The sequence below is a fragment of the Streptomyces sp. NPDC048297 genome (assembly GCF_043201585.1).
Classification (GTDB): Bacteria; Actinomycetota; Actinomycetes; order Streptomycetales; family Streptomycetaceae; genus Streptomyces.
Genome location: NZ_JBICZA010000010.1, coordinates 57,479 through 114,327, shown reverse-complemented (window position 1 = coordinate 114,327; position 56,849 = coordinate 57,479). Strand labels below are relative to the sequence as shown.

The following is a 56,849-nucleotide window of genomic DNA, read 5'->3' as shown; positions in this document are numbered from 1 at the left end:
GCCGTCCTCGTACCTCCTCCTGCCCACCCCGCGTACCTCCTCTTGCCCCCCGCGCACCCCCACCTCCACCCCGCGAGGAAGGAGCCCCCTGCCCACCCCGCCGGGTCTCCTTCCGACCCTCCGCGGAAAACTCCGGGCCCCCACAGAACACGCCGCCCCCGTGAAACGCTCCGCGTCCGTACTCCCCGGGGAGTAGCCGCGCCGTTCCGTCACCCCGGGCAGTAGCGCCGAACTCGCTCCCCGGCCCGAGGAATCCGGCAGCGCGCGGCGGGAGTCTGGAGGGCGACAGCAGACGTACGTTCCGGAGGGAGGGCCGGTTTCATGGGGGCCGCGACAATACGAGGGAGGGGCGGGCGACGAGGCCTGCCCTGGCTGGTACTGGGACTGTGGGTGGTCCTGCTCGCCGTGGCGGCGCCGTTCGCCGCCCGGCTCACCGACGTCCAGCACAACCGGGCCACCGACTACCTGCCGGCGTCCGCCGACTCCACCCAGGTGGCCCGGCTCCAGGACCGCCTGCCGGGCGGCGAGAGCACCGAACTGGTCCTCGTCTACCACCGCGCGGGCGGCCTCACCGCCGCCGACCGGGCCACGGCCCGCGCGCAGGTCGCCGCCGTCGCCGACCGGCACACCCTGACCGGCCGCCCCCCGCAGGGCGTCCCGTCCGCCGACGGCACCACCCTCATGTACCCGGTCACCAGCAACGAACCGGGCACCGACGAGAAGAAGCGCGACGCCTTCGTCGACGACGTCCGGGGCATCGCCCACGACACCGGCGGCCTCTCCGTCGACGTCGGCGGCCCGGCCCCCCTCGCCACCGACGCCGCCGGCGTCTACCAGTCCCTCGGCGGCCCCCTGCTCTACACCACCGTCGCCGTCGTCGCACTCCTGCTGATCCTCATCTACCGCAGCCCACTGCTGTGGCTCGTGCCGCTCGTCGTCGCCGGTGTCGCCGACTTCCTCGCCCAGGCCGCCGCTTACGCCCTCAACCAGGCCTTCGACACCGCCGTCACCGGCGCGAGCGTCGGCATCATGACGATCCTCGTCTTCGGCGCCGGCACCGACTACGCCCTGCTCCTCGTCTCCCGCTACCGCGAGGAACTACGACGCCACGAGCTGCCGTACGACGCCATGCGCGCCGCACTGCGCGGCTGCGGACCCGCCGTCCTCGCCTCCTCCGGCACGGTCGCCGCCGGACTGCTGTGCCTGCTCGCCGCCGACCTCAACTCCAGCCGGGGCATGGGCCCGCTCGGCACGGTCGGCGTGCTGTGCGCGCTGGCCGCGATGCTGACCCTGCTGCCCACCGTTCTCGTCCTGCTGGGCCGCCGCCTGTTCTGGCCGCTCGTCCCCGCCTACGGCTCCGAACCCAAGGCCCGCCGCTCCCTGTTCGCGGCGATGGGCTCCTCGGCCGGACGCCGCCCGCTGACCGTCCTCGCCTGCGGCGCCGCCCTGCTCGGCGCGCTGGCCCTGGGCGTCCTGAACCTGCCCGGACCGGCCAAGCAACTGGACGCCTTCGTCGACCGGCCCGAGTCCGTCACCGCCATGCAGACCCTCGCGAAGGCCTACCCGGAGCGGTCCGCGCAGCCCATCGAGGTCCTCACCCCGGCCGGCCGCGCCGACGCCACCCTGGCCACGATCCGGGGCACGCGGGGAGTGGCGGACGCGCGAGAGGGCCGTACCGGCGCAGGTTGGACCGAGATCACGGTGACCGCGTCCGCCCCGCCCCAGTCCGCCGCCGAGACCGCCACCATCAAGGCGCTCCGGAACCGGCTCGACGGCTCCCGCGTCGGCGGGGCCAGCGCCCAGCAGCTCGACCTCGTGGACACCAACGCCCGCGACCGGACGGTCGTCGTACCGATCGTCCTGCTCTCCGTGCTCCTCATCCTGATCGCCCTGCTGCGCTCCCTGGTCGCCCCGCTGCTGCTGGTGGTCGCCGTCGTCGCCGTGTGGGGAGCCGCCCTCGGCGTCGGCGGGCTGGTCTTCGGGCCGCTGTTCGGCTTCCACGGCACCGACCCCGGCCTCGGCCTGCTCTCCTTCGTGTTCCTGGTCGCCCTCGGCGTCGACTACGGCATCTTCCTGATGCACCGGATGCGGGAGGAGTCGCTGCACGGTGCCGAACCGTCGGCCGCGGCACTGACCGCGCTGCGCACCACCGGCGGGGTCATCGCCTCCGCCGGACTCGTCCTCGCCGCCACCTTCGCGGTGCTGACCAACATGGGCCTCGTGCAACTGGTCGAGCTGGGCTTCGTCATCGCGGTCGGCGTGCTCCTGGACACCTTCCTCGTCCGCACCTACCTGGTGACCAGCGCGAGCGTGGCGCTCGGCCGGAAGGTGTGGTGGCCGGGTCCGCTGTTCCGGACCCCGGACGCGGTGGACGCCGAGCGGGCACCGCAGCCCGTGGGCTGAACCACCGTGCGACAGCCTGTGGGCTGAACCACCGGGCGCCCCCACCCTGGGCGGGGGCGCCCGCCTACCGGAAGATGAACCCCGTGCAGGAAACGACGGCGCAGGAATCGACGACGCAGGGAACCACGACGCAGAAATCCACGCCGCAGGAAAAGACGCCGCAGGGAACCACGACGCAGGAAACCACGACACCGACAGGCCGCCGCCGGTCCCCGTGGGCCCTTGCGCCGGTGGGCCGCGCCCCGGCGGCGGGCCGGCCCCGCCCCTCCGAGCGGATCCTCGCGGCGATCAACCGCGACCCCCGCACCGCCCCGCACGCCACCCGCAACGACGCCCTGCTCGCCCTCGCCCTCGTCGTGCCGGCCGTGTGCCTCGCCCTGTTCACCGACCCGGGCCGCCGCCCCGACACGCTCGGCTGGACGCTGCTGCTCGCCGCGCACGTACCGCTCGTGTGGCGGCGCCGGCGCCCCCTGCTGGTGCTCGCCGCCACCGTGTCCCTCGTCGCGACGTACAACGCCCTCGACAACAACCATGCCGCGACGGTCCCGGCCGGGATGACCGCCCTCTACACGATCGCCGTCACCAGCCGCCCCCTGCGCACCGTCCTGACCGGCGTCACCGTCCTCGCCGTCATCGTGGGCGTGATGACGACGGTGAACACCCACCACGCCGCCCAGATCCTGCGCGCCTCCGGCTGGGTCGTCGCCGTGCTCCTCCTCGGCGTCGCCATCCGCTACCACCGCGGGCACGTCGCCGCGATCGTCGAACGCGCCGAACGCGCCGAACGCACCCGCGAGGAGGAGGCGCGCCGCCGGGTCGCCGAGGAGCGGCTGCGCATCGCGCGCGACCTGCACGACCTCCTCGCCCACAGCATCACCCTGATCGGCGTCCAGACCTCGGTCGCCGCCCACGTCCTGGCCGCCGCCCCCGAGCGGCTCGACCGGGAGACGGTCGCCAGGGCGCTGGACGACATCGCGGAGACCTGCCGCAGCGCGCGCGGTGAACTGCGCGCCACCCTGGAGGTGCTGCGGGAGCACGGCTCCCCGGACGCCCGTGGCCCCCTGCCCGGTCTCGACGGCCTGCCCGACCTGGTGGCCGCCGCGCGCCTCGCGGGCGCCCGCGTCGAGCAGACCGTACAGGTGCGTACGGCATCGCCCGCCGTGGGCGCCGCCGCGTACCGCATCGTGCAGGAGGCGCTGACCAACGCGGTACGGCACGCCGGCCCCGAACCGGCCGTCACCATCGGCCTGTACGAGCGGGACGGCGCCCTGCACCTGACGGTGGCCGACGACGGGACCGGCCCCACCCCCGGCGGCACGCCCGGCTTCGGACTGGTCGGCATGGGGGAGCGGGCCCGCAGCGTGGGCGGCACCCTCGACGCCGGACCGCGCACGGGCGGCGGCTTCGAGGTGAGGGCCGTACTGCCGACGAGGACCAGCGCGGAGGGGACCGGACCAGCCGAATGAGCGGGATGAACCAAGCGAGCCGGACGAGCCGGACGAGCCGGACGAGCCGGATGAGCCGGACGAGCCGGACGGGCGGGACGAGCGCCATTCGTGTCCTGCTCGCCGACGACCAGACCCTCGTCAGGGCCGCGTTCGCCATGCTGGTCGAGTCCGCGCCGGACATGGAGGTCGTCGGACAGGCCGCGACCGGCCGCGAGGCGGTCCAACTGGTCCGGGCCGGGCGGGCCGACCTGGTGCTGATGGACATCCGCATGCCCGACCTCGACGGCATCGAGGCCACCCGTCTGATCGCCGCCGACGAAGACCTGGCCGGGGTGCGGGTGCTGGTCCTCACCACCTACGACACCGACGAGAACATCGTGGACGCGCTGCGCGCCGGCGCCTCCGGGTTCCTGGTCAAGGACACCCGCCCCGCCGACCTCCTCGACGCGATCCGCACGGTCGCCGCCGGCGAGGCGCTGCTCTCCCCGGGACCGACGGCCCGCCTGATCGAACGCTTCCTGCGCAGCCCCTCCGCACCACCGCCCACCGGCGGCCCCGAGTGCCTCTCCGACCGCGAACGCGAAGTGCTCACACTGGTCGCCCGGGGCCTGAACAATACCGAGATAGCCGAGGCACTGGGACTCAGCCCCCTCACCGCGAAGACCCACGTCAGCCGCATCATGGGAAAGCTGGGAGCACGGGACCGGGCCCAACTGGTCATCGTGGGGTACGAGTCGGGGCTGGTGGTGCCGGGGGGAGCCGGACCCGACGGGTCCGGGGGTGAGCCGGGACTGATGGGTTCGGGCGGTGGGTGACCCCGGGATCGGCGGGTCCGAAGAGCCGGTGAGCCGGGACCGGCGGGTCCGGGCGGTGGGTGACCCGGGATCGGCGGGTCCGAAGAGCCGGTGAGCCGGGACCGGCGGGTCCGGGCGGTGGGTGAGCCGGGACCGACGAGTCCGACGAGTCCGACGAGTCCGACGAGTCCGGGGAGTCCGACGAGTCCGACGAGTCCGACGGGTCCGGGGAGTCCGGGGAGTCCGACGAGTCCGGGGAGTCCGACGAGTCCGACGAGTCCGACGGGTCCGGGGAGTACGAGGCGGACTGGTGTTTCCGGGGAAATGTCCGCGTCGGCTCCCGCGCATACGGGGAACATGGTGGACGTGACCTCGCTGCGCCGCGCGCTCCTCGCCGCCACCGTGCTCCTCAGCCCGCTCGCCGCCACCCACCCGGCCCACGCCACCGCTACCCCCGCTGCCGGCCCCGGCTGTGTCTCCTCCGTGCCCTACACCTCAGGACAGGGCGGCTACGACACCTACCGCATCCCCGCGACCGTCGTCACCGGACACGGCACCGTCCTCGCCTTCGCCGAGGGCCGGCACGACGGCGCGGGCGACACCGGCGACATCGACGTCGTCGTACGCCGCTCCACCGACGGCGGCTGCACCTGGGGCCCGCTCACGGTCGTGGCCGCCGGGCGGGGCGACACCCGGGGCAACCCGGCGCCGGTCGTCGACCCGCGCACCGGCACGATCGTCCTGCTCACCTGCTCCAACAGCGGGTCGGTGACGGAGGCGCAGATCATGCGCGGCGAGGTCACCCCGGAGCAGGGCCGCCGGGTGTTCGTGCAGCACAGCACGGACGACGGCCGCCACTTCTCGCCGCCGCGCGACATCACGGAGCAGGTGAAACGGCGCGGCTGGCGCTGGTACGCGACCGGCCCCGGCCACGCGGTGGCCCTCACCCGGGGCCCGCACGCGGGACGCCTCGTCGTCCCCGCGAACCACTCCGCGACCCCGCCCACGGGCTCGTCCGACACGGGCCGGGAGCCCCGCTACTACGGTGGTCACGCCCTCTACAGCGACGACGGCGGCCGCACCTGGCACCTCGGCTTCGTGGACGAGACCTACGACGGCGTGACCAACGCCAACGAATCGAGCGCCACCCAACTCCCCGACGGCCGCCTGTACTTCAGCGCCCGCGACGAGAAGGGAACGGCCCCCGGCAACCGCCTGGACGCCTACTCCCGCGACGGCGCCGCCACCCTGACCCACCCCTACACCATCCAGCCGAGCCTGAACGCCGTCCCGGTGGTCCAGGGCAGCGTCCTCCAGCTCCACGGCCCCCGGACCCCCCTCCTCTTCTCCGCCCCGTCCGTCCCCACCGCCCGCCGCTCCATGGCCCTGTGGTCCAGCACGGACGCCGGCCACACCTTCACCGAACCGCACACCCTCTCCGACCACCCGGCCGGCTACTCCGACCTGACCCAACTCGACCACGACCGGATCGGCATCCTGTACGAGACGGGCACGACGGGACCGTACGAGACCGTCGAGTTCCGGCGGGTGCGGGTGCCCTAGCCGGGCCGGGCTGCCCTTGACCGGCCTTTGTCCATTTGTTGGTCCGAGGGATGTTGTCCGTGTCGGGCCGCGGATGTGAGCATTCAAGGTCGTTCATCAAGCGAAATCAGCCGATGATGACAAGGCGCTTCCGGCGAGGGGGAAAGCGCTGTGAGCGGCGCGGAGTCGAGGGGACCGGCGGGGGCGAAGGGCGCGGGCGGGATGCATTCGCCCAGGTCAGAACTGTCGGACATTGCGGAGCAGACGGTTTTGCACGAGGTCCGCGCACCATGTTCATGTGCGACCGTTCGAGGACACTCGTAACGGCCAGATTCCCGGCTGTGAGGAACACTATTAATATGACCGTTGACGAATTTCTGCAAAACCCAGATGTGCTCGGAATGATCTACGGCCATATGCCAGAAATGGGAGATGCTCTCAGGGTTCGCTCGATCAATATCAATTGGCGTGGGCCCACGGTGATTCTTCGGTTCGACCTTTCGGGATTCCCCGAGTCTGCCCCGGAAGATTGGGAGGCGGCAAGGTTTGATACGGTTCAGTGTCATCTGCAATTCTTGGCTGTCAAAAACCTCGCAGTTGAAGATTGGAATCCTCCGAGTGTCTGCCGGATGGAAGTAGCCCCTGAAAGAGAGAGGCGTCTACATGTCCGGATCCATGGTGACGGGATGGATATTCGGTTTGAATGCAGTGACTCGGTGCTCGTGGGTCATGTAAGCGCCTACAAGCTGCACGTGGACGGGTCCGATGGAGGCCCGCGCTCCTTTGTGAGCAGGATTGATGCTCGTCGGCACGCTACTCTGCCCGAGACATGGGAGAAGGCCTACTGTGAGCGCGTCTGAACTTCTGGGCGACCTTTACGAAAGCGAGCCGCCGACCGTCAATGAATGTGAACTTTTCTACGTTCACGCCGATGAACGGGACGGATCGGTGACCCTTGGGTTCGACACCAGGGAGCTACCCTCACGCCCTCGTGCGGAATGGCGTGAAAAAACCTACAACAGGTTCGAGTTCCACCTGCTATTTTCCGACGTGACAGAGTTCCAGGTCCACGGCTGGGGTCCGCAGGAAGCTCGGGAGGTCGATATCTCGGCAGCACCTGGTAAGAAAATCAAGGTTGCCCTGGGTCGCACGGGCTCGGGAATCCATTTTCTGGCATCATCGATGCGACTCGCGAGCGCCCGCGTCTACCTGGCTTCTGATGCCCCATGAATGATCGTGCCGAAATTGAGCTGGTCCATTCAGGCAGCTCGGTTGCAGTGAAGTTCGTCGGATTCTTTCAGGAAATGGATCCGGATTATTTGGAACGCTGGGGTGGTCCGGTGCCTCCGTCTGGGTCGGGTGCAGGCGCGTACTCGGCCCGAGATGTGATCGGCTATCTGAAGTGAGGCGCTACTCAACATCTCCGTCGAAGTAAGCCGCATGCCGGGATTTCACCCCAAGCCGTGACGGCTCATGTTCAAACGCCGACTCCGTAGTCTATTCGGGGGAATTGATGTCATGTGGGCGCGGAATTTGCAGGTAATGCGCACCATCGGTCGATTCGGTGAGCTCGCCTGGTTTAAATTGCCCGTGGAATACAATCCCGTGCACGGTTATCATCAGGTGCCTTACATGGGGTGGCGCTACAATTCCCCTCGGCAGGGTGTCGCGGAACTCATTGAAAATATTGTTAGGGAACTTCCCACTCAAGTCGAATGGGTGCTCGACAGGACAAGGAGGAACTGGCTACTGCTGCCGAGTCGGATCCTGCGTGAGGCGCAAGGCCTCGAGAATCCAGCCTTCGCTGACGTGGTCCTGGTACCTCACGGGGAAAGTTCGTGTGGTGCGAGCTGCAGACGGAGTGATCATCAGGCCGGCGGTGGGCTGCTCCATTACTTCTCGGGCCGCTTCGAGAAACGCCGACCGGTTGCCCTCCAGGTAGCCCCGCACGCTCTCGCCGTGGGGCAAGCCATATCACTGCTCGGCTCGGGGCGGATTCCTCGGACTGGCAGTAGTGGACGCCGGAGGACTTTTGATGGACAGAGGTGCAGCTCTGTACACCGCCGCGCCTGCGGTTGGGGCAGGCGCGGGATGTTGCTCTGCTCACCTCTGGACGAATAGTTCCGCAGCGTCGGTCACGTGCACCGCCCGCTGCGCCCACGTCTCAAGTTGATCCAGGTCCGGGCAAGCGCTCACACGGTCGCGGACAGCGTCTGTCACGGGGACGCCGCGTGACCCGAGAATGAGGAAGACCAGTTCCCGGAGCTTCTGGCGTCCTTGCTCCAGCCCCTCCTCAAGTCCTTGCTCAAGGCCCTGCTCCAGGCCTTCCGAGCGTCCTTCTTCTCGCACCTGTTCGGCCAGCTGGTGTCGCCAGAAGTACTGGGTCGCTGTCATCAGGTCCCTCCAGATCTGCTTCGCCTGAGGGTCGGTCAGGCACGAGTCGACGAACTGCGCGAAGGCCGCGGCGCTGTCGGTGTCGATGGTCCGCAGGGCAGCCACCAGGGATTCCAGTATGGCGGCGGCCTGGGGGCCCCGTCCGTGTGTCATGGCCGAGAGCACCGCGAGGGACGGGTCCTGCACCGCCTGCCGCTCGTCGGTGATCACCGGCACGTTGTCCGGGCCCAGCACGAGCGGACGTACGGTGAGGGAGTACCAGCCGGGAAAGCCCAGCTGGATCGGACGCGACGCCCACTTCGCCGTGGACCTGCTCTGCGTGATGACGATGAGCACCGGTTCGCAGCGGTACTTCTCGTAGAGGAACGAGAGGTAGTAGGGCCAGCTGCCCCGCTTCCGCTCGTCCACCTTGCCCTGGGACTCGACCACGAGGAGATACGTCCCCTCGTCCGTCTCCGCCCGCAGCAGTGTGTCCACGCGCCGTTCGACCGGTTCGACCTCCGTGAGGTCCACGTTCAGCGCGGCGATCTCCCTGGGCCTGGGAAACGGCACGTCCAGCACGCGCTGTAACGCCTTGGTCAGCAGCTCGGGATCCTTCTGGAAGATGCGGTGCAGTGCCTCGTGCGACGAGCCGACCATCAGCTCTCCTTTCCGTACGACGTGATCAACGAGCTACGCGGCGTCAAGTTCGCACCACACGAACTTTCCCCGCTTCCCGAACCGGGCCGACGGCTGCCAGCCCCACACCTCCGCGCACGCCCGGACCAGTGCGAGGCCCCGCCCCTCCTCCTCCAGGTCACCCACCGACTCCAGCGGCCCCGGTGGAGGCGGTGGTTCGGGGTCCGTGTCCCAGGCGCCGATCCAGATCGCCCCCTCCGGGGAGCGGCGCACTCTCAGCGCGGCCGGTCCCTTGGTGTGGCGTACGGCGTTGGAGACCAGTTCTGTCGCCAGGAGTTCCGCCGTGTCGACCAGTCCGATCAGGCCGTGCAGCGTCAGGATCAGGCGCAGGGTGCGGCGGCATACCGTGACGGCTCTGAGGTCGTTGGGGATGTAGAGGGTGTAGTCCCAGGTCTCGTTCTCGGGCATGCGTCAGCAACTCCGTTGGTGTGAGGGGGGTTCGGGCACGGTGGCATCGCCGCATACGCGGTGCCTTCCGCTGCGTGTTGGTGACGTCACTGACGGTAGACCTAGATTTTTAGGTTTTGCAAGTTGGTCGCGTAATCTGGCCCCCGAACGAGTCGCCTGCGCAGGCGTGTTGGGAGGAGAAGGGCATGGCGCTGAGGGGTGAGCCGACGGCACGTCAGATGCGGTTGGCGGTCGAACTGCGCAGGCTCCGTGACGCTGCGGGTCTGCCAGCCCGTGAGGCGGCGGCCATGCTCGGAGTGGGTTCGGCGCAGATCAGTCAGATCGAGACCGGCCTCACCGGTGTGAGCGAGAAGCGGCTGCGCCTTCTCGCCGCCAACTACTCATGTTCGGACGACGAGTTGATCGATGCCCTGGTGGCCATGGCGGTCGACCGGACGCGGGGTTGGTGGGAGGAGTACCGGCAACGACTGCCCACACCGTTCCTGGACCTCGCCGAGCTGGAGCATCACGCCACGTACCGGCGCGACGTCGAGTTCCTGTTCGTTCCCGGCCTGCTTCAGACGCCTGAGTACGCCCGCGCCGCATTCTCCTCCAGGATTCCCCAGCTTCCGGAGGAAGAACTCGAACTGCGCGTCGAGCATCGCATGCGGCGCAAGGCGATCCTCGCGGGGCGCGATCCCGCTCCCTATGAGGCGGTCATCCATGAGGCGGCCCTGCGCATCAGACTCAGCGACCGAGCCGATGCGCGGGCCCAGCTCTTCCGCGTCCTGGAACTCTCCGACGCCGACCACATCACCGTGCGTGTGATCCCCTTCGACCTGGACGGTTTCGGCGGGGCGTGGAGCCCCGTGATGCTCGCGGGCGGTGCGGTGCCCAAGCTGGACACGGCCGTTCGCGACGCACCTCACGGCACCGGCTTCATCGACTCCGAGGCGCAACTCGACGTCTTTCGAACGCTCTTCCGTAGGGTAGAAGCCGTATCACTCGACCCCACTCGCTCGCGTGACTTCATCCACACAGTGGCCAAGGAGCTGTGAGATCCACCGTGACCATCCACGACAACTGGCGGAAATCGTCCTACTCGGGCGGCGGCGACGGCAACAACTGCGTGGAGATCGCGACCTCGTCCGCCCACATAGCCGTCCGCGACTCCAAAATCCCCGCCCGAGCCATCCTCACCTTCCCGCCCGCGGCCTTCGCCCCGTTCATCGAAGCGCTGAAGGGCACTCCCCGCACCCCCGCCGGCCTCTAGAGCAGCCCGCCCCCGCCAGATACTTGCCGACCTTCTCGACCTCCTCGCCCGACAGCGCCTTCATCGACTCCGAAGCACAGCTGGGAGCGTTTCGAACGCTCTTTCATAAAGTGGAGGCCGCGTCGCTCGACCCCGAGCGCTCGCGCGACTTCATCCACAAGCTGGCGAAGGAGCTGTGAAGCACTCCATGGGCACATCCGACAACTGGCGAAAGTCGTCGTACTCCGGGCCCGGCGACGGAGACTCCTGCGTCGAAGTCGCCCACCTGGACGCCCACATAGCCGTCCGCGACTCCAAAACCCCCGCCCGAGCCACCCTCACCTTCCCGCCCGCGGCCTTCGCCCCCTTCATCGAAGCCCTGAAGGGCACTCACCTGGCCCCGGCCAGTCCCTAGAGCAGCCCCGCCCCCGCCAGATACTTGCCGACCTTCTCGACCTCCTCGCCCGACAGCGGCACCTGCGGCTCCGCCGTCACCGGGCAGTCGATGATGCCGCGCAGGTGCAGGGCCGCCTTGAAGGCGCCCAGGGCGGAGGAGCTGCCGCCCATGCGGGCGGGGTCGCCGGCGCCGACCATGCCGAACAGGGCGCACAGGCGGTCCTGTTCGTCGCGGGCGCCGTCCCAGTCGCCGGCACGGCTGTGGCGGTAGAGGCGGACGTAGCCGTGGGGGTCGACGTTGGCGAGGCCCGGCACCGCCCCGTCCGCGCCCAGGGCGAGCGCGGCGTCGGTGATGACCTCGGAGCCGGTCAGGACGCTGAAGCGGGGGAGGGTGTGGGCGCCGGTGACGATCTCGCGGAAGGCGGCCAGGTCGCCGCTGGAGTCCTTCAGGCCGGCCAGGACACCGTCGGCGGCCAGGCCCAGGACCACGTCGGCGGGGAGCTTGGTGTGCACGGCGGACGGGATGTCGTAGGCGACGACCGGGACCGGGCTCGCGGCGGCGACACGGCGGTAGTGGTGGACGATCTCGGAGGGGTGGGTGCGGGCGTAGAAGGGGGCGGTGACGACGACCGCCTCGGCGCCGGCGGCGGTGACCTCGCGCACGTGGTCCAGGACGCGGGGGGTGGTCATGTCGATGACCCCGGCGAGGACGGGGAGTTGGCCGCCGGTGTGACCCACCACCGCCTCGACGACCTGGCTGCGCTGGCGGTCGGTCAGGAAGGCGGCTTCGGAGGTCGAGCCGAGGACGAACAGGGCGTGTACGCCGCCCTCGACCAGATGGTCGACCAGCCTGAGCAGGGACGGGACGTCCACCTCGCGGTCCGGTGTCAGGGGCGTGCAGACGGGCGGTACGACACCGGTCAGCGGGGCGGGAAGCGTCATTCGGGGCTCCGGGTAAGGCTCTGGCGCACGAGGTCGCGGGTCGGCTGGTCCTCCTCCACAGGATGGTGGCAGCGGTAGCGGTGACCGGGCCGTGACGCGGCCGAGAAGTCCGGCATCGCACCCGCACAGACCTCGTCGGCCTTCCAGCAGCGGGTCCGGAAGGGGCAGCCGCTCGGCGGCCGGGTCGCCGAGGGCACCGGGCCGGTCAGCGGGATCGGGTCGACGGGGTCCAGCAGTCCGGGCGTGGCGGAGAACAGGGCGCGGGTGTACGGGTGCCGGGCGCTGTCGGTGACCCGGCCCGCCGGGGTCTCCTCCACGATCCGGCCCAGGTACATCGTGATCACCCGGTCGCTCATCCGGCGCACCGTCTGGATGTCGTGCGAGACGAACACCAGGGCGAGGCCGAGGCGTTCCCTCAGGTCCAGGAGGAGGTTGAGGATCTGGGCGCGGACGGAGACGTCCAGGGCGCTGGTCGGCTCGTCCGCCACGACGAGGCCGGGGTCGAGGGCGAGCGCGCGGGCGATGGCGACGCGTTGGCGCTGGCCGCCGGACAGTTGGCCGGGCAGCGCGTCGGCGAGGGCCCGGGGGAGTCCGACCAGGGACATCAACTCCCGCACCCGGTCCTCCCGTTCGCGTGCGGTGCCGCGCCGGTGGACGTCCAGTGGGTCGCGCAGGATACGGCGGACGGTCAGCCGGCGGTTCAGGGCGGTGGACGGGTCCTGGAAGATCATGCCGGTGCCCGCGCCCGCCGTCGCCCGGCGTTCGGCGGGCGGCATCGCCCACAGGTCGCGGCCCCGGTACGACACCGTCCCCGAGGCCGGCCGTTCGACCCCCACCAGCACCTTCGCCAGCGTCGACTTCCCGCACCCCGACTCGCCGACCACACCGACCGTCTCCCCGGCCGCGACCGTGAGATCGGCGCCGGTCAGGGCGTACACCCGGTCCCGGGTGAACAGGCCGCCGCCGCGGGCCCGGTGGACGACATGGGCGTCCCGTACCTCCACGACAGCGGTCACTGGAGGGCCTCCTCGCTCTCCGCCGAGGCCAGGTCCACCGCCGGGTGGTGGCAGGCGGCCGTGTGCGTGGGGGTGCCCGTGAGGACGGGCGCGGTGGTGTGGCAGACCTCGGTGGCCGGCGGGCAGCGGTCGGCGAAACGGCAGCCCGCCGGGAAGTCGGCGGGGGACGGTACGACGCCCCTGATCTGCGTCATCCGTTCCTCGGCGGACTCCAGCGAGAGCACACTGCCGAGCAGCCCGCGGGTGTAGTGGTGGGCCGGTGCCTCCACCAGGTCGGCGGTCCCGCCCATCTCCACGATCTGCCCGCCGTACATCACCACCACCCGGTCCGTGACGTCCGCGACCAGCGCCAGGTCGTGCGAGACCAGGATCAGCGCGAAGCCCAGCTCGGCGCGCAGCCGCAGCAGCAGCTCCATCACCTGGGCCTGCACGGTGACGTCCAGGGCGGTCGTCGGCTCGTCGGCCACGATCAGCGAGGGATCGCGCGAGAGGGCCATCGCGATCAGCACGCGCTGGCGCTGGCCGCCGGAGAGTTCGTGCGGGTAGCTGCGCAGGGTGCGTTCGGGGTCGAGGCCGACCAGCGCGAGCAGTTCGGCGGGGCTACGCCTGCCCCCGCGCCGGACGAGCTGCTTCAGCTGGGCACGGATGGTCATCGCCGGGTTCAGGGAGGACAGGGCGTCCTGGTAGACCATGGCCATCTCGTGGCCCAGCAGGCGGCGTCGTACGCGCATCGGCTCGGCGAGCAGGTCGCGCCGGTGGAAGCGGACCTGGCCCCGGACGCGGGCGGTGCGCGGCTGGAGGCCCATGACCGTGAGCGCCGTCAGCGACTTGCCGCAGCCCGACTCGCCCACCAGGCCCAGCACTTCACCGGGACGCACCTCGAAGCTGACGCCGTCGATGATGTCCACGCCCCGGTGCCGCTCGGGGAAGCCGATGGCGAGGTTCTCCACGGTGAGCACGGGCTGTCCGGCGGAGTCCGGTCGCGTCCGGGCGCGGGCGCGCAGCCGGCGCGCGGCCTCGGTCAGGCCGGGCAGCCGCAGGACCTCGCCCGTGCCGGGCTCCGGTGCCTCCACGCGGTCCTCGGGCCCCGTCACCTCGCGGGGCGCGGGCGCCGCCCACGCGTCGGACACGCCCTCGGAGAGGATGTTCAGCGACAGCACCGTGAGCAGCATCAGCAGCCCGGGGAAGACGGTCGCCCACCAGCCGCCCGTCAGCACCATGTTCTTGCCGTCGGCGATGACACTGCCCCAGGACGGGTCCGGCGGCCGCACACCCGCGCCGATGAAGGACAGCGACGCCTCGAAGACGATGGCCTCGGCGACCTGCACCGTGCAGAACACCAGCACCGGAGCCGCGCAGTTGACGGCCACGTGCCGCAGCACGATGTGCCCGGTGCGCGCGCCGATGACCCGCTCGGCGGTGACGTAGTCCTCCCCGTACTGGTCGAGCACGTTGGCCCGCACCACCCGCGCCACCGGCGGCGTGAACAGGAAGGCGATCGCGCAGATCAGCACGCCGATCCCGCCGCCGAACACCGCGACCAGCACCGCCGCGAGCGCGATGCCCGGGAACGCCATCACCACGTCCAGGCAGCGCATCAGCGTCTCGTCCACGGCCTTGCGGGAGGTGGCGGCGACCGCCCCGAGGATCGCGCCGACGACCAGCGCGAGTGCCGTCGCGCCGAGACCGATCGCCAGCGACCAGCGGGCCCCGTACATCAGCCGGCTGAGGATGTCCCGGCCCAGGCTGTCCTGGCCCATCCAGTGCGCGGCCGAGGGATGCCCGGTGCCGTCGACCGGGTCCTGCTGGTCGAGCGGGTCGTGCGGCGCGAGCACCGGGGCGAGCGCGGCGACCAGAACGACCAGGACGAGGAAGCAGACGGCGGCCTTCGACGGCGCGGGCAGCTGGCGCCAGCCACGCAGCCGGACACCAGGCATTGAAAGCCGCTCGGCGAGACGAGTGCGGGCGCGCATCCCCTTTCGCGTGACCATCAGGACACCCTCAGACGTGGGTTGACGAGCAGATAGAGGATGTCGATGACGAGGTTGACGACGACGAACCCGGTCGCCGTGGTGAGCACCACCCCTTGCACCACCGCCGGATCACCGTTCTGCACCGCGTCGATCATCAGTTTCCCCATGCCGGGCAGCGAGAAGATCGTCTCGATGACGACGGCACCGCCGAGCAGATAGCCGACCCGCAGCCCGAGCACGGTCAGCGGATTGACCAGCGCGTTGCGCAGGACGTTGCGGCCGACCACCACCCGGGGCGGCAGCCCGCTCCCGATCGCCGTACGGACGTAGTCCTTGTCCAGCTCCTCCACCACCGACGTCCGCACGATCCGGGTGAGCTGGGCGGCGACCGGCAGGGACAGGGCGAACGCGGGCAGTGCCATCGTCCGCAGCCAGCCGGTGAAGGAGTCGGCCGGGTTGATGTAGCCGCCGGTCGGGAACCAGCCCCGGTCCACCGCCAGGTACTGGATCATCAGCAGCGCCAGCCAGAAGCCGGGCGCGGCCACTCCGATCAGCGAGGCGACCCGGATGACCTGGTCCGGCAGCCGGTCCCGGTAGAGGGCCGCCGTGACACCGCCCAGCAGCGCCAGCACCACCGCGACGGCGAGGCCGAGGAAGGTCAGCTGGAGGGTGAGCGGCAGCGCGGTGGCGACCTGGTCGAGGACGGGGGCGCGGGTCAGGGCGCTGGTGCCGAGGTCGCCGTGCAGCAGGTCCCCGACGAAGTCGGCGTAGCGCACGGGCAGCGGGTCCAGCAGCCCGTTGCGCTCCCGGAAGTCGTGCAGCTGGCGCGGGGTCGGATTGGCGCCCTGGAAGAACGCGGACGCCGGGTCGACGTCCGAGAACCGCATCACCAGGAACACGAACAGCACGATCCCCAGCAGCAGCGGCACGAGTAGCGCCACGCGGCGGAGCAGGATACGGACGACGGCCGTCATTCCGTCAGGTCCACCTGGCCTGGAGGAGGTTGACGCCCGGGTAGGGCTGCGGCCTTATCCCGGCCAGCTCGTCCGGATTCCAGGCCGTCATCAGCTCGTTGTGGACGACCGGGTAGAGCACGGCCTGCTCGGCGACGACGTCGATGTAGTCCTGGATCATCGCCGTCTTCCGCTTCGCGTCCGGCTCCCGGGTCGCCCGGTCCATGTCCGTGAAGAGCGCCTTGGCGACCGGGTGGCCGGCCCACCGGGTGTACTGCATCCACAGGTTCCCGGGGCCGTAGTTGTAGTGCATGATCAGGTCGGCGTCGAGGCCGAACTGGTTGGGGTTGGAGGCCGCGGCGACCACCTGGTAGTCCTGCTTCTGGTCCATCTTCGTGAACACGGCCGTGGTCTCCTGCGGGGCCAGGGTCGTCGCCACGCCGACCGCGTCCCAGGAGGACTTGATGGTCGGCAGGCAGTCCACGATCCAACTGACGTTCACGGCAAGGATGTTGATCTTCAGGTCCTTGACCCCGGCAGCCTTCAGCAGCGCCTTCGCCTTCTCGGGGTCGTGGTCGTAGACCGTCCTGGCCCGCCGGTAGCCGGGGTTGCCCTGGTTCAGGAACGAGGACGACGGCCTGCCGTGCCCCTTCAGCGCGACCCGCACCATCTTCTCGGTGTCGATCGCGTAGTGCAGCGCCTGGCGCACCCGCACGTCGTCGAACGGCTTGTGCCGGGTGTTGAACATCAGGAACAGGTTGTTCATCCCGGCCCCGCCGCCGACCGTCAGACCGCCCTGCTCCAGTCTCGGGATGTTGGCGTAGGGGATGTTGTCGGCGATCTGCGCGCCCGCGTCCGTGCCGGAGATCTTCGCCACGCGCGGGGCGGCGTCCACGATCGTCAGCCAGTTCATCCGCTTGAACGCGGGCCTGCGCGGGCCGTTGTAGGCGGCGAACGCCTCGAAGGTGGTGTTCGACTTCGGGTGGTGCGCGCTCTGCCGGTACGGTCCCGAGCCGACCGCCTTGCCCCTGATCGCCTCGTCCCAGGCGCCCGGCCGCGCGAAGACGTGCTTCGGCATGATCTTGGCGAGGGTGAGCCGGGAGAGCCCGTCCGGGAACGGGAACTTCAGGACCAGCTCCACGGTGCCCGCGTCGACCTTGCGCACCTCCTTCAGCCAGCTCGCGAAGAAACCCTTGGCGAGGGTCTGGGTGTTCGGGTCGAGGATGCGGTCGTAGACGAAGACGACGTCGTCGGCGGTGACCGGCTTGCCGTCGTGGAAGGTCGCGCCCTTGCGCAGCGTGAACCGCCAGGTGGTGGCGTGCGGATCCGCCGGCACCTCGGTGGCGAGCGCGGCGTACGGCGCCCGGGAGATCGGGTCGGTGTCGACCAGGCCCTCGTAGACGTGGTTGTTCCCGGCCATCGCGAAGGCGGACGCCGTCTGGGTCGGGTCCCAGCTGCCGTCGTTGCCGTACCCGATGACAGCGGTCAGGGTGCGGTTCCTGCCGCTGCCGCCGTCGCCGGTGTCGTTCGTGGACTGCGGGCCGGCGGAGCAGCCCGCCAGCGTCGGCGGCAGGAGAGCGGCCGCGCCCAGCGCCCCCGTGCACGTCAGGAGCGAGCGGCGGCGCGGTGCCGGCACGTCGTGGGTCACGGTTCCTCCAGCGAAAGGGTCAGCGAAGAGGTCAGCGAAGAGAGGCGGCGAAGAGAGGCGGCGAAGAGAGGCGGCGAAGGGGTCAGCGAAGAGGATTTGATGAAGACGTACGACGTCCTACGTCCGATCGGTCAGCGTGACCATAGGAGGGGCCCAGGGGGTGGTCAAGACATCGCACACGAATGGCGCAAGCCGTCACAGGTCGGACCAATGAAGGGACCGGAGCCACAGACTCCGGTCGAGTGTAGGGACGCTGCGCCACCAGTGGCATGCGAAGCGTGAAACTGGCACAGGCAGGGGAGCCACCGGACGTGGACGCGATGAAACCCCCGATCGGCAGCTGCTCCGTCGACACCAGCACCGGGCGCATCGGCATCGTCATGGGGCACGAAGGACCGTACGTGCAGCTGCGCCCCTACGGCGGGGGCCGCGAGTGGGACGCCCACCCGGAGACGCTCCGCGGCGCCACCCAGGCCGAGCGACTGAGCGCCGCGACCGCCCACGCCAACGCCCGCAGCCGCGGCGAGGTCCCTTGAAGAGACGGGAGCCCTTGACGAGACGGGAGCCCTTGAAGAACCGCCCCCGGCCCGAGGACGCGGTGCGGGCGGGCAGAATGGAGCCATGAGTCTGTTCCGCGACGACGGCGTCGTCCTGCGCACCCAGAAAATCGGTGAAGCGGACCGGATCATCACCCTGCTCACGCGCGGACACGGCCGGGTACGGGCCGTGGCCCGGGGGGTACGGCGCACCAAGTCGAAGTTCGGGGCGCGGCTGGAGCCGTTCTCCCACGTGGACGTGCAGTTCTTCGCGCGGGGCAGCGAGCTGATCGGGCGCGGGCTGCCGCTGTGCACACAGAGCGAGACGATCGCCCCGTACGGCGGCGGGATCGTGACCGACTACGCCCGCTACACCGCCGGCACCGCCATGCTGGAGACCGCCGAGCGGTTCACCGACCACGAGGGCGAACCGGCCGTGCAGCAGTACCTGCTGCTCGTCGGCGCCCTGCGCACCCTCGCCCGCGGCGAGCACGCCCCCCACCTCGTCCTCGACGCGTTCCTGCTGCGCTCCCTCGCCGTCAACGGCTACGCGCCCAGCTTCGGCGACTGCGCGAAGTGCGGCATGCCCGGCCCCAACCGCTTCTTCTCGGTCGCCTCCGGCGGCAGCGTCTGCGTGGACTGCCGGGTGCCCGGCAGCGTCGTACCCTCACCGCAGACCCTGGTACTGCTCGGTGCTCTGCTTACGGGAGACTGGGAGACGGCGGACGCGTGCGAGGCGCGCTACGTCCGGGAGGGCAGCGGACTGGTGTCCGCCTACCTGCACTGGCACATGGAGCGCGGGCTGCGCTCGCTGCGGTACGTGGAAAAGTGATCGAGGGAGACGAGAAGCACATGGTCGTACGCGGGATCCTGGGACGCCAGCGGCGCGAGTACAAGGCGCCGGAGCCCCACCCGTCCGGTGCCCGTCCGCCCAAGCTCCCCGGCGAGCTGGTCCCGAACCACGTCGCGATCGTCATGGACGGCAACGGCCGCTGGGCCAAGGAGCGCGGGCTGCCCCGCACCGAGGGCCACAAGGTCGGCGCCGAGCGCGTGCTCGACGTGCTGCAGGGCTCGATCGAGGCCGGCGTCAAGAACATCTCCCTGTACGCCTTCTCCACCGAGAACTGGAAGCGCTCGCCCGACGAGGTCCGCTTCCTGATGAACTTCAACCGCGACTTCATCCGCAAGACCCGCGACCAGCTCGACGAACTCGGCATCCGGGTGCGCTGGGTGGGCCGTATGCCCAAGCTGTGGAAGTCGGTCGCCAAGGAACTCCAGATCGCGCAGGAGCAGACCAAGGACAACGACCTGCTCACCCTCTACTTCTGCATGAACTACGGCGGTCGCGCCGAGATCGCCGACGCCGCGCAGGCGCTCGCCGAGGACGTGAAGGCGGGCCGCCTCGACCCGTCCAAGGTCAACGAGAAGACCCTCGCGAAGTACCTGTACTACCCGGACATGCCGGACGTCGACCTCTTCCTGCGCCCCAGCGGCGAGCAGCGCACCTCCAACTACCTGCTCTGGCAGAGCGCGTACGCCGAGATGGTCTTCCAGGACGTCCTGTGGCCCGACTTCGACCGCCGCGACCTGTGGCGCGCCTGCCTGGAGTTCGCCTCCCGCGACCGCCGCTTCGGCGGCGCCGTGCCCAACGAGGAACTGCTCGCCATGGAGGCGGCGATGCGGGGCGACCAGGCGTAGCCCGCACGCGCCGCCGTCCACGATCACCGCTCGTCACCGAAGGACCGGGCGGGGCGTTAGCATCCTCGTCCATGGACATGGGGCGGGACATGGCGCAGGAACAGGTTCAGGGGCTCGGCCAGGATGTGGTCACGCTGGAGTACCGGCCGGTGCTCAAGGACTACATGGCGGCGCTGCGGATACGGCAGCGGTTGAGCTGGGCGGGGCGGCTGCAGCGCTGGCTGCCGGTGCTCGGTGTCGTGCTGATCGCGATCAAGCTGGTGGCGATGGCAGGCGGGGAGCCCCTGGACTGGCGGTTCTTCCTGTACATCGGCGTGCTGATCGTGCTGCCGCTGCTGCAACCCTGGCTCATCGCACGCCAGTTGCTGCGGCTGGCCGGGCGCAACGGCACGTTCCGGGCCACCGTGAGCGACGAGGGCGTGTCGATCAACCACGCCAACGGCTCGGGCACCGTCGCCTGGGCCGGGCACGCGCGCTACCGCGAGACCCCCGACCTCTTCGTGCTCTACAGCGGCGACAAGCGGGCCAGCTGCCTCACGGTCCTCCCCAAGCGAGGGCTCCCCACCCCCGCCGAGGCCGACCGCCTGCGCCCCCTGCTCGACCGCCACCTCACCCGCATCTGAACCCCAGCCGGGCCGGTATCGCCGGCCCGCATCTGAACCCGAGCCGGGCCGGCTCCCTCACCGGGGCGGCCGGTTCACCCAGCGGCGCACTCCGCACACGTGCCGAAGATCTCCACCGTGTGCGCCACGTTGACGTACCCGTGCTCCGCCGCGATCGCCTCGGCCCATGTCTCGACGGCCGGGCCCTCGACCTCGACCGCCTTGCCGCAGGCGCGGCAGACCAGGTGGTGGTGGTGCTCGCCGGAGGAGCAGCGGCGGTAGACGGACTCGCCGTCGGAGGTGCGCAGCACGTCGACCTCGCCGGCGTCGGCGAGGGACTGCAGGGTGCGGTAGACCGTGGTCAGGCCGACGGAGTCACCCTTGTGCTTGAGCATGTCGTGCAGTTCCTGCGCGCTGCGGAACTCGTCGACCTCGTCCAGGGCCGCCGCCACGGCTGCGCGCTGCCGGGTGGAGCGGCCCTTCACGGGCGGTCCTGCGGTCGTCACCGGGTGCCTCCTACACACTCGCGTCTGCCGGGCCATTGTGCCAGCCCGGACTGCCGGCGGTCAGACGCCGACCTCGTCCCCGGCCGTCCGGGTCGCCGGGATCGCGCACTCCGCCGGGTCCCCGGCGGGCAGCGCGGCGGCGGCCGCGCGGGCCCGGCGCCTGGCCAGCGGAGCGGCCAGCGCGGTGAGGACGACGAACGCGCCGATGGTCAGCAGGACGATCGTCGCACCGGGCGGGACGTCCTGGTAGAACGAGGTGATCGTGCCGCTGACCGCCACCGTGACGCCGAGGGCCACGGCTGTCGCGAAGGTCGCGGCGAAGCTGCGGGTGAGCTGCTGCGCGGCGGCCACGGGGACGACCATGAGCGCGGAGACCAGGATCAGCCCGACCACCCGCATGGCGACGGTCACCGTGACGGCCGCGGTGACGGCGGTGAGCAGGTTCAGGGCGCGTACGGGCAGCCCGGTGACCCGCGCGAACTCCTCGTCCTGGCTGACCGCGAACAGCTGGCGGCGCAGGCCCAGGGTGACCACGACCACGAAGGCCGCCAGCACCATGATCGCGGTCACGTCGGAGGGCGAGACCGTGGACAGCGAGCCGAAGAGGTACGAGGTCAGGTTGGCGTTCGAGCCGCCCGGGGCGAGGTTCACGAACATCACGCCGCCGGCCATGCCGCCGTAGAAGAGCATCGCGAGGGCGATGTCGCCGCGTGTCTTCCCGTACCAGCGGATCAGCTCCATCAGGACGGAGCCGAGCGCGGAGACGGCCGTGGCCATCCACACCGGCGAGGTGTTCAGCAGGAAGCCGAGGCCGACGCCGGTCATCGCCACGTGCCCGATGCCGTCGCCCATCAGGGGCTGGCGGCGCTGGACGAGGTAGATGCCGATCGCGGGCGCGGTGATGCCGACGAGGACGGCGGCGACAAGCGCCCGCTGCATGAAGGCGTAGTTCAGGAATTCCATCAGCTCAGCAGTCCCGTGCGGATCGGTTCGGCGCCCGCGGGTGCGTGCGGGTGCACATGGTCGTGGCCGGGCAGGGCGTGCTGGCCGAGCGACTCGGGGGGCGGCCCGTCGTGGACGACGCAGCCGTCGCGCAGGACGACCGCCCGGTCGATCAGCGGCTCCAGCGGGCCCAGTTCGTGCAGCACGAGCAGGACGGTCGTACCGGCCTCCACCTGCCGCTTCAGCGTCTGTGCGAGCACCTCCTGGCTGGCCAGGTCGACGCCCGCCATCGGCTCGTCCATGATCAGCAGTTCGGGCTCGGCGACCAGGGCGCGGGCGATCAGCACCCGCTGGTGCTGGCCGCCGGAGAGCGCGGTCACCGAGTCGCGGGCGCGGTCCGCCATGCCGACCAGCTCCAGGGCCCGGTGCACGGCATCCCGGTCCGCCGCGCGGAAGAGGCCGAAGCGGGTGCGGGAGAGCCGGCCGGAGGAGACGATCTCGGTCACCGTGGCGGGGACCCCGCCGGCGGCGGTGGTGCGCTGCGGTACGTAGCCCACGCGCGCCCAGTCGCGGAAGGACCGGCGCGGGGTGCCGAACAGCTCGATCGTGCCGCCGGTGGGCGGGACCTGGCCGATGATCGTGCGGATCGCGGTGGACTTGCCGGAGCCGTTCGCGCCGAGCAGGGCGACGACCTCGCCGCGTTTGACGGCGAGGTCGATGCCGCGCAGCACCGGGCGCGAGCCGAGTTCGGCCTTCACCCCGCGCAGGGCTATGACGGGCTCGCTCATGGTCTCGCTCCCGGTGCCGGTCACTTGGCGCCCAGGGCCTGCTGGAGGGCTTCGAGGTTGGCCTGCTGGACGGCGAAGTAGTCCTTGCCGCGGGACTTCCCCGTGATGCCCTCGATCGGGTCCAGGACGTCGGTCTTCAGGCGCGCGTCGTGCGCGATGGTCTTCGCGGTCTTGTCGCTGACGAGGGTCTCGTAGAAGACGGTGCTGACGCCGTCGGCCTTCGCCATCTTCTCCAGGTCCCTGACCCGGGCGGCGCTGGGCTCGGACTCGGGGTCGAGGCCGTTGATGGCCTCCTCGGTGAGGCCGTAGCGCTCGGCGAGGTAGCCGAAGGCGGCGTGGGTGGTGATGAAGACCTTGGTCTTCGTGTGCGCGAGGCCGTCCTTGAACCGTGTGTCCAGGGCGTTCAGCTTCTCGACCAGGGCGGCGGTGTTCTTCTTGTAGTCGGCCGCGTGGTCGGGGTCGGCCTTCTCGAAGGCCTTGCCGACGCCCTTGGCGACCTGGGCGTAGCGCACCGGGTCGAGCCAGATGTGCGGGTCCTTGCCGCCGGCCTCCTCGCCGGTGTGGCTGTCGTGGGCGGCCGCGTGGCCGCCGACCTCGTTGCCGTGCTCCTCCAGCGTGGTCAGGGAGGCCGCGTCGATCTTCGTCTTCACCGGGGACTGGGCCACCGCGTCGTCGACGGAGGGCTGGAGGCTCTTCAGGTAGAGGACCGCGTCGGACTCCTGGATCCCGGCGATCTGCTGCGGGCTGATCTCCAGGTCGTGCGGTTCCTGGCCGGGGGAGGTGAGGGTGGTGACGTGGACGTGGTCGCCGCCGATCTGCTCGGCGAGGAAGGTCATCGGGTAGAAGGACGTGACGACGTCGAACTTGCCGGTGTTCCCGGCCGCCGCGGTGTCGGTGGAGCAGGCGGACAGGGCCACGAGGCCCAGCGCGGTGGTGGCGAGGGCCGCGGATGCGGATATGAGGCGTCGTCGTACGTTCATGACTGTCATTTTCAACAAATATGGAAACCGTTGTCAACAAGCCTGGTGAGGAGCCCGGATACGGGGGCCGATTTGGCCGAGGGGGAGCCTGCGCCGGTAACCTGAATCATTCGCTGGAAGCATCTCGCTTCAACGCCCGTCGTCGTAATGAAGAGAGCACCGTGGCCGCCGACAAGATCGACACCATCGTCAGCCTGAGCAAGCGCCGTGGCTTCGTTTTCCCCTGCAGTGAGATCTACGGCGGACAGCGTGCCGCCTGGGACTACGGACCGCTGGGTGTCGAGCTCAAGGAGAACATCAAGCGTCAGTGGTGGCGCTACATGGTGACGTCGCGCGAGGACGTCGTCGGTATCGACTCGTCCGTCATCCTGGCTCCGGAGGTGTGGGTCGCCTCCGGCCATGTCGCCACCTTCACGGACCCGCTGACCGAGTGCACCGCGTGTCACAAGCGCTTCCGCGCCGATCACCTCGAGGAGCAGTACGAGGAGAAGAAGGGCCACGCCCCTGCCAACGGGCTGGCCGACATCAACTGCCCGAACTGCGGCAACAAGGGCCAGTTCACCGAGCCCAAGCAGTTCTCGGGTCTCCTCTCCACCCACCTCGGCCCGACCCAGGACTCCGGCTCCGTCGCCTACCTGCGTCCCGAGACCGCCCAGGGCATCTTCACCAACTTCGCCCAGGTGCAGACCACTTCGCGCCGCAAGCCGCCGTTCGGTATCGCCCAGATGGGCAAGTCCTTCCGCAACGAGATCACGCCCGGCAACTTCATCTTCCGCACCCGCGAGTTCGAGCAGATGGAGATGGAGTTCTTCGTCAAGCCGGGCGAGGACGAGAAGTGGCAGGAGTACTGGATGGAGCAGCGCTGGGGCTGGTACACCGGCCTCGGTCTCCGCGAGGAGAACATGCGCTGGTACGAGCACCCGAAGGAGAAGCTCTCCCACTACTCCAAGCGCACCGCCGACATCGAGTACCGCTTCCGGTTCGGCGGCTCGGAGTGGGGCGAGCTGGAGGGTGTGGCCAACCGCACCGACTACGACCTCGGCGCCCACTCCAAGGCCTCCGGCCAGGACCTGTCCTACTTCGACCAGGAGGCCGGCGAGCGCTGGACGCCGTACGTCATCGAGCCGGCGGCCGGTGTCGGCCGCGCCATGCTGGCCTTCCTGCTCGACGCGTACATCGAGGACGAGGCGCCGAACGCCAAGGGCAAGATGGAGAAGCGGACCGTGCTGCGGCTCGACCCGCGGCTGGCCCCGGTGAAGGTCGCGGTGCTGCCGCTGTCCCGCAACCCCGAGCTGTCCCCGAAGGCCAAGGGTCTCGCCCAGGCGCTGCGCCGCAACTGGAACATCGAGTTCGACGACGCCGGCGCCATCGGCCGCCGCTACCGCCGTCAGGACGAGATCGGTACGCCGTTCTGCGTGACCGTCGACTTCGACACGCTCGACGACAACGCGGTCACGGTGCGCGAGCGTGACTCCATGAAGCAGGAGCGGGTGTCTCTCGACCAGATCGAGGGGTACCTGGCTTCCCGCCTGCTGGGCTGCTGAGGCCCTCCCGGCTTTTCTTCGGCTTTTCTTCGCCCACCCACCATCCGGCCCCCGGTCGGCTGGTGGGTGGGCGTTTTTGTGCCCGGGGCCGGATGGCGAGCGGAGCGGATGCCGAATGGCGGATGGCGGCTCACTGACAGATGACAGCTGACAGATATTGAAATCTGTCAGCTGTCATGGCAGGGTGGAGCCATGACGATGCGAACCCGAACCCTCGGAACCACCGGACCCCAGGTCTCCGCCCTCGGCCTCGGCTGCATGGGGATGTCCGCGCTGTACGGCGACGCCGACCGCGCGGAGTCCCTCGCGACCGTCCACGCCGCCCTGGACGCGGGCGTGACCCTGCTGGACACCGGCGACTTCTACGCCATGGGCCACAACGAGATGCTGGTCGGCGAGGCCCTGCGCACCGCCCCGGCAGCCCTGCGCGAGCGGGCCCTGACCAGCGTGAAGTTCGGCGCCCTGCGCGACCCGGACGGCAACTGGAGCGGCTACGACGGCCGCCCCGCCGCCGTGAAGAACTTCGCCGCCTACTCCCTGCAGCGCCTCGGCGTCGACCACATCGACGTCTACCGGATCGCCCGCCTCGACCCGGACGTCCCGATCGAGGAGACCGTCGGCGCGATCGCCGAACTGATCGAGAAGGGATGGGTCCGGCACGTCGGCCTCAGCGAGGTCGGCGCGGACACCATCCGCCGGGCCGCCGCCACCGCCCCGATCGCCGATCTCCAGATCGAGTACTCGCTGATCAGCCGGGGCATCGAGCGGGACATCCTGCCGGCCACCCGCGAGCTGGGCATCGGCATCACGGCCTACGGCGTCCTCTCGCGCGGCCTGATCTCCGGGCACTTCACCCGCGACCGGCAGCTCGCCGCGAACGACTTCCGTGCCTTCTCGCCCCGCTTCCAGGGCGAGAACCTCCGGCACAACCTGAACCTGGTCGAGGCGCTGCGGAAGATCGCCGAGCAGAAGGGGGTGACGGTCGCGCAGATCGCCATCGCCTGGGTGATCTCCCAGGGCACGCGGCAGGACACGGCCATCGTGCCGCTCATCGGCGCCCGCACCCGCGAGCGGCTGAGCGAGTCGCTGGGCGCCCTGGACGTCACGCTGGACGACGCCGACCTCGCGGCCGTCGAGGAGGCCGTACCGGCGGACGCGGCGGCGGGCGACCGCTACCCGACCGCGCAGATGGCACACCTCGACAGCGAGCACTGAGCCCGCGCGAAGGTACGGTCTATGCCATGACACCGCCCACCGAGACCCTGACCGCCGAGCGCATCCTCGAAGCCACCGAGGAGGTGCTGCGCCGGCACGGGCCGGCCAAGGCGACCGTGGTCGACGTGGCCCGCGCGCTCGGCGTCAGCCACGGCAGCGTCTACCGGCACTTCCGTACGAAGGCCGTGCTGCGGGAGGCGGTGACCAAGCGCTGGCTGGACCGGACCTCGCAGCGGCTGGCCGGGATCGTCACCGGCGACGGCACCCCGGAGGAGCGGCTGCGCGCCTGGCTGGCGGCGCTGTTCGAGGCCAAGCGGCACAAGGCGGGTGACGACCCGGAGCTGTTCGCCACCTACACCGTGCTGACCGACGAGAACGGCGCGGCGGTCGGCGAGCACATCGCCGACCTGACCGCGCAGCTGACCCGCATCATCGAGGACGGCACCGGGTCGGGCACCTTCCGGACACCCGACCCGGCCGTCGCGGCCCGAGCCGTCTTCCAGGCCACCGGCCGTTTCCACGACCCGGGTTACGCCCGGGAGTGGGAACGGCCCGAGGCCGAGGAGGAGTTCACGGCGGTCGTGGACCTGTTGATACGGGGGCTCGGCCGAGCCTGAGCGGGTCAGCCGACCTTGACCGTGACGGAGGGTGAGTGGACCTTCCCGGACATGTTCGCGCTCGCGACCCGCAGATGCTGCGTGCCCTTGGTGTTGAGCTGGGCGATCATCGCGTACGAGCTGCCCTTCTTGACCTTGGCCGTCGTCTTCAGCGGGATCCACTTGCCCGACTGCTCGTGCATGAGCACGAGCGGCGTACCGACTTTCAGGCCCTTGGTGCGCCCGGTGAACGTCACCTTGTCTCCGGCCTTCACCGACGTGTCGTGCGCCTTCACGGTGATCGAGGCGGCGTTGGGGCTCGGGCTGCTCGCGGCGTGCGCCCCGGCGGCACCGCCGGAGAGCAGTGCCACGGAGAGGGCGCCGGCGCCGAGCGCGCGGCCGTAGCGGTGGCGGAGTACGGAGGTCATGTGCGTCTCCCGTCCTGTCGCTCGATGGACCTTCCCAGGCTGTGCCCGCCCGCTGCGAACGGCCACTCGAGATCGGTCAGAACCCGCCGAGTTTTCCGTAAGACCGCAGCTCAAAGCCCCTTTCCACCCGCACACTTCTTACCCGCGACCTCAGCGTGAGGGCTGCCGGTCGGCGCCCGGGTCCACCGTCGCCTGGTGGGCCTCGGCCAGGTGCTCCTCGGCCTTCAGCCACGGCAGGAACTGGGTGGTCCTGCGCCAGCCGCAGGTGTCGCAGCGGATCGTGCGCTGGATGCCCGTGCGCCGGACCCGGACCACGTGCTCGCGTCCGTGCTGGTCCCAGCGGCTGACCTTGCTCATGGTGTTGTTCTGCGGCATGACGTCTCCCGCGTCCGCTGCTGCCGTTGCCCGACGGCAAGGAGTGTGCAGCATGAACAACATCAACAGGGCCGGCTTCCCGGTGAGTTCGCCGGACCGTTGCCCTGGCTGCTAGTGCATCACGCTGCTCAGCCAGTCGAAGACCTTGTCGCAGTGCTGCTGGGGTGCCATGGGGGAGCAGTGGAGCTGGGCGCCCGTGGCGGTGGTGAAGCGGAAGTAGTCGCGGCGGGCGCCCAGCAGGTCGTACATCTGCCGGGGCTGGCCGGGGTAGAACTGGTCGCCCTCGTAGTCCAGGACGAGGGTCGGGGCCTTGATCTTCGGGATCACCTTGGTGATGTCCAGGCCGATGGCTACCTGCGCGGCGCTCCACAGGTCCGTGAGGACCTTGCCCTGGCGGGCCTGGAGCAGGGCCTCGCGGGTGAAGATCTCGAAGCGCTTGCGCACCGTGAACGCCTGGTGCGGGTCGAGTCCGGGGACGGCCGCCCGCCAGGTCCGGTTGGTCTCCTCCTTGTCGGCGGTGACGATGTCCCGTACCGCCTTCGGGAAGGCGAGCCAGGGCTGCACACAGCCCGGCTGGCACGCGAGGGCCGCGATCCGGTGCTCGTAGGCGGCGGCGCGGGCGACCAGGTTGCCGCCCATGCTGAGCCCGGTCAGGGCGATCCGGGCGCGGTCGACGTCCCCCCGGCGCAGCAGCCAGTCCACGAGCGGGGTGACCACACGCTCCCAGCGGGTCGTGACCGGGACCTCGTTCACGAAGAGCAACTGCCCCTGGCCGGGGCCGTCGTAGACGAGCGCGTTCCAGCCGTGGTCCAGGGCCGCGCACACGCCGTACGTCCACATGTCGACGTTCTGCCCGTCACTGCCGTTGGTGAGGATCACCGTGGGCCGCGGCTTGTCCTGGTCGTCGGGGCGGAAGAACCACACCGGCAGCGGCGTCCGTCCGTACGGCACCTGCGCGGTCACGGCGGCCGGCGTGCACAGCCGGCAGAAGTCGTCCCAGGCGCGCCGGCCGACCAGGTACAGGTCCTTCTCCTCGCCCGGCGACCTGGTGCCGAGGACGTGGAACAGGGCCTGGCCGTAGTACTGCGAGGCGCTCAGGGAGCGGAACCGGCGGGTCTCGTCGCTCGTGTGGTCGGCCGGGGCCGTGACCCGCTCGCCGAGCGCGCGGAAGGTGTCGGTGAAGGACTGCTCGGACAGCCCGGAGGTGTTGATCACGTTCACCGCGGTGAGCACTTCCCCGACCTCCGCCGCCCGCATGGTGGACGCGCCGAGCGCGAGCAGCCCCGCGAAGTTGAAGCCGTCGTCCGCGAACAGCCGCATCGCGCCCGGGGTGAGGGGCGTGAGGGGCGCCGAGGGCGGGGCGGCGGACGGGGAGGGCGCGATGGTCGTGGCCCCGGCCACACAGCCCGTGACGGCGAGGGATCCCGTGCCGACGGCGAGACCGGCCAGGGCGGCACGGCGGGAGAGGTGGGTCATGGTGCCGCACGGTAGGCCGTCGCCTCCCCGCCCGCCCGCTGCCGCGCAGCCCACTCCTCCGACCCACGCACCGCACTGCGCCGAACGGCTGCCCGTCCCGGTTCTGTTGACCTGGCCGCCCTGGGTTCCGGTCCGGATTCCGTGCCGGGGCCGGTCCGGGAGTCGTGCGGGAGGGGACTCAGGCCCGGCCCGGAGCCCCCACGGCCTCGCGTACCTCGGGAGACTCCAGCCGTTCGGCCGTCCGTTCGGCGGTACCTCGTGCCCAGTGCCCGCTGGTGAGCAGTCCGAGGACCAGTACGGCCAGTCCGCACGCCGTGAGGATCCACCACCCGGGCCGGGCCGCGTGGACGAACTCCGCCCGGTACGACGACGAGCCGACCCCCGAGGCCAGCACGGCGCCCACGATCGCCACGCCCAGCGTCTGCCCCAGCTGCCTGCTGGTGGAGGCGACGGCGGCGGCGACCCCCGCCTGCGCCCTCGGCATCCCCGACACCGCGGTGTTCGTGATCGGCGCGTTCACGAAGCCGAAGCCGATGCCGAACAGCACGTACCCGGCGAACAGCGTGACGTTCGAGGTCTCCGCCTCGAAGACGGCGAACAGGAGCGCGCTCACGGTCATGGCGGTGCCGGCGACCAGCAGCGGCAGCCGGGGGCCGCGGCTGCCGACCAGCCGCCCGGACAGCGGCGCGCACAGGAACGTCGGCGCGGCCATCGGCAGCATCCACAGACCCGCGTGCAGGGCGTCGAGCCCGCGCACGTTCTGCAGGTACAGCGTCGACAGGAACAGAAACCCGCCCAGCGCGGCGAACGCGCTGATCGCTATCACCGTCGCCCCGCTGAACGGCGCCGAGCGGAAGAAGCGAAGGTCGATCAGGGGGTCGGGGCGCCGGGGCTCGTAGCGGAGCAGACCCAGCAGCGCCACGAGGGCGATCACGGCGAAGGGCGCCACCGTGCGGACGTCCGAGTCGGGCGCCTCGATGATCGCGTACGTCAGCGAGCCGAACAGGGCGATCACCAGGACCTGGCCGACCGGGTCGGGGCGGCGGGGCCGCGGCGCGCGGGACTCGGGGACGAAGCGCAGCGTGAGCAGCAGGGCCGCGAGGCCCACGGGGAGGTTCACCCAGAAGATCGACCGCCAGCCGACCGACTCCACCAGCAGGCCGCCGACCAGCGGGCCGGCGGCCATGGATATGCCGACCACCGCGCCCCACACGCCGATCGCGCGGGCGCGCTCGCGCGGGTCCGTGAAGGTGTTGGTGATGATCGACACGGCGACCGGGTTGAGCATCGAGCCGCCGACCGCCTGGACCATGCGGAAGACGACCAGCAGTTCCAGGTTCGGGGCGAGCGAGCACAGCAGCGAGCCGACCGAGAAGATCACCAGCCCCGCCATGAAGACCCGCTTGCGGCCGATCCGGTCGGCCGTCGAGCCCGCGAGCATCAGCAGCGAGGCCAGCACCAGCGTGTAGGCGTCGATCGTCCACTGCAGGCCGGAGGTGGTGGCGTGCAGTTCGCGCTGCAACGAGGGCAGCGCGACGTTGAGGACGGTGTTGTCGAGGCTCACGATCAGCAGGCTCATGCAGCAGATCGAGAGGACGAGCAGGCGTCGGCGGTGGCTCAGCTCCGGCATGCGTCCCATCCTACGCCGATTTCGATAGTGCGGTTAACTAATGACTGATACATGATCTTCGTCGCCGCGCGGTGGGCCGATACGCGACAATGGAGCAATGCCCACGCCCGAGTCCCCCCTCCAGATCGGCCCGCACACCGTCCGGCCGCCCGTCGTGCTGGCCCCCATGGCGGGGATCACCAACGCGCCGTTCCGCACCCTGTGCAGGGAGTTCAGCGGCGGCAAGGGCCTGTTCGTGAGCGAGATGATCACGACCCGGGCGCTGGTCGAGCGCAATGAGAAGACCATGCAGCTGATCCACTTCGACGCGACCGAGAAGCCGCGCTCGATCCAGCTGTACGGCGTGGACCCGGCGACCGTCGGCAAGGCCGTCCGCATGATCGCGGAGGAGGGCCTCGCCGACCACATCGACCTGAACTTCGGCTGCCCGGTCCCCAAGGTGACGCGGAAGGGCGGCGGCTCGGCCCTGCCGTACAAGCGGAACCTGCTGCGGGCGATCCTGCGCGAGGCCGTCACCGGCGCGGGTGACCTCCCGGTCACCATGAAGATGCGCAAGGGCATCGACGACGACCACATGACCTACCTCGACGCCGGGCGGATCGCGGTCGAGGAGGGCGTCACGGCCATCGCGCTGCACGGCCGTACCGCCGCCCAGCACTACGGCGGCACCGCCGACTGGGACGCCATCGCGCGCCTGAAGGAGCATGTTCCGGAGATCCCGGTGCTCGGCAACGGCGACATCTGGTCGGCGCGGGACGCGCTGCGGATGGTCCGGGAGACCGGCTGCGACGGGGTCGTCGTGGGGCGCGGCTGCCTGGGGCGTCCGTGGCTGTTCGCCGACCTGGTCGCGGCCTTCGAGGGACGGCCGCAGGATGTCCTGCGGCCGGCGCTGCGGGAGGTGGCCGACATCATGGTCCGGCACGCGACCCTGCTCGGGGAGTGGATCGGCGACGAGGCACGCGGTGTCATCGACTTCCGCAAGCACGTCGCGTGGTATCTCAAGGGTTTCGCGGTCGGGTCCGAGATGCGTAAGCGGCTCGCCGTCACGTCGTCCCTGGAGGAGCTGCGGTCCGGGCTGGACGAGCTGGACCTCGATCAGCCGTGGCCGGTCGGTGCGGATGGTCCTCGCGGGCGTACGTCCGGTAACAACCGGGTGGTGTTGCCGGATGGCTGGCTGAAGGATCCGTACGACTGTGCGGGTGTCGGTGAGGATGCGGAGCTGGATACGTCGGGGGGCTGAGGTCGCCGGCTGCGCTTTCCCACCCGCCCACCCGACTCGGTAGGCCGTGAGGCGGGCGCAACGGGGCTTCGCCCCGGGCCCCGGCAGGTGGGGCGGTGCGTGGGTGGCGCCGGCTGCGCCGTGGCCTCCGTTTTCCCACCCGCCCACCCGACTCGCTTGGCTGTGGGGCGGGCGTGACGGGGCTCTGCCCCGGACCCCGTCGGGGCTCTGCCCCGGACCCCGGGCCCCGGGCCCCGGCAGCTGAGCGGAGCGGTCAGGTGCCGGCGGCGGTCAGTGGGTTTTTGGGTGGGGGGTTGAGCCGTAGGCCGTGAGGAAGCGGTCGCGGAAGGAGCTCATTTTCCAGACGGGGGCGTCGTGGGCGGGGCGCAGGCCGTCGGTCCAGCCCCAGGAGGAGATCCGGTCGAGGACCTTCGGGTCCTTGGCGACGAGCGAGATCGGCACGTCACGGCTGGCGTGGTTGCCGCTGACGCGGGCCATCGGCTGGTGGTCGCCGAGGAAGACGAGCACCGTGTCCTTGGTGCCGTAGCGCCGCAGCCACTCGGTCAGCGCGGTCACCGAGTACTGGATCGACTTGCCGTACTCCTCGCGGGACCTGGTGGTGTCGGCGATGACGTCGGCCGGCTTGTTGCCCGCCGCCTGGATGGCCTTGAAGACCGAGCCGTCACCCAGCTGGTCCCAGCCGACCATCTTCGGGATCGGCGCCCAGGGCTGGTGGCTGGAGGTCAGGATGAGCAGCGACATCCGTGACCTGCCGGCGGCGGGCTTCTTGCTGTGCACCCGGTCCTGGAACTGCTGGAGCGCGTACTGGTCCGGCATGGTCGACCAGCTGAACTTCGGCCCCTGATAGCCGAGCTGGAACGCGTTGTAGACCTTGTCCAGGCCGTACCACTTCTGCTCGGGCCACCCCTTCTGCACGCCCGGCATGACACCGACCGTGTCGAAGTCGCCGGTCTTCTCGAACGCGTCGGTCAGGCTCATGTGGTCGCTCGCCATCACCGTGCGGTAGCGCTGCTGGTTGCTGATCCACAGGCCCGACATGGTCGTGGAGTGGCCGAGCCAGCTGCTGCCGCCGTACGTCGCCGACGTCAGCCAGCCGCTCTTGGCGTGGTAGCCCGCCGCCGCGAGGGCCTTGGTGCGCTCGTCCAGGGTCGTGTCGACGCCGGGCGCCATGATCGGGTCCTCGATCGCGCTGCGGCCGTAGCTCTCGATGAACGTGAAGATCATGTCCTTGCCGCGCAGATCCGGCACCAGCTGGGCGGCGGGGGTGTTGCCGAAGGCGTCCACCCCGGCCACCTTCCGGAACTCCGCCTCGTCGTGCAGGGTGTCGGCCACCCCTTGGACCTGGGTCTTCAGTGCGGTCGCGGTGCGTCCCGAGGCGATCGGCATCCCGGCGACCTGGAGGCCGAGCGAGGAACAGGTGATCCAGACGACGCCCGCGACCAGCGTGCCCCGGGTCGCGGCGCCGGTGTTCCGGGCCAGCAGGTTGCTCAGACGGACCATGGACAGCGCCGTCAGGACGAAGAGGAGCAGGGCGACCACGATCACGGCGGCCGTGGCCGCGAGAGTGGCCGTGCGCCCCAGCGAGTCCTCCAGGTACGACTGCGCGTCACCGAGCAGCGCCCAGTCGAGCACGGGGTTGAAGCTGCGGCCGAGGTACTGGTTGAACCCCATGTCCAGCAGGTTCAGCACGGTCACCACCCCGAGCAGGAGCCCTGTGACCACCGCCAGCACGATCCGTGGCCGGCGCGGCAGCGCGATCGTCACCGCCGCCAGGATCACCGCCTCTCCCGGTATCCGCAGGAACGTCGCAGGACCCAGCCCGACGACCTTGTCCGGCAGCACGAGCGCGGCGACGACGAGAGCGGCGGCCAGCACGGTGAGGGTGACGGAGAGGGCCTGGGTGGCGGCTGGATGGGCTTCGCGCCACCGTCGAGCCCCGCCCTTCCAGCTCCTCCGGCCCGTCCGGCTCGTCCGGTCCGTCCGGTCCGTCCGGTCCGTTTGGTCCGTCCGGTCCGTCCGGCCCCTCTGAGCCGGCGGAGCCGCCGAAGCGCCCTCGTCCTTCCCCTCAGCCGTGTCCTGACGCGTGCTCGTGTGCTGAGACAACCCCCCGGCCCTTCCGTGCGAGACCCATGACGTCCTTTCCTACGGCCGGCCCGGCACCCCCGTTCACGGCCCGGGGCAAACAGCGGGCAAACCCCGGCGGGAGACGGGAGGGCGTCCCGTGTGTTCCGGCGTCCGGAAGGCGTCCGCATGGTGAAATCCGGGCGCCTGTGGCAGCGTGATTCTCACCACCCCTGATAAGGGTTGCGCTCAGATGAGCGACTGACGGGCGACTGCACTTCTCCAAGGCTGGCACTCAGTGCCACCTCTTGATCGTTCATGGATCGAACTCAGGCGTAGAGTTAGCCGCTCATCTGAGCGAAATCAAGCACCTGCGGGTGTTCTTGCGTTCAAGAAGTGAATACATACGCCGCGTCGAGCTTGCCAAGCCTTGACTTTCGATCCTGTGGCGGACGGCGAGTTACAGGCACATGACGCGTGTGTGGACGTACCCAGATGCCTTCGATCTGGGTATGTTCCTGCCCGTCAGGGCAGCCACCGCGGCCTCAAGGAGTCGAGACCCGTGTCGGAAAACAAAGATCCTCAGGTAGCCGAGCAGGGCCACAGCGTTGAGGGCGTGAAGTTCGTCTACGACTTCACCGAGGGCAACAAGGACCTCAAGGACCTTCTCGGCGGCAAGGGTGCCAACCTCGCCGAGATGACCAACCTGGGCCTTCCGGTTCCCCCGGGCTTCACCATCACCACCGAGGCCTGCAAGGTCTACCTGGACAGCGGCGAGGAGCCCGCGGCACTGCGTGACGAGGTGAGTGCGCACCTCGACGCCCTTGAGCAGCGGATGGGCAAGAAGCTCGGCCAGGCCGACGACCCGCTGCTCGTGTCGGTCCGCTCCGGCGCCAAGTTCTCCATGCCCGGCATGATGGACACGGTCCTGAACATCGGTCTGTCGGACAAGTCGGTCCAGGGCCTGGCCAAGCAGGCCGGCGACGACCGGTTCGCCTGGGACTCCTACCGCCGCCTCATCCAGATGTTCGGCAAGACCGTCCTCGGTGTCGACGGCGAGCTCTTCGAGGACGCCCTCGACAAGGCCAAGGAGACCAAGAAGGTCACGGTCGACACCGACCTGGAGGCCGCCGACCTGAAGAAGCTGGTCACCGCCTTCAAGAAGATCGTCAAGAAGGAGGCCGGCCGGGACTTCCCGCAGGACCCGCGCGAGCAGATGGACCTCGCCATCGAGGCGGTCTTCAACTCGTGGAACACCGACCGGGCCAAGCTGTACCGCCGCCAGGAGCGCATCCCGGGCGACCTCGGCACGGCCGTCAACGTCTGCTCGATGGTCTTCGGCAACCTGGGCCCCGACTCCGGCACCGGCGTCGCCTTCACCCGTGACCCCGCCTCCGGCCACCAGGGCGTCTACGGCGACTACCTGCAGAACGCGCAGGGCGAGGACGTCGTCGCCGGTATCCGCAACACGGTCCCGCTCGCGGAGCTGGAGTCGATCGACAAGAAGTCGTACGACCAGCTCATGCGGATCATGGAGACCCTGGAGAACCACTACAAGGATCTCTGCGACATCGAGTTCACCATCGAGCGCGGCCAGCTCTGGATGCTCCAGACGCGCGTCGGCAAGCGCACGGCCGGTGCGGCCTTCCGCATCGCCACGCAGCTGGTGGACCAGGGCCTGATCGACGAGACCGAGGCGCTCCAGCGCGTCACCGGTGCCCAGCTGGCCCAGCTGATGTTCCCGCGCTTCGACGAGGACGCCAAGGTCGAGAGGATCGGCCGGGGCATCGCGGCCTCGCCGGGTGCCGCGGTCGGCCGCGCGGTCTTCGACTCGTACACCGCCGTCAAGTGGTCCCGCTCCGGCGAGAAGGTCATCCTGGTCCGCCGGGAGACCAACCCCGACGACCTCGACGGCATGATCGCGGCCGAGGGCATCCTGACCTCGCGCGGCGGCAAGACCTCCCACGCGGCCGTCGTCGCGCGCGGCATGGGCAAGACCTGTGTCTGCGGCGCCGAGGAGCTGGAGGTCGACACCAAGCGCCGCCGGATGACGGTCCCGGGCGGCCACGTGGTCGAGGAGGGCGACGTCATCTCCATCGACGGCTCCTCCGGCAAGATCTACCTGGGCGAGGTCCCGGTCGTCCCGTCCCCGGTCGTGGAGTACTTCGAGGGCCGGATGCACCCGGGCGCCGACGACGCCGACGAGCTGGTCGAGGCCGTGCACCGCATGATGGCCTTCGCCGACCGCAAGCGCCGCCTGCGGGTGCGCGCCAACGCCGACAACGCCGAGGACGCGCTGCGCGCCCGCCGCTTCGGCGCCCAGGGCATCGGCCTGTGCCGCACCGAGCACATGTTCCTCGGCGAGCGCCGCGAGATGGTCGAGAAGCTGATCCTCGCGGACACCGAGGAGGAGCGCGAGGCCGCCCTGCGGGAGCTGCTGCCCCTGCAGAAGAAGGACTTCGTCGAGCTGTTCGAGGCGATGGACGGCCTCCCGGTCACGATCCGCCTCCTCGACCCGCCGCTGCACGAGTTCCTGCCCGACATCACCGAGCTGTCGGTCCGCGTGGCCCTCGCCGAGTCCCGCCAGGAGCCGCACGAGAACGACCTGCGCCTGCTCCAGGCGGTCCACCGCCTGCACGAGCAGAACCCGATGCTGGGTCTGCGCGGTGTGCGTCTCGGCCTGGTCATCCCCGGCCTGTTCACCATGCAGGTCCGCGCGATCGCCGAGGCCGCGGCCGAGCGCAAGGAAGCCAAGGGCGACCCGCGCGCGGAGGTCATGATCCCGCTCGTCGGCACCGTCCAGGAGCTGGAGATCGTCCGCGAGGAGGCCGACCAGGTCATCGCCGAGGTCCAGGCGGCGACCGGTACGAAGCTCAAGCTGGCGATCGGCACGATGATCGAGCTGCCGCGCGCCGCGCTGACCGCCGGCCAGATCGCCGAGGCCGCGGAGTTCTTCTCCTTCGGCACGAACGACCTGACCCAGACGGTGTGGGGCTTCTCCCGCGACGACGTGGAGGCGAGCTTCTTCACGGCGTACCTGGAGAAGGGCATCTTCGGCGTCTCCCCGTTCGAGACGATCGACAAGGACGGCGTCGGCTCCCTGGTGAAGGCCGCCGCCCAGGCCGGCCGCGCCACCCGCCCCGACCTCAAGCTCGGCGTCTGCGGTGAGCACGGCGGCGACCCCGAGTCGGTCCACTTCTTCCACGAGGTCGGACTCGACTACGTCTCCTGCTCCCCGTTCCGCATCCCGGTCGCCCGCCTTGAGGCCGGCCGCGCCGCGACGCAGTCCGAGGGCAGCGACCACCGCTGATCCGAGGGGCGGCACCCTGTGCCGGGGTGCCGTCCGCCCTGACCCCGGAGCCGCCGTCGGTCCCCGACCCTCAAGACCGATCGGCGGCGGCTCCGGCGCCACGAAAGAAGAGGCGGCACCCTGTGCGGGGGTGCCGCCTCTTCGCGTGCCCGGATGGTACTGGCGGCTACTGGTCGGCGGCCTCGGGCACGGGGCCGAGGCGTACCGGGAGCCGCTGGTGGCCGTTGCTGATGAGGGAGGGCACCGGGCTCAGTTCCTCGGCCGGTACCGCGAGGGACAGGCCGGGGAAGCGGTCGAAGAGCTGCCGGAGGGCCTCGGCCACCTCCATGCGGGCCAGCGGGGCACCGAGGCAGAAGTGCACCCCGTGACCGAAGGCCAGGTGGTCCTTGACGGTGCGGGTGACGTCGAACGTGTCGGCGTCCTCACCGTGCCAGTCCGGGTGGCGGTTGGCGGCGGCGTACGAGGCGAGGATGGCCTCGCCCTGCGCGATGGTCCGTCCGTCGGGCAGCGTGATGTCGGTGAGGGCGTAGCGCAGGGGCAGATGCGTGACGGCGGATTCGTGCCGCAGCGTCTCCTCCACGACGTCCTCCCAGCCGGCCTTGCCGGTGCGGACCAGGTCGAGCTGGTCGGGGGAGGTCAGCATCGCGACGACGGCCTGGTCGATGACGTTGATGGTGGTCTCGTACCCCGCGCTGATGATCAGCAGGAGGGTGTCCCCGAGTTCCTCGGTGGTGAAGCCGGTGCCGTCCGACTCCTCGTCGCGGGCCGCGATGAGCATGGAGGTCATGTCGTCGCCGGGAGCGGCGCGCTTCGCGGCGACCAGCTGTTCGAGGACGCCGTAGAGGCGGACGGTGTTGGCCTGGGACTCCTCCTGCGTGAGCGTGGTGTCGAAGACACCGTCCACCGATTGCCGGAAGGCGCCCAGGTGTTCCTTCTCCACGCCCATCAGGTGGCCGATCACGGAGATGGGCAGCGGGTAGGCCAGCCGCTCGCGCAGATCCACGACCTCGCCCGCGGGCACCGTGGCGAGGTCGTCCATCAGCTCGGTGACCAGGCCCTCGACGACCGGGCGCAGCTCGGCTATGCGGCGAGCGGTGAAGGCGGGGGCGATCATGCGCCGCAGCCTTCGGTGGTCGGCGCCGTAGGCGGTGAACATGTTCTGCACCGCGACCCATAGGGCGAGCGGCCACGTCGCGACGGTCTCCGCGAAGGCGGGCCAGTGGGCGCGGGCGTCCTTGGACACGTCGGGGCTGGTCAGCAGTTGCTTGAGCAGGGCGGGATCGGTGACCGCCCAGGCCTGGACGCCGAGGAGGTCCACCTGCGTGGCGGGACCCCGGGCGCGCAGGGCCTCGTGCTCCTGGTGCCGGGCGGCCCCGGTGGGATCGAGGACTAAGGGAGTCTGCGTGGACAAGGGAGGTCTCCTTCGGTCGTCTGCGGGAAGTCGGGTGACGGGTGGTGAGCCGGGTGACGGGCGGTGGGTCAGGCGGGGTGCGGGCGGGGCGGTGGGTCAGGCGACGGCGGGGAAGCGGACGGGCAGGGCTTCCAGGGCGCGGTGGAACGGGCCGGGCCGCCACACCAGTTCGGACACGGGACAGGCGAGGTCGATCTCGGGAAGCGCGTCGAGAAGGCAGGCGATGGCCGTCTCGGCGATGAGGTACGCGTGGGTGCGGGCCGGGCAGGTGTGCGGGCCGATGCTCCAGGACAGGTGCGCCCGGTTGCCGGTGAGCGTACCGGGACCCAGGCCGTCGGTGACGGCCGGATCGTTGTTGCAGGCGGCCATGGAGATGACGACGGGCTGGTGGGCGGGGAGCAGTACGCCCTCGACGTCGATCGGGAACTGCGGGTAGCTGATGCAGTAGTTGGCCAGCGGCGGGTCGGTGTACAGGACCGTGTCGAGGGCGTCCCGGACGGGCTGCCCGGCGTGCAGGCCGGCCGAGAACTGCTCGTCGGTGAGGATCCTGAGCACGGTGTTGCTGATCAGGTTGGTCAGCGGCTCGATGCCCGCGCCGTACAGCGTGACGAGCTGGTGGGACATCTCGATGTCGTCCAGGGCGGCGCTGTGCGCGATCAGCCGGGAGGTGATGTCGTCGCCGGGGTACTGCCGTCTGAGGGCGACGAGTTCGGCGACGGCCTGGCCGATGATCTGGTTGCCGAGGGCGGCCTTCTCCGCCTCCGACTCGAAGATCTTGGCCATGCCGTCGGCGATGCGCATGCCGATCTCGTCCGGGCAGCCCAGCAGCGCGCTCAGCACGTGGAAGGCGATGGGGAACGAGAACTGGGTGAGCAGATCGGCCTGGCCGAGGCCGGCGAACCCGCTGATCGCGTCGGACGCGACCTTCTCCACCAGGGCCCGCAGGTCGTGCTGGTCGACGGCCTGGATGCTCGCGGTGTTCGCCGCCCGGTAGCGCGTGTGCTCGGCGCCGGACGAGCGCAGCGCGTTGGGGCGCCACTCCATCATCGGCCGCACCGGGCAGGTCTCGGGCACGGCCTGCTGCCAGATCCGCGGGTCGGCGGGGAAGTGCAGCGGGTCGTTGAGGATGCGCCGGGCCTGCTGGAAGCCGATGACCAGGGTCGCCGGGATGCCGGGGGCGAGATCCACGGGGACCAGCGGCCCGTGGTCGCGGCGCATCCGCTCGTACGCGGCATGGGGGTCCTCGGCGAACACGGCGTCGTAGAGCGCGACCCGCGCCGGGCTCGCGGTGCCGGGGTCGGGGGTGGTCATGGGCGGGGCTCCACAAGAGAGGCGGGAACACGAAGGGTGGTCAGGTGCTCGACGAGGGTGATCAGCGCGTACACGCAGGAACTGCGGTCACGCGCGTCGCACTCGGTCAGCGGGGTGTCCGGATCCAGCGCGAGCGCCTCCCGGATCTCGTGCAGGGGGTAGCGGGGCGCGTCGGGGAAGACGTTGATGATCACCGCGTACGGCGTCTGCTGTTCCTCCAGCAGGCTCAGCACCTCGTGGCAGCCGTCCAGGTCCCGGCCGTCGGCCAGGACGACCGCGCCCAGCGCCCCTTCCGTCAGCCCCTGCCACAGGGGACGGAACCGGGTCTGGCCCGGGGTGCCGAAAAGATAGAGCACCAGGCGGTCGCCCAGCAGGTGGATGCGCCCGAAGTCCATGGCGACCGTCGTGGTCGTCTTGTGCGGTGTGCCGCGCAGATCGTCCACGCCGACGCTCGCCTCGGTGATCGGCTCCTCCATGCGCAGCGGTGTCACCTCGGAGACACTGCCGACGAAGGTGGTCTTGCCGACCCCGAACGCCCCGGCGACGACGATCTTCGCCGACCGGGCCACGCCGGGGGCCACGTAGTGGACGGCAGGCCGGTCGGACGGCTGGTCAGACCAGTTCACGGAGTCCACGCAGCACCTCCTGCAGCAGGTCGGATCCGGGCCCGCTCTCGACGGGCGCCGGGCAGGCCAGATGGCCGCTGTCCATCAGCTCCGAGACGAGGATCCGCACGGTGGACGGCGGCAGCTCCAGCGCGGCGGCGATGTCCGCCACGGCCAGACCGCCCCGCCCGCCCGCGAACAGCCTCATCACCCTGCGGGTGTCGGTACCGAGGGTGTCGGTGGGGCCGGACGCGGCGATGGCCACCGTCTCCAGGCGTACGTCCGGGCGGGGCCGGTTCCGCCCGCCGGTGCGGACGTACGGCCTGATCAGGTCCGGGTCGTGCCGCGGACCGCTCATGTCGCCGCGCCGTCTTCCGCGAGGCGGCGCCGGTCCCCGACCTCCAGCTCGTGGCCGAGCCGGGTCGCGAGGCGCACCATGTGATGACTGATCAGGCCGACGTCGGCCTCCGGTCCGGTCGTGACGACCGAGAGCATCGAGTTCTTCGCCGCCGCCGTGGTCAGCCCGATACGGCCCTGCGACTCGATCAGCAGCTGGCTCATCCCCTTGCCGCCGACGTGCTCGTCCCACGCCTTGCCGGCCGCGCGCAGCGACGCGGTGACCGCGGCGAGTTTCTCGGCGTTCTCCTGGCCGATCGTCTGCGTGCGGGCCTGCAGGAGGCCGTCGCTGCTCATCAGCACGGCGTACTCGACGCCCTCGACAGAGCCCAGCTCCTGGTCGAGCAGCCATCCCAGGCCGTTGCTGTGGGTGTCGCGCATGATCAGTTTCCTTCGGTGGGTCCGGTGTTCTGCTCGGCTTCGCGTCCTTGGCGGCTGCCCGCCGCCCAGGCGGCGGCGACGCTCGGCCGCCCCGGCCCGACCGGGGTCTCGGGCGCGGCCGTGACGGGGCCGCGCACCCTGGCCGGGCGCTGGCGGACGGTCAGCCCGCTCGCGGTGGTCGCGGCCGGTGCCGGTGCCGCGGCCGGTGCCGGTGCCGGTGCCGGTATCGGTGTGGGTGCCGTCGCCGTCGCCGTCGCCGTCGCCATCGCCGTCGCCGGGGATGCGGAACGGCTCGCGGCCGGCGCCGAGGCGGGCGCGGCGACCGGCAGGGGCGCGGCGGAGGGAGCCAGGATGTTCTTCGGCAGGACCAGCACGGCGCGCGTGCCCTGGTAGATGTTCGGCGCGGTCAGCTCGACCCGGAAGCCGTAGTGCTCGGCGAGCAGCGAGGCCACCCGCAGGCCGGTCTGCGGATGCGCGCCGAGCTGGGTGATGTCGTCGTGCTGCTTGCCGGACATGACGTCCTTGGCCCACATCAGCCGCTCGTCGTCCATCCGCAGACCGGCGTCGTCGACGATCAGGAAGCAGGCGTGATGGCCTTCCTCCACCGAGACGTGCACCCGGGCGGCCGGCGGGGAGTAGCGCAGGGCGTTGTCCAGCAGCAGGGCCAGGGTGTGCACGACGGCCTCGACCGCCCGGCTCTCCACCGCGATGGCGTCCGACTCGTTGTGCGCCACCCGCTGGTAGCCCTCGATCCGGCCCATCGCGGCACGGATCACATCGCTCAGGGAGGTCCGCGGCCAGCGCCTGGAGGGCCTGTCGCCGGCCAGCACCGCATAGCCCTGCGCGGTCAGCAGCATCTGCTGCGCGATGTGGTCGATGTGCACCAGCGTCGCGTACGCCTCGTCGTCCTGGTGGGAGCGCACCCCCTTGCTGATCTCCCGGCTCAGCCGGGAGGCTCGTGCCACCACGTTGGAGGCGAAACTGCGCACGGCCGCGCGCGTCGCCTGCTGCGACTGCCGGCGCGCCCCCGCGACCTCCGCTTCCGCCGCGAGCCGCATCTCGTGGACGCGCTGGTCGGCGGACGCCTGCGCGGCCTCCCGTACGTGGGTCACGGTGGCGACGGCCTGAGTGGCGACGTCGCGCAGGCGCTGGGCGAGGGCCGCGTGCGTCACCGGCACGGAGGAGGCGAGGTGGGTGCCGGGCTGCGGGCCTGACGGGTCGGCGGCGCCCGCGGCGGGTATCACCTCGAAGGCCAGGTGCCCGAGCGCGTACTCCACGCCGCCCAGCTGCTGGGTGAGCTGATCCGTACGGCCCTGGAGCTGGTCGGCCCGCTCTCGCTCCCGCCGGTACGCGCGGCGGAAGCGCCATGTGGTCCCGCCGGCCGCCAGGGCGACGGCGGCACTCACGGCCGGTATCAGATCGGTCATCAAATCCTCTCCAGAGTGTCCGAGCCGCGCATCTCGCATGTTCCGCCCGTTGCGGGCGCAATTCTCTGGATGCGGACATGACAGGCCGAAGCTCGCATGGCCGAGAGGGTGGTCCCCGGGTCCGGGGGTGCGGAACATGTCTCCCGCGCCGGGCGCCGGAACGCCCGCGCGTACCGAGCCGGCCGGACATGTGAGCAGGTCCCTAAGGCGGGGAGCGCGACGGGCAAGATTTCCTCCGGGGTGCGCGGTCGTGTCGTCCTGCGTCACGTCTGCGACGCCCGGAGGCTTCCGGTCCGCCAGAGCTTAGCTGCAAATCGGCACGCCGTTCGATGATCCCCAATCAGAAGGCTGTGAAAGATCCATGACGGCGGATCAGCTCGTGCGGGACCCGCCGTCCACCACCGTGCCGGTGCGTCTCAGGCCGCGCGGACCCCGTACGCCGTGACGCGCACCGTCTCGTCGTCCAGGCACTGTCCGGTCTCCAGGTCGAAGCGCTGCTTGAGCAGCGGCGACGCCACGAACGGGCGGCCCTGGTGGGTGCCGGTCAGACCGCGGGAGAGGACCGCGGCGCCGGTGAAGGGGTCACGGTTGTCGATCGCGTACAGGCTGCCGCCGCGGCTTTGGAAGAGGGCGGCCTGACGGCCGTCGGGCAACAGCGCGGCCACCCCCCGGCCGGGGACCAGCCGGGCGAGGTCGCAGACCGTCAACCAGCCTTCTTCCAGGCGGAGTTCGATCTTCAGGCCGGTCGTCTCGAGTGCCAGGGTCATCGCGTGGCGCTTCCTTCCAGAAGGCTGTCGGCCGGGCGCAGGCCGATGGACAGCAGCGGCAGGTCGGGCTTCATCTGGTCGCGTTCCGGTACGAAGCCGACGACCGGGTCGGGGGTGTCCGGAGCGTTCACGAAGGACACGAACCGGGCGAGCCTGTCCGGGTCGTCGATGGTGGCCGCCCACTCGTCGGCGTAGTGCGCCACATGGTCCGCCATCAGGGACTCCAGCTCCTCGCAGATACCGAGGGAGTCCTCCACCACCACCTCGCGGACGTGGTCCAGGCCGCCGGGGATGCGTTCCAGCCAGGTCGAGGTGCGCTCCAGGCGGTCGGCGGTGCGGATGTAGAACATCAGGAACCGGTCGATCAGGCGCACCAGTTCGGCGTCCGACAGGTCCTGGGCGAGCAGGTCCGCGTGGCGCGGACTCGCCCCGCCGTTGCCGCCGACGTACAGGTTCCAGCCGTTCGAGGTGGCGATCACGCCGAAGTCCTTCGACTGGGCCTCCGCGCACTCGCGGGCGCATCCGGACACCGCCGACTTGAGCTTGTGCGGGGAGCGCAGCCCCCGGTAGCGCAGCTCCAGATCGATCGCCATCCGGACCGAGTCCTGGACGCCGTAGCGGCACCAGGTCTGCCCCACACAGGACTTCACCGTGCGCAGCGCCTTGCCGTAGGCGTGCCCCGACTCGAAGCCGGCGTCCACCAACCGCGTCCAGATCAGCGGGAGTTGTTCCACGCGGGCGCCGAACATGTCGATCCGCTGGCCACCCGTGATCTTCGTGTAGAGGCCGAAGTCGCGGGCGATCTCACCGATCGTGATCAGACCCTCGGGGGTGATCTCACCGCCGGGGATGCGCGGGACCACCGAGTACGAGCCGTTCCTCTGCAGATTGGCAAGAAAGTGGTCGTTGCTGTCCTGCAGGGCCGCCTGCTCGCCGTCCAGGACGTAGCCGCTCGCGCCGATGGCCGGGGCGAGGGAGGCGATGACCGAGCCGACCGCCGGCTTGCACACCTCGCAGCCGTCACCGCCCCGGGCGCCCTCGCGGCCGTAGCGGTCGAGCAGGTCCCGGTAGGTGCCGATGCGCAGGGCGAGGACGATCTCGTACAGCTCCTCGCGGGTTTGCGAGAAGCAGCCGCACAGGCCCTTGTCGACCTCGACGCCGGACGCCTCCAGCTCCGCGGTGACCAGCTGGCCGAGCACCTTCACGCAACTGCCGCAGCCCGTACCGGCCTTGGTGCACTTCTTGACCTCGGGCACCGTCGTGCACCGGTCGTCGGTGACCGCGCCGCGGATCGTGCCCTTGCTGACGTTGTGGCAGGAACAGATGACCGCCTCGTCCGGGAGGGCGGACGGGCCCAGCTGAGCCCCCGAGTCCGCTCCCGCGGGCAGCACGAGCGACTCGGGGGAGAGCGGCGGGACCGAGCCGGTCAGGGCGCGCAGGGTGCCGTACGCCTCCGCGTCGCCGACCAGGATGCCGCCGAGCAGCGTGCCGTCCCGGCCGATGACCAGCTTCTTGTACAGGCCCGCGCGGGAGTCGGAGTAGACGACGTCCAGGCAGTCCTCGGCGGTGCCGTGCGCGTCACCGAAGGACGCCACGTCGACGCCGAGGAGCTTCAGCTTGGTGGACAGGTCGGCGCCGGTGAAGGACGCCTCGTCGGCCGCGATTGTCGCGGCGGCCGTCTCCGCCTGCTCGTAACCGGGAGCCACCAGGCCGTACACCCGGCCGTCCGCCGCCAGCGCGCACTCGCCGATCGCGAAGACACGGGGGTCGTCCACCGTACGGCACTGCGCGTCGACCGCGATGCCTCCGCGCTCGCCGACGGACAGGCCGCAGTCGCGGGCGAGTTGGTCCCTGGGCCGGACGCCGGCGCTGAACACCACCATGTCGGTGGCGAGTTCGGAGCCGTCGGACAGTTTCATGCCGGTGACCGAGCCGTCCGCGCAGGTCACGATCTCCTGTGTGCCGACGCCCGTGTGGACGCTCAGACCCATCTCCTCGATGGTGCGCAGGAGCGCGGCGCCGCCGCCCTCGTCGACCTGCACCGGCATCAGACGCGGCGCGAACTCCACGATGTGGGAGGTGAGTCCGAGGCCCTTCAGGGCACCGGCCGCCTCAAGGCCCAGCAGACCTCCGCCGACCACCGCACCGACCTTCGCCCCGCCCTTCGCGTACTCCTCGATCGCGAGCAGGTCCTCGATCGTGCGGTAGACGAAGCAGCCCTCGGCGTCCTTGCCCGGCACGGGGGGCACGAACGGGTAGGACCCGGTCGCCAGTACGAGCGTGTCGTACGCAAAGACCTTGCGGGACCGCGCAGTTACTGTCCCGGCCTCCCGGTCGATCGTCCCGGCCGGGTCGCCGACGTACAGCTCGATGCCGTGGCCGTCGATGAACTCCCGGTCGGTCAGGGAGAGTTCCTCGGGTGTCCGGCCCGAGAAGTACGAGGTGAGGGCGACCCGGTCGTACGCGGGACGCGGCTCCTCGCACAGGACGACCACACGGTGCGTGGCGGTCAGACCGCGCTCGGCGAGCGCTTCGAGGAAACGCTGACCGACCATGCCATGGCCGACGAGCACGATCGTGGGGGTGGCCCCCGGGGTGGTGGTCATCAGGAACCTCCGTCATGGGTGAGCAGGTGGAGCAGCGGGCCGTCGTGGGGGAGCGGCTCCGCTCCCTCCCAGGCGCGGGCGAGCGCGCCGACGGTGCCGAGTTCGCCGACGAGGACCCCGCCGACCAGGCGGTCGTCGCGGACGACGACCTTGCGGTACGTGCCCCGGGTGGCGTCGGCGAGCCGTACGACGTCGTCGCCGGGCCGGGCCTGCGGGTCGCCGAACGCGGCGAGGTCGAAGGGGGAGTCCGGGCCGGTGAGGGTGAGCCGGGTCAGGCAGCGGGTGCCGGTGTAGCGGGCGCCGGCGTCGCCCGCGAGCAGCGCGGCCAGGGTGTCGGCCTGTTCGAGGGCGGGCGCGGCGAGGCCGTAGACCGTGCCGTCGTGCCGGGCGCAGTCGCCGATGGCGTGGATGTGCGGGTCCGAGGTGCGCAGCTCGTCGTCCACGAGAACGCCCTGGTCGACGGCGAGGCCCCCCTGCTCGGCGAGCCCGGTGCGCGGGCGCACCCCGCAGGCGAGGACCACGAGATCGGCGTCGAGGGCGTATCCGTCGGCCAGCTCCACCGAGCGGACCGCGCCCGCGACACAGCGCACGTCCCGCACTCGGCACTCGGCGTGCACCTCGACCCCGAGGTCCGTGAGGTGCCGCAGCACCAGCCGGGAGGCGTCCGGGTCCAGTTGGCGCTCCATGAGCCGCTCGGCCTGCTGGGCGAGCACCACCTGCGCGCCGCGCACGGCCAGCGCACGGGCCGCGGAGACCCCGAGCAGCCCCCCGCCGACGACGACCGCGCGCACACCGGGCCGCACCGCCTTCGCCAGGCCGAGACAGTCGTCCATCGTGCGGAACGCGTGGACGCCCTCGGGGAGCCGGTGGTCGTCGGCGAACAGCCCGCGCAGCGGCGGCAGGACCGGGTTGGAGCCGGTGGCCAGGACCAGCGTGCCGTAGGCGATCGAGGAGCCGTCGGCGCACCGGAGGGTCCGGGCGGCCCGGTCGATGGCGGTGACGCGGGCACGCACCAGATGCTCGGGCCGGGGGAGGGAGATCACCTCCGGCGCGTACCGGCCGGCCAGCACCTCGGCCAGCAGGACCCGGTTGTACGGCGGGTGCCCCTCGTCACCGACGAGCAGCGCGGGCACGCCCAGCTCGCCGAGCCGCCGGGCGAGCCGCGCGCCCGCGAGACCGGCGCCGATCACCACCACACGCGTTGTCCAGGTCATGCCCCCGAGCGTGCGGTGCGCACGTTACCCGGCCGGATCCCACCTGTTTCCCCCACGGAACGCTGCCCTCAGCGGGGGATGGGCGGGGGTGTGAGGGGTCTGGGCGGGGGCGGGGACCGCCGGTGAGGTCCGCTCCACGGGCGATGCGAGGCCGGGGACTCGGGGGGTCGGCTGCCGGGGGTGGAGGTGTGCGGGAACGGGGCTGCGGGGGGCGAGGTGTGCGGGGGCGAGGTGCCCGGGGGTGCCTGAGGGCGAGGTGCTCGGGGGTGGGGCGCTCGGGGGCGAGGCGCTCGGGGGTGCCTGAGGGCGAGGTGCTCGGGGGTGGGGCGCTCGGGGGCGAGGCGCTCGGGGGTGGGGCGCTTGAGGCGAGGTGCCCGGGGCAGGGGCCCGGGAGCGAGGTGCTCGGGGACGGATTGTCCGAGGGTGAGCGGTCGGGGCTCAGGGGGTCAGTCGCTCGTGGACGAGGTGTCCGGAGGCGGGGTGTCTGAGGGGGAGGTGCTCGGGGACGGGTCGTTCGAGGCCGAGTTGTCAGAAGGCGGGCTGTCGGAAGGCGGGCTGTCAGAAGGCGAGTTGTCGGAAGGCGGGTTGTCGGAAGGCGAGTTGTCGGAAGGCGGGCTGTCGGAAGGCGGGCTGTCAGAGGGCGAGTCGGCCGAGGACGGGTCGCTCGGGGGCACGGTGCCGGAGGGGGAGCCGGTCGGGAACGGGCCGTGCGAAGGGGAGCCGGTCGGGGACGGGGGGCTCGGGGGTGAGCCGTGGGAGGAGGTCAGGTGGGCGAAGACGACCACGTTGCCCTGGTAGCCGGTGGCCTTGGAGTATCCGCCGCCGCACGTGATGACGCGCAGCTCGGGGCGGTCGGCGGCGCCGTAGACCTTCTCGTCGGGGAAGTTCCGCGCCGCGTAGACCTCCACCACGTCCACGGTGAACACGGCCGCCGTGCCGTCCTCGCGGTCCACCTCGATGCCGGCGCCGCGCTTGAGGGCGCCGAGGTCGTAGAAGACGGCGGGACCCTCGGTGTTGTCGACGTGGCCGGCGACGATCGCGGTGCCTCTCTCACCGGGCGTGATGCCGGCCTCGTACCAGCCGGCCAGGTTCTTGTCCGCGGCGGGCGGCACGTCCAGGCTGCCGCTGCCCGTGAGGGAGAGGCCCATCAGCGGGGCGTTCACACGGATCGCGGGGATGCGGATGCGCGTGGGCGGTGAGGCATCGAGACCGGGGGCCGCGAGCCGCTGTCCGCCCGGGTCGGGCCGGCCCTCGGCGGCCGACGGCTGCGGCGGCGCGGACGTCCCGGCGCCGCCGAGCAGCCACACCCCCGAGCCGAGGGCGACGACGGTGACCACGGCTATCGCGGTGTCCCCGATCCTGCGCATACGAACCCCTCTCCCGGAGCCGCGCCCGCTGCGAGACGGACCCCTATGAGGTCGATTCCCCGAGGCCGGGCCCGGCCGGGCCCTCGCGGGGTGGAAATCCCTCCCCCTCCGGGCCGCGAGGGGCATCGGACCCGAAGGGGGCGGGACGTGCGGTACCGGAGGACGGACAGCGGAGGGTGTCCGTCAGATCCCGTCGCCTCTCGCCCGGCGATGCAGGAGCCAGGTACCGCCCGCGGCGGCGACGGCCAGAGCCGCCACACCCGCCGTGGTCTGCACGGGGTCGCGGCCGAGCGCGCCGCCGACCCCCGTCTTCACGCTTCCCCGCGGCTGCACCTGGTCGTGCACCGCGCTCAGCGCCACCATCAGGTCGCCCGTCACCTGCTTGTCGCCCTCGGCGCATCGCGCGACGATCTCGTACGTCCCGGGCTGGGCGCTCGGTGGCACCCGGAACTCGCCGATCGCCTCGCCCTCGTGCGTGGTGGGCGCCAGAGTGAACGTTCCGGCGCCGACCGCACCCGCGTCGCCCAGCGCCGCTCCGCTGGTCCCGCAGGCCGCCGTGTTCACCGTGACCTGGCTGCCCGGCACCACCGTGGCCGGATACACCTGGAGGCTTCCGGCCGCGGTCGCCGCGCGGACCAGGCCACCGCCGTGGGCCGGGGCGGCGGCCAGCCCGGCCGCGGCTGCGGCGAGCGCGGTACCGGTCAGCAGACGGGCGGTGCGTCGCATGGTGCTCCCCAGGCTTGTCCGACTTGTGTCCCACTCGTGCTTCGACTCGTGCTTCGGCTCGACCAGGGGCGAGCCTGTGCTCTTCCGAGGTAAGTGGCACTGAGGCCGGACCGCCTCCCGAGAATCCGCCCGCACTGCGGTGAACGGGTGGCGCCCGCGGCCCCCCACACGGGCTAGCCGCGCCGAGTTCCGGCAGGTCATGGGCGGGTACGAGGGCGTGGGCGAAGAGCACACGAATGGAGCGCCGGTGACTGATGAACGGGTGACCGTGGCGGTGGCGGTGGCGGTGGAGGTGGAGGTGGCGGTGGAGGTGGCGGTGGCGGTGGGCGGTGGCAGTGGCAGTGGCTTTGGTCGTGACCGTGACCGTGACCTTGCCTCACCTGACGGCCCTTCAGGGAACGCGAAAGACCGCCCCGGCGCGTCGCTGCGGCCGGGGCGGCCCCTGTCACGTCATGCCCGCGGTGTCGGGCTCGGTCCGCCCGCTCTCAGTTCACGTTGACGGCGCTCCAGGCCGACGCCACCGCGTCGTACTCCGCGCTTCCCGCGCCGTACAGGTCCTTGGCGGCGTTCAGCGTCGCGGTCCGCGCGCCCGCGTAGTTCGTGGAGGACGTCATGTAGACGGTCAGCGCGCGGTACCAGATCTTGCCGACCTTGTCCCGGCCGATGCCGGTCACGGCCTGGCCGTCGTACGTCGGCGAGTCGTAACTGACGCCGTTGATGGTCTTCGCGCCGCTGCCCTCGGCGAGGAGGTAGGCGAAGTGGTTGGCGACGCCCGAGGAGTAGTGGACATCGAGGTTGCCGACCGAACTGCTCCAGTAGTCCGCCGAGTTGCCGTCCTTGGAAGGCTTGTCCATGTACCGCAGCGCGGTCTTGCCGAAGCCGGAGCGGACGATCTTCTCGCCGATCAGGTAGTCACCGGGGTCGGAGGAGTTGTTCGCGTACCACTCGACCATCGTGCCGAGGATGTCGGAGGTGGCCTCGTTCAGGCCGCCGGACTCGCCCGAGTAGGTCAGCGCCGCCGTCTTGGAGGTGACCCCGTGGGTCATCTCGTGCCCGGCGACGTCGAGCGCGACCAGCGGGCCGAGCGTCGTCCCGTCACCGTCGCCGTAGGTCATGCAGAAACAACTGTCGTCCCAGAAGGCGTTGTTGTAGTTGTTCCCGTAGTGGACGCGGTTGTACGAGCCCTTGCCGTCACCGGCGATGCCGTTGCGGCCGTGGACGTTCTTGTAGTAGTCCCAGGTCTCGTCGGTGCCGTACTGGGCGTCGACGGCCGCCGACGCGCGGTCGCCGGTGGCGCCCGTGCCCCAGTGGTTGTCGGCGTCGGTGAACAGGGTCGCGGGGGCCCGGCTGAAGCAGATGCCGAGGAAGCACAGGTCGGTCTTGTTCGCGGCGTCACCGGTGTAGGTGTTGCCGCGGGTCGGGTCCTTGAGCTGGTACGACGACCCGGACTGGGTCGTCTCCAGGGGCACCGTGCCGCTGTAGAGCGAGGAGCCGTCGCCGGCCGCCGTCTCGATGCTGTCCCAGGCGTCGATCTGGGCGCCGGTGCGGGCGTCGGTCAGCACGGTGCGGGCGACCGGGTTGCCGAGCGAGTCCAGGCCGGCCGCGTCGGTCCGCCAGGCGAGCCGCGGCGTGCCGTGCAGGGCGTCGACGATCAGCACCGGCTTGGCCTTGACCTGCTTCAGGCTCTCGCCGAGGTTCACGGCGCGCAGGGCGTTCACCGCGAGGTCGGCGGCCTTCGGCGCGGACAGTGCCGGGAGGATCGTCGGCAGGGAGATCGCGCTCCGGGTGGACCGGTCGGCGTCCCGGTAGGCCCCGTCGGGGTTCAGATGGACCACGAAGTCGCCGCCGAGGACGGGGAGTTGGCGGTAGGTCCGGTCGTAGCGGACGTGCTGGGTGCCGTCCTTGTCGACGATCACGTCACGGACGCTGGTGCCCTCGGCGGAGGTCAGGCCCAGGCCGTTGGCGTGCGCGAGAAGGGCCGACGCCGCGTTCGCGACCGCGGTGGCGGGGGTGGGCCTGCCCTCGGCGTGGGCGGCGGGGGAGAGCGCGGCGGCCATCAGGGTGGCCGTGGTGGCGGCGAGGCCCGCCGTGGCGAGACGGCGCTTTCCTCGCAGGTGCGGCCGTATCCGACTCATCTGTCTCCTTGGGGAGGCGCCTTGGAGGCGTGGGGGTGGCGCTGATGCCGACTGCGATTTAAGGGGCCATGACATGTCATGTCCATAGCGCTGCCATGGAGATGTGTGGGGAGGTGGAGGGGACCCGGAATCGGTTCCGTGATCATTTCCGCCCCGGACGGCCCTCCCCCTCGGGCCCCAGAGCCTCCACCCACACCGCGCACGTCTTGAACTCCGGCATCCGGGACGTCGGGTCAAGGGCCGGGTTGGTGAGGGTGTTGGCGCGGCCCTCGCCGGGCCAGTGGAAGGGCATGAAGACGGTGTCGGGGCGGATGGCACTGGTGATGCGGGCCGGGGCGACGGCGCGCCCGCGCCGGGAGACCACGGCGACCGGCTCGTCCTCGGCCACGCCGAGCCGGGCCGCGAGACGCGGGTGCAGCTCCACGAACGGTCCGGGCGCGGCGGCGTTCAGCTCCGCCACCCGGCGGGTCTGCGCCCCCGACTGGTACTGCGACACCACCCGCCCGGTCGTCAGCAGCAGCGGATACGCGGCATCCGCCTCCTCCGCCGCGGGCCGGTGCGCCACCGCCACGAAGCGGGCCCGCCCGTCGGCCGTGGCGAACCGGTCGAGGAACAGACGGGGGGTACCGGGGTGCACGGACGCGCCCTGGGCATCCTGGGCGACTCCGACTCCGACTCCGACTCCGACTCCGGCTCCGGCTTCGGCTCCGGCTTCGGCTTCGGCTTCGGCTCCCGCTCCGGCTCCGGCTCCCGCTTCGGCTCCCGCTTCGGCTTCGGCTTCGGCTCCCGCTTCGGCTTCGGCTTTGGCTTCGGCTCCTGCTCCGGCTTTGGCTTCGGCTCCTGCTCCGGCTTTGGCTTCGGCTCCTGCTCCGGCTTTGGCTTCGGCTCCTGCTCCGGCTCCGGCTCCCGCTTCGGCTCCCGCTTCGGCTTTGGCTTTGGCTTCGGCTCCTGCTCCGGCTTTGGCTTCGGCTCCTGCTCCGGCTTTGGCTTCGGCTCCTGCTCCGGCTTTGGCTTCGGCTCCCGCTCCCGCTCCCGCTCCCGCTCCGGCTTCGGCTTCGGCTTCGGTTTCGGCTCCCGCTTCGGCTTCGGCTCCGGCTTCGACTTCGGCTCCCGCTCCGGCTCCCGCTTTCTCGGCGGCCTCGCCTTCCTCGGCGGACGCGCCCCGGGGGCACGGCCAGAACACGCCGTTCTCCTCGGCCAGTCGGCGGTAGCTGATGCCCGAGTAGTCGGCGGGGCCGCCCGCGCTCGCGCGGCGCAGTTCCTCGAAGACCTCCTCCGGGTCGGCCGGGAAGCCCTTGTCCACGCCGAGGCGGGCGGCCAGGGCGTGCAGGACGTCCAGGTCGCTGCGGACGCCGGCGGGCGGGGTGACGGCCTGGCGGCGCAGCAGGACCCTGCCCTCCAGGCTGGTCGTCGTGCCCGTCTCCTCGGCCCACTGGGTGACCGGCAGGACGACGTCGGCCAGTTCCGCCGTCTCCGAGAGGACGACGTCGCACACGGCCAGGAAGTCCAGCGAGCGCAGCCGCTCCTCCACATGGGCCGCGCGCGGCGCCGACACCACCGGGTTGGAGCCCATCAGCAGCAGCGCCCGGACGTCCGTACCGAGGGCGTCCAGCAACTCGTACGCGCTGCGCCCGGGTCCGGGCAGGGAGTCGGGGTCGACGCCCCACACCTGTGCCACGTGCTGCCGGGCCGCGGGGTCGTCGAGCTTGCGGTAGCCGGGCAACTGGTCGGCCTTCTGCCCGTGTTCGCGCCCGCCCTGCCCGTTGCCCTGCCCGGTCAGGCAGCCGTACCCCGACAGCGGGCGGCCCGCGCGGCCGGTCGCCAGGCACAGGTTGATCCACGCGCCGACCGTGTCCGTCCCCTTGGACTGCTGCTCCGGGCCCCGCGCGGTCAGCACCATCGCGGCCTCCGGTTCGCAGAACAGCCGCACGGCCTCACGGAGTTCGGGGACGGACACCCCCGTGATCCGCTCCACGTACTCCGGCCAGTGCGCCATCGCCGCCGCGCGGGCCTCCTCCCACCCCCGCGTCCGCTCCCGGATGTACTCCTCGTCCGTACGGCCCTCCGCCACCACCAGGTGCAACAGGCCGAGGGCCAGGGCGAGATCGGTGCCGGGGCGGGGTGCCAGATGCAGGTCCGCCTGCTCGGCCGTCTTCGTCCGGCGGGGGTCGATCACGATCAAGGTGCCGCCGTTGTCCCGCAGTTCACGGAAGAAGCGGAGCGAAGGCGGCATGGTCTCGGCCAGGTTGGAGCCGACCAGGATCACACAGCCGGTGCGCGGGATGTCCTCCAGCGGGAACGGCAGCCCCCGGTCCAGGCCGAACGCCTTCGTGCCGGCGGCTGCCGCCGACGACATGCAGAACCGGCCGTTGTAGTCGATCTGCGAGGTACCCAGCACCACCCGCGCGAACTTGCCGAGCGCGTACGCCTTCTCGTTCGTCAGCCCGCCCCCGCCGAACACCCCGACCGCGTCGGCACCGCTGTCCGCGCGCGCCGACGCGAGCGCCCCGGCGATCCGGTCCAGCGCCTCGTCCCAGCCCGCCGCCACCAGCCGGCCACCGGAGCGCACCAGCGGCGAGGCCAGCCGCGCCCCCGGCGCCAGCACCTGCCCCGCCGTCCGCCCCTTCCCGCACAACGCGCCCCGGTTCACCGGGAAGTCGGGCCGCTCGCTCACCTCGACGCCCCCCTCGGGCAGGGGCAGGACGTTCATCCCGCACTGCAGGGCGCAGTACGGGCAGTGGGTGGGCGTCGCGGTGATCTCCATGCCGTTCAGCGTGCGTCGGGCGTGTTACGGCCCGCGCCCGCGGCCGGTTACACGCCCGGCACGGCGACCTCCCCGCCGCTCGGGCCCGGCGGTGAGGTCCCGATGGGATGCCTGCCGCGCGCCCGCCGGACGCCTACTGCCGGTTCAGGGAGCGTGTGACGCCCGCCGCGATCGTCGTCGCCAGTACCCAGCCCGTGGCGATCAGCAGATACGACAGCCACTGGTACCAGCCGCGCGGCGCGTACGCAGCCTCCTGGCCGAAGTCGATGATCGGCAGCAGCAGGTCGAGGGTGTAGAAGAGCGGGTTGAAACCGGGCGCCTCGGACGGCTTGAGCGCGGGCGGGTGGTGCAGCGCGAAGGCGAGCGTGCCGGTGCACAGCAGCAACAGCAGCCAGCCCGCGGCCCGCATCGGACGGAAGCCGTAGCCGACGGCCGCGTCCTGGAGGTGGCCCCACAGCCGGGCGTACGGCGGCAGGGTACGGCGGTGGCGGCGCAGCTTGGCCAACTGGACGGTGCGCGCGGCAGCGTCGTCGCCCACCGTGCGGTAGGCCGTGGTCAACTGCTCGTAGGGGTGCGGAAGATAACCGGCGGGCTCGCGCTCCAGCAGCGGAAGCCGCTCCTCGGCCGGCAGATGCGGGGTCAGGACGCGGTAGCTGAGCCCCTCGGTCTCGACCTGCGCCGGCCACACCCGCGGCGGCACGTGCAGCAGGTCGAGCTGGGCACGGCGCAGATTCACGGCCCCCTCGATGGGCGCGGCCTCCCGCAGCCACAGCTCGCCGACGACGACGCCGCTGGCGCGCAGGGCCTGCCCGTCCGGGTTGGACAGCCGGGCGTACGCGAGATTGAGCTGCCGGGGAATGCGGGCACCGGCCAGATTGACCCGGCCGCGCACCCGCAGCCGCATGGCGTGCAGGTCGGTGCCGACCGTCAGGACCTCGGCGTGCAGCGCGGTGCGCCCGGGGGCGTCCAGCACCGCGTCGTTGAGGTTCACCTGGTTGCGGACGACCGCCCCGTTCAGATGGATCGCGCCGTGCGCGACCAGCCCCACGGCCCACACGTCCGTGCCCAGCTCGGCGTGGTTGAGCTGGAGCACGGGCTCCTCCGGGGCCTCGTCGGGCGTGCCGAGCCGCGCCCCGTCGGCGAACAGCGCCCCGGACAGCTTCGCCCCCTGGAACCGCGCCGGCCCCGTCATCCGGCAACGCGATATCCGTACGACCCCCTCGGCGCGCAGGTTCCCCGCCATCAGCCCCGGCAGCACCGAGTCGCTCAGGACCAGGGCGACGATCCGCGCCGCGTACAGGTCGGGCTCCTCCTCGAAGTGGCAGGAGCGCAGCCGGACGGAGTGGCCGACCGTGCCGTACTTGAGGTCCAGCTTCCCGGTGATCCGCGCGCCCTTCACCTTCAGGCCGGCGATCCGTCCCTCCCGCACGGGCCCGTCCAGCAGCAGTTCCCGCAGCACCTCCGCGCGCAGCGTGCGCTCGGGACCCCATGCGGCGCCCTGCGCGGGATCCTCGTCGTCGCTCTCCCGGAAGTCGACACCCTCGCCGAGCGGGAAGGCCTGGTGGACGCGGCGTTCGGCCGGCGTCAGGTCCGTGATCTCCATGCTCAGCCCCGCGCCCCCGCCAGCGCCTTCGCGACCCCGTGCTCCCGCGGCCCCAGGAACGTCGGATCCGGCCGGAACACCGCGTCCAGGGCCGCCTTGCCCGCCGCGAACACCTCGCGGGTGCCGCCGTAGTACCAGGTCACGTCGTGCTTGTCGGTGACCCCGACGCCGTACGAGTCCACCCCCGCGGCCCGGCACAGCGCCACCGCCCGCCGGATGTGGAAGCCCTGGCTGATCAGCACGGCCCGGTGCACCCCGAAGATCCTCCGGGCCCGCACACACGAGTCCCATGTGTCGAAACCGGCGTAGTCGCTGACGATGCGGCGGTCCGGCACCCCGTGCCTTTTCAGGTAGGCGCGCATGGCGTCCGGCTCGTCGTAGTC

Annotated in this window: 49 protein-coding genes and 1 pseudogene (1 of these 50 cut by a window edge); 19 read left to right on the top strand and 31 right to left on the bottom strand. The window is 71.1% G+C overall.

The window, feature by feature from the left end; all coding sequences use genetic code 11:
* The first annotated feature begins 321 nt into the window (after positions 1–321).
* The 6 genes from ACGFYV_RS13580 (at position 322) to ACGFYV_RS13555 (ending at position 7,417) form a co-directional block, all read left to right on the top strand.
* Complete coding sequence (locus ACGFYV_RS13580; RefSeq protein ID WP_393878531.1) at positions 322–2,403, top strand: MMPL family transporter; 2,082 nt, start codon at positions 322–324, stop codon at positions 2,401–2,403.
* A gap of 230 nt (positions 2,404–2,633) precedes the next feature.
* Positions 2,634–3,869 carry a histidine kinase gene (locus ACGFYV_RS13575; protein WP_393878530.1) on the top strand — a complete coding sequence of 412 codons (1,236 nt, stop codon included), beginning with the start codon at positions 2,634–2,636 and terminating at the stop codon, positions 3,867–3,869.
* A gap of 50 nt (positions 3,870–3,919) precedes the next feature.
* Positions 3,920–4,666 carry a response regulator gene (locus tag ACGFYV_RS13570; protein WP_393878529.1) on the top strand — a complete coding sequence of 249 codons (747 nt, stop codon included), beginning with the start codon at positions 3,920–3,922 and terminating at the stop codon, positions 4,664–4,666.
* A 336-nt stretch (positions 4,667–5,002) separates the two neighbouring features.
* Positions 5,003–6,208, top strand: coding sequence for an exo-alpha-sialidase (locus ACGFYV_RS13565; RefSeq protein ID WP_393878528.1), 1,206 nt, complete (start codon positions 5,003–5,005; stop codon positions 6,206–6,208).
* 338 nt (positions 6,209–6,546) lie between these two features.
* Positions 6,547–7,047 (top strand): Imm50 family immunity protein, encoded by a 501-nt coding sequence (locus ACGFYV_RS13560; protein ID WP_393878527.1) that lies wholly within the window; start codon positions 6,547–6,549, stop codon positions 7,045–7,047.
* Complete coding sequence (locus ACGFYV_RS13555) at positions 7,034–7,417, top strand: Imm50 family immunity protein (RefSeq protein ID WP_393878526.1); 384 nt, start codon at positions 7,034–7,036, stop codon at positions 7,415–7,417. Before ACGFYV_RS13560 ends, ACGFYV_RS13555 begins: the two co-directional genes overlap by 14 nt.
* A gap of 873 nt (positions 7,418–8,290) precedes the next feature.
* Here the strand turns inward: ACGFYV_RS13555 and ACGFYV_RS13550 are convergent.
* Both ACGFYV_RS13550 and ACGFYV_RS13545 read right to left on the bottom strand, forming a co-directional pair.
* Positions 8,291–9,220: a hypothetical protein gene (locus ACGFYV_RS13550; protein ID WP_393878525.1), complete on the bottom strand. Its 930-nt coding sequence runs from the start codon at positions 9,218–9,220 to the stop codon at positions 8,291–8,293.
* A 33-nt stretch (positions 9,221–9,253) separates the two neighbouring features.
* Entirely contained in the window at positions 9,254–9,667 is a 414-nt protein-coding gene (locus ACGFYV_RS13545; protein WP_393878524.1) for an ATP-binding protein, read from the bottom strand.
* A gap of 185 nt (positions 9,668–9,852) precedes the next feature.
* Between ACGFYV_RS13545 and ACGFYV_RS13540 the strand changes: the two genes are divergently transcribed.
* Genes ACGFYV_RS13540 through ACGFYV_RS13525 form a run of 4 tightly spaced genes read left to right on the top strand, consistent with a single transcriptional unit; the run spans position 9,853 to position 11,313 of the window.
* Positions 9,853–10,704 carry a helix-turn-helix transcriptional regulator gene (locus ACGFYV_RS13540; protein ID WP_393878523.1) on the top strand — a complete coding sequence of 284 codons (852 nt, stop codon included), beginning with the start codon at positions 9,853–9,855 and terminating at the stop codon, positions 10,702–10,704.
* A gap of 8 nt (positions 10,705–10,712) precedes the next feature.
* Positions 10,713–10,919 carry a DUF397 domain-containing protein gene (locus tag ACGFYV_RS13535; RefSeq protein ID WP_393878522.1) on the top strand — a complete coding sequence of 69 codons (207 nt, stop codon included), beginning with the start codon at positions 10,713–10,715 and terminating at the stop codon, positions 10,917–10,919.
* 23 nt (positions 10,920–10,942) lie between these two features.
* Positions 10,943–11,098, top strand: a complete 156-nt coding sequence (locus ACGFYV_RS13530; RefSeq protein ID WP_393878521.1) for a hypothetical protein — start codon at positions 10,943–10,945, stop codon at positions 11,096–11,098.
* An 8-nt stretch (positions 11,099–11,106) separates the two neighbouring features.
* Entirely contained in the window at positions 11,107–11,313 is a 207-nt protein-coding gene (locus ACGFYV_RS13525) for a DUF397 domain-containing protein (protein WP_393878520.1), read from the top strand.
* Here the strand turns inward: ACGFYV_RS13525 and ACGFYV_RS13520 are convergent.
* The 5 genes from ACGFYV_RS13520 to ACGFYV_RS13500 are packed head-to-tail and all read right to left on the bottom strand — an operon-like array spanning position 11,310 to position 17,826.
* A complete protein-coding gene (locus ACGFYV_RS13520) occupies positions 11,310–12,236 on the bottom strand; it encodes a dihydrodipicolinate synthase family protein (RefSeq protein WP_393878519.1) in 927 nt (308 codons plus the stop codon). The two genes, ACGFYV_RS13525 and ACGFYV_RS13520, sit on opposite strands and share 4 nt — an antisense overlap.
* The gene (locus tag ACGFYV_RS13515; protein WP_393878518.1) at positions 12,233–13,252 is read right to left on the bottom strand and encodes an oligopeptide/dipeptide ABC transporter ATP-binding protein; all 1,020 of its coding nucleotides are present in this window, start codon (positions 13,250–13,252) and stop codon (positions 12,233–12,235) included. The genes ACGFYV_RS13520 and ACGFYV_RS13515 overlap by 4 nt, the downstream gene beginning before the upstream one ends.
* A complete protein-coding gene (locus tag ACGFYV_RS13510; RefSeq protein ID WP_393878634.1) occupies positions 13,249–15,225 on the bottom strand; it encodes a dipeptide/oligopeptide/nickel ABC transporter permease/ATP-binding protein in 1,977 nt (658 codons plus the stop codon). Before ACGFYV_RS13510 ends, ACGFYV_RS13515 begins: the two co-directional genes overlap by 4 nt.
* Before the next feature lie 17 nt (positions 15,226–15,242).
* Positions 15,243–16,199, bottom strand: a complete 957-nt coding sequence (locus tag ACGFYV_RS13505; protein ID WP_393878517.1) for an ABC transporter permease — start codon at positions 16,197–16,199, stop codon at positions 15,243–15,245.
* A gap of 4 nt (positions 16,200–16,203) precedes the next feature.
* Positions 16,204–17,826, bottom strand: a complete 1,623-nt coding sequence (locus tag ACGFYV_RS13500) for an ABC transporter substrate-binding protein (RefSeq protein ID WP_393878516.1) — start codon at positions 17,824–17,826, stop codon at positions 16,204–16,206.
* 320 nt (positions 17,827–18,146) lie between these two features.
* Between ACGFYV_RS13500 and ACGFYV_RS13495 the strand changes: the two genes are divergently transcribed.
* The 4 genes from ACGFYV_RS13495 to ACGFYV_RS13480 all read left to right on the top strand — a co-directional run bounded on the left by ACGFYV_RS13495 (position 18,147) and on the right by ACGFYV_RS13480 (position 20,683).
* The gene (locus ACGFYV_RS13495; protein WP_393878633.1) at positions 18,147–18,362 is read left to right on the top strand and encodes a hypothetical protein; all 216 of its coding nucleotides are present in this window, start codon (positions 18,147–18,149) and stop codon (positions 18,360–18,362) included.
* Positions 18,363–18,447: 85 nt separating this feature from the next.
* Complete coding sequence (recO, locus tag ACGFYV_RS13490) at positions 18,448–19,194, top strand: DNA repair protein RecO (RefSeq protein WP_393878515.1); 747 nt, start codon at positions 18,448–18,450, stop codon at positions 19,192–19,194.
* Between the two features lie 20 nt (positions 19,195–19,214).
* A complete protein-coding gene (locus ACGFYV_RS13485) occupies positions 19,215–20,060 on the top strand; it encodes an isoprenyl transferase (RefSeq protein ID WP_393878632.1) in 846 nt (281 codons plus the stop codon).
* Positions 20,061–20,131: 71 nt separating this feature from the next.
* Positions 20,132–20,683, top strand: a complete 552-nt coding sequence (locus ACGFYV_RS13480) for a YcxB family protein (protein ID WP_393878514.1) — start codon at positions 20,132–20,134, stop codon at positions 20,681–20,683.
* A 74-nt stretch (positions 20,684–20,757) separates the two neighbouring features.
* Here ACGFYV_RS13480 and ACGFYV_RS13475 read toward each other — a convergent pair whose 3' ends face one another.
* The 4 genes from ACGFYV_RS13475 to ACGFYV_RS13460 are packed head-to-tail and all read right to left on the bottom strand — an operon-like array spanning position 20,758 to position 23,878.
* On the bottom strand, positions 20,758–21,168 hold the full coding sequence (locus ACGFYV_RS13475; protein ID WP_393878513.1) for a Fur family transcriptional regulator: 411 nt from the start codon (positions 21,166–21,168) through the stop codon (positions 20,758–20,760).
* A 60-nt stretch (positions 21,169–21,228) separates the two neighbouring features.
* Positions 21,229–22,131, bottom strand: coding sequence for a metal ABC transporter permease (locus ACGFYV_RS13470; RefSeq protein WP_393878512.1), 903 nt, complete (start codon positions 22,129–22,131; stop codon positions 21,229–21,231).
* A complete protein-coding gene (locus tag ACGFYV_RS13465; RefSeq protein ID WP_393878511.1) occupies positions 22,131–22,898 on the bottom strand; it encodes a metal ABC transporter ATP-binding protein in 768 nt (255 codons plus the stop codon). The genes ACGFYV_RS13470 and ACGFYV_RS13465 overlap by 1 nt, the downstream gene beginning before the upstream one ends.
* A 20-nt stretch (positions 22,899–22,918) precedes the next feature.
* Complete coding sequence (locus tag ACGFYV_RS13460) at positions 22,919–23,878, bottom strand: metal ABC transporter substrate-binding protein (protein WP_393878510.1); 960 nt, start codon at positions 23,876–23,878, stop codon at positions 22,919–22,921.
* A 161-nt stretch (positions 23,879–24,039) separates the two neighbouring features.
* Between ACGFYV_RS13460 and ACGFYV_RS13455 the strand changes: the two genes are divergently transcribed.
* The 3 genes from ACGFYV_RS13455 (at position 24,040) to ACGFYV_RS13445 (ending at position 27,254) form a co-directional block, all read left to right on the top strand.
* On the top strand, positions 24,040–25,422 hold the full coding sequence (locus ACGFYV_RS13455) for a glycine--tRNA ligase (protein WP_393878509.1): 1,383 nt from the start codon (positions 24,040–24,042) through the stop codon (positions 25,420–25,422).
* Between the two features lie 192 nt (positions 25,423–25,614).
* Positions 25,615–26,637 carry an aldo/keto reductase gene (locus ACGFYV_RS13450; protein ID WP_393878508.1) on the top strand — a complete coding sequence of 341 codons (1,023 nt, stop codon included), beginning with the start codon at positions 25,615–25,617 and terminating at the stop codon, positions 26,635–26,637.
* A 26-nt stretch (positions 26,638–26,663) separates the two neighbouring features.
* On the top strand, positions 26,664–27,254 hold the full coding sequence (locus ACGFYV_RS13445) for a TetR family transcriptional regulator (RefSeq protein WP_393878507.1): 591 nt from the start codon (positions 26,664–26,666) through the stop codon (positions 27,252–27,254).
* Positions 27,255–27,259: 5 nt separating this feature from the next.
* On the opposite strand, the gene ACGFYV_RS13440 is transcribed toward ACGFYV_RS13445, so the two are convergent.
* The 4 genes from ACGFYV_RS13440 to ACGFYV_RS13425 all read right to left on the bottom strand — a co-directional run bounded on the left by ACGFYV_RS13440 (position 27,260) and on the right by ACGFYV_RS13425 (position 31,142).
* Positions 27,260–27,661, bottom strand: coding sequence for a hypothetical protein (locus ACGFYV_RS13440; RefSeq protein WP_393878506.1), 402 nt, complete (start codon positions 27,659–27,661; stop codon positions 27,260–27,262).
* A gap of 150 nt (positions 27,662–27,811) precedes the next feature.
* Positions 27,812–28,036 carry a hypothetical protein gene (locus ACGFYV_RS13435; RefSeq protein ID WP_393878505.1) on the bottom strand — a complete coding sequence of 75 codons (225 nt, stop codon included), beginning with the start codon at positions 28,034–28,036 and terminating at the stop codon, positions 27,812–27,814.
* Between the two features lie 111 nt (positions 28,037–28,147).
* On the bottom strand, positions 28,148–29,512 hold the full coding sequence (locus ACGFYV_RS13430) for an alpha/beta hydrolase family protein (protein WP_393878504.1): 1,365 nt from the start codon (positions 29,510–29,512) through the stop codon (positions 28,148–28,150).
* Positions 29,513–29,690: 178 nt separating this feature from the next.
* Positions 29,691–31,142 (bottom strand): MFS transporter, encoded by a 1,452-nt coding sequence (locus ACGFYV_RS13425; protein ID WP_393878503.1) that lies wholly within the window; start codon positions 31,140–31,142, stop codon positions 29,691–29,693.
* A 97-nt stretch (positions 31,143–31,239) separates the two neighbouring features.
* Here ACGFYV_RS13425 and dusB point away from each other — a divergent pair, with 97 nt between their 5' ends.
* On the top strand, positions 31,240–32,382 hold the full coding sequence (gene dusB, locus ACGFYV_RS13420; RefSeq protein ID WP_393878502.1) for a tRNA dihydrouridine synthase DusB: 1,143 nt from the start codon (positions 31,240–31,242) through the stop codon (positions 32,380–32,382).
* Positions 32,383–32,652: 270 nt separating this feature from the next.
* Here the strand turns inward: dusB and ACGFYV_RS13415 are convergent, their stop codons facing one another.
* On the bottom strand, positions 32,653–34,257 hold the full coding sequence (locus ACGFYV_RS13415) for a CDP-alcohol phosphatidyltransferase (RefSeq protein ID WP_393878501.1): 1,605 nt from the start codon (positions 34,255–34,257) through the stop codon (positions 32,653–32,655).
* Between the two features lie 748 nt (positions 34,258–35,005).
* On the opposite strand from ACGFYV_RS13415, the gene ppdK reads away from it, so the two are divergent.
* A complete protein-coding gene (gene ppdK, locus ACGFYV_RS13410; RefSeq protein WP_393878500.1) occupies positions 35,006–37,753 on the top strand; it encodes a pyruvate, phosphate dikinase in 2,748 nt (915 codons plus the stop codon).
* Positions 37,754–37,919: 166 nt separating this feature from the next.
* Here ppdK and ACGFYV_RS13405 read toward each other — a convergent pair whose 3' ends face one another.
* The 15 genes and pseudogenes from ACGFYV_RS13405 to ACGFYV_RS13335 form a co-directional block, all read right to left on the bottom strand.
* Positions 37,920–39,164, bottom strand: coding sequence for a cytochrome P450 (locus tag ACGFYV_RS13405; protein ID WP_393878499.1), 1,245 nt, complete (start codon positions 39,162–39,164; stop codon positions 37,920–37,922).
* A gap of 96 nt (positions 39,165–39,260) precedes the next feature.
* Positions 39,261–40,475, bottom strand: a complete 1,215-nt coding sequence (locus ACGFYV_RS13400) for a cytochrome P450 (protein ID WP_393878498.1) — start codon at positions 40,473–40,475, stop codon at positions 39,261–39,263.
* On the bottom strand, positions 40,472–41,110 hold the full coding sequence (locus ACGFYV_RS13395) for an ATP/GTP-binding protein (protein ID WP_393878497.1): 639 nt from the start codon (positions 41,108–41,110) through the stop codon (positions 40,472–40,474). The genes ACGFYV_RS13400 and ACGFYV_RS13395 overlap by 4 nt, the downstream gene beginning before the upstream one ends.
* On the bottom strand, positions 41,088–41,438 hold the full coding sequence (locus ACGFYV_RS13390; RefSeq protein ID WP_393878496.1) for a DUF742 domain-containing protein: 351 nt from the start codon (positions 41,436–41,438) through the stop codon (positions 41,088–41,090). The genes ACGFYV_RS13395 and ACGFYV_RS13390 overlap by 23 nt, the downstream gene beginning before the upstream one ends.
* Positions 41,435–41,857, bottom strand: a complete 423-nt coding sequence (locus ACGFYV_RS13385; protein WP_393878495.1) for a roadblock/LC7 domain-containing protein — start codon at positions 41,855–41,857, stop codon at positions 41,435–41,437. Before ACGFYV_RS13385 ends, ACGFYV_RS13390 begins: the two co-directional genes overlap by 4 nt.
* A 2-nt stretch (positions 41,858–41,859) precedes the next feature.
* Entirely contained in the window at positions 41,860–43,284 is a 1,425-nt protein-coding gene (locus tag ACGFYV_RS13380) for an ATP-binding protein (protein WP_393878494.1), read from the bottom strand.
* 416 nt (positions 43,285–43,700) lie between these two features.
* Positions 43,701–44,051 (bottom strand): nitrite reductase small subunit NirD, encoded by a 351-nt coding sequence (nirD, locus tag ACGFYV_RS13375; protein WP_393878493.1) that lies wholly within the window; start codon positions 44,049–44,051, stop codon positions 43,701–43,703.
* Positions 44,048–46,657, bottom strand: a complete 2,610-nt coding sequence (gene nirB, locus ACGFYV_RS13370; protein WP_393878492.1) for a nitrite reductase large subunit NirB — start codon at positions 46,655–46,657, stop codon at positions 44,048–44,050. Before nirB ends, nirD begins: the two co-directional genes overlap by 4 nt.
* Complete coding sequence (locus ACGFYV_RS13365) at positions 46,657–47,871, bottom strand: NAD(P)/FAD-dependent oxidoreductase (protein WP_393878491.1); 1,215 nt, start codon at positions 47,869–47,871, stop codon at positions 46,657–46,659. Before ACGFYV_RS13365 ends, nirB begins: the two co-directional genes overlap by 1 nt.
* A gap of 755 nt (positions 47,872–48,626) precedes the next feature.
* Positions 48,627–49,238: pseudogene (locus tag ACGFYV_RS13360) on the bottom strand (class F sortase); the annotation flags it as partial.
* A 183-nt stretch (positions 49,239–49,421) separates the two neighbouring features.
* Positions 49,422–49,964 (bottom strand): hypothetical protein, encoded by a 543-nt coding sequence (locus tag ACGFYV_RS13355; protein WP_393878490.1) that lies wholly within the window; start codon positions 49,962–49,964, stop codon positions 49,422–49,424.
* Positions 49,965–50,449: 485 nt separating this feature from the next.
* Positions 50,450–52,099, bottom strand: a complete 1,650-nt coding sequence (locus tag ACGFYV_RS13350; protein WP_393878489.1) for a M4 family metallopeptidase — start codon at positions 52,097–52,099, stop codon at positions 50,450–50,452.
* Positions 52,100–52,241: 142 nt separating this feature from the next.
* Entirely contained in the window at positions 52,242–54,863 is a 2,622-nt protein-coding gene (locus ACGFYV_RS13345) for a molybdopterin oxidoreductase family protein (protein ID WP_393878488.1), read from the bottom strand.
* Between the two features lie 133 nt (positions 54,864–54,996).
* On the bottom strand, positions 54,997–56,466 hold the full coding sequence (locus ACGFYV_RS13340) for a membrane-associated oxidoreductase (protein WP_393878487.1): 1,470 nt from the start codon (positions 56,464–56,466) through the stop codon (positions 54,997–54,999).
* Between the two features lie 2 nt (positions 56,467–56,468).
* On the bottom strand, positions 56,469–56,849 hold the 3' portion of the coding sequence (locus ACGFYV_RS13335) for a vancomycin high temperature exclusion protein (protein ID WP_393878486.1). The gene runs 300 nt beyond the window's last position; only the last 381 of its 681 coding nucleotides appear in the window; its start codon lies beyond the right edge, outside the window — the gene reads right to left on this strand; it ends in the stop codon at positions 56,469–56,471.

Bases quoted from the DNA above. Each gene is read 5' to 3' on its own strand.
- ACGFYV_RS13580 (WP_393878531.1), top strand. From the start codon at position 322: ATGGGGGCCGCGACAATACGAGGGAGGGGCGGGCGACGAGGCCTGCCC.
- ACGFYV_RS13570 (WP_393878529.1), top strand. From the start codon at position 3,920: ATGAGCCGGACGAGCCGGACGGGCGGGACGAGCGCCATTCGTGTCCTG.
- ACGFYV_RS13565 (WP_393878528.1), top strand. From the start codon at position 5,003: ATGGTGGACGTGACCTCGCTGCGCCGCGCGCTCCTCGCCGCCACCGTG.
- ACGFYV_RS13560 (WP_393878527.1), top strand. From the start codon at position 6,547: ATGACCGTTGACGAATTTCTGCAAAACCCAGATGTGCTCGGAATGATC.
- ACGFYV_RS13550 (WP_393878525.1), bottom strand. From the start codon at position 9,220: ATGGTCGGCTCGTCGCACGAGGCACTGCACCGCATCTTCCAGAAGGAT.
- ACGFYV_RS13545 (WP_393878524.1), bottom strand. From the start codon at position 9,667: ATGCCCGAGAACGAGACCTGGGACTACACCCTCTACATCCCCAACGAC.
- ACGFYV_RS13540 (WP_393878523.1), top strand. From the start codon at position 9,853: ATGGCGCTGAGGGGTGAGCCGACGGCACGTCAGATGCGGTTGGCGGTC.
- ACGFYV_RS13525 (WP_393878520.1), top strand. From the start codon at position 11,107: ATGGGCACATCCGACAACTGGCGAAAGTCGTCGTACTCCGGGCCCGGC.
- ACGFYV_RS13520 (WP_393878519.1), bottom strand. From the start codon at position 12,236: ATGACGCTTCCCGCCCCGCTGACCGGTGTCGTACCGCCCGTCTGCACG.
- ACGFYV_RS13510 (WP_393878634.1), bottom strand. From the start codon at position 15,225: ATGCGCGCCCGCACTCGTCTCGCCGAGCGGCTTTCAATGCCTGGTGTC.
- ACGFYV_RS13505 (WP_393878517.1), bottom strand. From the start codon at position 16,199: ATGACGGCCGTCGTCCGTATCCTGCTCCGCCGCGTGGCGCTACTCGTG.
- ACGFYV_RS13495 (WP_393878633.1), top strand. From the start codon at position 18,147: ATGAAACCCCCGATCGGCAGCTGCTCCGTCGACACCAGCACCGGGCGC.
- recO (WP_393878515.1), top strand. From the start codon at position 18,448: ATGAGTCTGTTCCGCGACGACGGCGTCGTCCTGCGCACCCAGAAAATC.
- ACGFYV_RS13485 (WP_393878632.1), top strand. From the start codon at position 19,215: ATGGTCGTACGCGGGATCCTGGGACGCCAGCGGCGCGAGTACAAGGCG.
- ACGFYV_RS13480 (WP_393878514.1), top strand. From the start codon at position 20,132: ATGGACATGGGGCGGGACATGGCGCAGGAACAGGTTCAGGGGCTCGGC.
- ACGFYV_RS13470 (WP_393878512.1), bottom strand. From the start codon at position 22,131: ATGGAATTCCTGAACTACGCCTTCATGCAGCGGGCGCTTGTCGCCGCC.
- ACGFYV_RS13465 (WP_393878511.1), bottom strand. From the start codon at position 22,898: ATGAGCGAGCCCGTCATAGCCCTGCGCGGGGTGAAGGCCGAACTCGGC.
- ACGFYV_RS13460 (WP_393878510.1), bottom strand. From the start codon at position 23,878: ATGAACGTACGACGACGCCTCATATCCGCATCCGCGGCCCTCGCCACC.
- ACGFYV_RS13450 (WP_393878508.1), top strand. From the start codon at position 25,615: ATGACGATGCGAACCCGAACCCTCGGAACCACCGGACCCCAGGTCTCC.
- ACGFYV_RS13445 (WP_393878507.1), top strand. From the start codon at position 26,664: ATGACACCGCCCACCGAGACCCTGACCGCCGAGCGCATCCTCGAAGCC.
- ACGFYV_RS13440 (WP_393878506.1), bottom strand. From the start codon at position 27,661: ATGACCTCCGTACTCCGCCACCGCTACGGCCGCGCGCTCGGCGCCGGC.
- ACGFYV_RS13435 (WP_393878505.1), bottom strand. From the start codon at position 28,036: ATGCCGCAGAACAACACCATGAGCAAGGTCAGCCGCTGGGACCAGCAC.
- ACGFYV_RS13430 (WP_393878504.1), bottom strand. From the start codon at position 29,512: ATGACCCACCTCTCCCGCCGTGCCGCCCTGGCCGGTCTCGCCGTCGGC.
- ACGFYV_RS13425 (WP_393878503.1), bottom strand. From the start codon at position 31,142: ATGCCGGAGCTGAGCCACCGCCGACGCCTGCTCGTCCTCTCGATCTGC.
- dusB (WP_393878502.1), top strand. From the start codon at position 31,240: ATGCCCACGCCCGAGTCCCCCCTCCAGATCGGCCCGCACACCGTCCGG.
- ACGFYV_RS13400 (WP_393878498.1), bottom strand. From the start codon at position 40,475: ATGACCACCCCCGACCCCGGCACCGCGAGCCCGGCGCGGGTCGCGCTC.
- ACGFYV_RS13390 (WP_393878496.1), bottom strand. From the start codon at position 41,438: ATGAGCGGTCCGCGGCACGACCCGGACCTGATCAGGCCGTACGTCCGC.
- ACGFYV_RS13385 (WP_393878495.1), bottom strand. From the start codon at position 41,857: ATGCGCGACACCCACAGCAACGGCCTGGGATGGCTGCTCGACCAGGAG.
- ACGFYV_RS13380 (WP_393878494.1), bottom strand. From the start codon at position 43,284: ATGACCGATCTGATACCGGCCGTGAGTGCCGCCGTCGCCCTGGCGGCC.
- nirD (WP_393878493.1), bottom strand. From the start codon at position 44,051: ATGACCCTGGCACTCGAGACGACCGGCCTGAAGATCGAACTCCGCCTG.
- nirB (WP_393878492.1), bottom strand. From the start codon at position 46,657: ATGACCACCACCCCGGGGGCCACCCCCACGATCGTGCTCGTCGGCCAT.
- ACGFYV_RS13365 (WP_393878491.1), bottom strand. From the start codon at position 47,871: ATGACCTGGACAACGCGTGTGGTGGTGATCGGCGCCGGTCTCGCGGGC.
- ACGFYV_RS13355 (WP_393878490.1), bottom strand. From the start codon at position 49,964: ATGCGACGCACCGCCCGTCTGCTGACCGGTACCGCGCTCGCCGCAGCC.
- ACGFYV_RS13350 (WP_393878489.1), bottom strand. From the start codon at position 52,099: ATGAGTCGGATACGGCCGCACCTGCGAGGAAAGCGCCGTCTCGCCACG.
- ACGFYV_RS13345 (WP_393878488.1), bottom strand. From the start codon at position 54,863: ATGGAGATCACCGCGACGCCCACCCACTGCCCGTACTGCGCCCTGCAG.
- ACGFYV_RS13340 (WP_393878487.1), bottom strand. From the start codon at position 56,466: ATGGAGATCACGGACCTGACGCCGGCCGAACGCCGCGTCCACCAGGCC.